Origin of the sequence: Tepidibacter mesophilus (assembly GCF_002724055.1) — a bacterium.
Classification (GTDB): domain Bacteria; phylum Bacillota; class Clostridia; order Peptostreptococcales; family Peptostreptococcaceae; genus Tepidibacter_A; species Tepidibacter_A mesophilus.
Genome location: NZ_BDQY01000014.1, coordinates 1 through 57,671, shown reverse-complemented (window position 1 = coordinate 57,671; position 57,671 = coordinate 1). Strand labels below are relative to the sequence as shown.

The window sequence follows — 57,671 nt, the reverse complement described above, 5'->3', positions numbered from 1 at the left end:
TATTACTATCCCTCTTATTTGTATTCCTAAGCTTTTTAAGAAATTAGCCGTTAATACAGTTTGGTTAATAGAGCCTACTCCTATTGTTGTTACTATCAATACAGGTATATTTAAATCTTTTACAAGATTATAAATATAGTATTCATTTCTTATTAAAGGAACTACACTTCCTCCTGCACCTTCTACTATACAAAAATCATATTCTTCATACAATTTTCTATAATGACTTATTATTTTGTTCTTATCTATACGTATATTCTCCATTTCAGATGCAAGATGTGGAGATACAGCTTCTGCAAAACAATAAGAGTTCATTGTTTCATAATCTTCATTAACCTCTGATATTTTTTTTATAAATTCTATATCATCTGATATTAATTTTTTATCTTTTATTATTCCTCCACTTTGCACAGGTTTAAAGCTAATAGCATTAAAGTTGTTCTTTCTTAAGATATAGTTTATACCTGCTGTTATAAATGTTTTTCCAACATCAGTATCAGTACCGACTATGAAAATACCTTTATTCAAAGAAATTCCCCCTTATTCTCTTATATCTCTAATCCAGCTTTATTTATCATTTCTTTATCATTTTCAACATTGCTTCCTATTGTAGTTAAAAAATTTCCTACCAATGCGGCATTTACTCCTGCATTAAACCCTAAACTTTGTTTATCCTTTAATGCCATTCTACCTCCAGCGTATCTAATGTATGAATTAGGTATAATATATCTAAACAATGCCATACTTTTAATAATTTCTAATGGCGATATTACCTTTAAATCTTCACATGGAGTTCCTTTCATAGGCATTAGTATATTTAATGGTATTGAAGTTATACCTAAAGATTTAATTTCAAATGCCATTTTTAATCTATCTGCTTTGGATTCTCCCATACCAAAAATCCCACCACAACAAACTTCAATATCTGCTTTTACAGCATTTTTTATAGTTTCTATTCGTTCTTCATAATCATGCGTTGTGCATATATTTTTATAGTTATCACTACTAGTCTCTACATTATGATGATACATACTTACTCCTGCTTCTTTAAGCTTTAACAATTGTTCAAAGCTCACTATCCCATGTGATGCACATAACTTAAGGCTCGTGTCTACTTTTAGTCTACTATATATATCTACTAGTTTATCCATTTCCTCCTCACAGCTTATACCTCTACCACTAGTAACTAATGAAAACCTGTGGGCTCCTGAATCTTGAACTTCTAAAGCTCTTTCTAAAATCTCATCATAACTTAATAGATTATATTCTATAACACCTGTATCGTAGTGAACTGATTGAGCACAATATTTACAATCCTCAGAGCATCTACCTGATTTTGCATTCATTATTGTACATAAGTCAACTTTATTGCCTACATATTTTTTTCTTATTTCATTGGCTCCTAGAAAAAGTAGATCTAGAACCTCTATATTTTCTTCATCTACATTAATTATTTTTAATGCCTCATCATATGTTATCTCTTGACCATCTAAAACTTTTTGTGTAACTTGCTTAATAAATTTTTTCATACTATATAAATCACCCCAAGATACAATTTAGATAAATCACAATAACTATTCTGCTTGATTTTCAATTAAACCTGTTCTTCTTATTACTGGTATTATTCTAACAGCTGAGTAAGCTATTATTATACTAAGAATTAAATCCGAAATTATATATGGTGCAAATCCTACTGCTATTGCCGACTTTATGCTCATTTCTTTTCCAAGATAAACATTAATAATCATATAAAGATACGAAACTCCTATTACGTAAACTCCAAATAATGCCAATAAGAGGGATTTGAATATATTAATAAAACTTATATCTTTTAATTTTTCAGTTGATTTTCCCATTATATAAGCACATAATATAAATCCTAGTAAATATCCAAATGTAGGTTGAAATATATATGTTGGTCCTCCTCCATTAGCAAAAATAGGGATACCAATAAGTCCAATGGCAACGTATAGTAGTTGTGAATATAACCCATACTTAGATCCTAAGAACACTCCTGAATATGCACAAAATAAATATTGCAAAGTGAATGGAACCATTGGTATGGGAACTTTTATAAATGCCCCTATCGCTGTTAAAGCAGCAAACATCGCTATCAAAATCATATCTCTAGTTTTAATTTTCATATCATTATTCTCTCCTTTTACCAGATATTTGTTTATGATTTTATTTTACATAGTTGGATTTATATTGTCAACTTAAATATTTTTAAAGTTGACAATATGATTATATTAATAAACATAAAAAATAATACCATTTCCTTATAAAATAATTACTCTATAATAAGTAATCTAATATAAAAAAATGATATTATTTTTTCCTGTAAAATCACAGGCTAAATTAACTTACATGAACAGCAGTTTTATCAGGTATATAATCATATATCCACTTTGCATTCTCAACACTAAGTCTTACACATCCATGAGATAAAGATTTTCCAAGTCTTGAATCTACTACTTTCGTTCCTTTTGAATCAAATAATATTGAATGAAAATAATAATTTCCGTAAAAATTCACCTTATATTTGGCTTTTACTTTACCATTATAGGAAGTAAGCCATGGTGCCCTACTATTAACACTAAAATTTCCCTTAACCGTAGGAGTAGAGTCTTTTCCATCTGTACAAAGCATCTTCTTTTCAAGCTTCCACTCTTTAGCTTTACCTTTGAATACATATACCATATTTTTCTCCGTATTCACCCATATAAGCCTATCTGTTTGGCTAGTTAAATTTTTAGTCTCATTTACATAAGCTTGTACACTTTCTATCTCTATTTCCTCTGCTGTTTTTACTTTAGGAGGCTCTACTTTTATTTTGTCTACCACACTAACCTTTTCAGATTCACAAGTTACAATATTTCCATCTGAATCCTTAATACTAACACCTACATAATAAATACCCTCACATGTAACAGGATATTCAAATACATTGCTTTCACTATAATCTTTTGTATAAATAACACAAGAATCCTTTAATATGCTCCATTTATACTTCATATTACTGCCTTCACTCAAAGCCTTAAACCTAAGTATATTCCCTGTAAACTCCGTCTGTTTTTCAGTAACAATTTGGACATTAGTAATAGGCTGAGCATAAGATGTCGGTGACAAAAAAAATATAAATACCAATAAATACAATACACATGATTTGAATTTAATCATTTCATTTCTCCCCTTTGTGAAAAAATCTATATTGTAAATATATGACATTTATATTATTTTTATACTATTTATATCATTTTATAACTATCTTTTAGGTCTTTTGTTTTTACTAAATGAGCTGCCTTTTCTCTTGAAGTCAGTTCCTTTCTTATGAAATTCTTTTTTCTTAGGCTTAGATGCTTTTTTAACTTCTACTAAAGCATTGTCACTACCTTCTTTTTCATATCTTTGTTTTTTAATCTTCATTTCTATTCCCTGCTCTATTTCAGCAAGAGTTTTTTGATCCTTAGGAGCAACGAAAGTAATAGCAACTCCATCTTTACCAGCACGCCCTGTTCTTCCTATACGATGTATATAGCTTTCTGCATCTTCTGGTACATCATAATTAAATACATAACTCATACCGTCTATATCAAGTCCTCTAGCAGCTATATCAGTTGCTACTAAAAACTGTAGTTTAAGATCTCTAAACTTTTTCATTACCCTCTCGCGCTTAGGCTGACTTAAATCTCCATGAAGCTCATCTGAATCATATCCTCTTTCATTTAAAGCTTCATTAAGAGTTTGCGCACGAAGCTTTGTACGACAGAAGATTATAGCCATAAAAGGTTTGTGCTCATCTATAGCATGGCAAAGTGCATCTTGCTTTAATCTGTCGGTAGTTTCAATAACTATTTGTTCTATTTCTTCTAAAGTTACCTTTTTACTCTCAACCTTGATAAATTCAGGATTTCTCATATATCTTCCTGATAAAGATTTGACCTTCTTAGTTAAAGTCGCTGAGAAAAACATAGTCTGTCTTAATTTGTTGCTGTTATTCATTATTTCTTCAATTTCATGTATAAATCCCATATCAAGAATTTGGTCTGCCTCATCAAGTACAAGAGCTTTAAGATTTTTAAAATTAATAGTCTTTCTTCCAATATGATCTACTAATCTTCCAGGTGTACCTATAACTAAATGAATTCCACCCTTTAACTTGTTTATCTGTTTTTCTACATCTTGACCACCATAAGCTGCCAGTATATTTATACCTTTAGCTTCTTGTAGTTTTTTAGCTTCAGCTGTAATTTGAATAGCAAGCTCTCTTGTAGGTGTAACAATTAAAGCTTGTACTGTTCCTTTGTTCGGATCAATCTTTTCTAGTATAGGAAGTAAAAAGGCAAGTGTCTTACCTGTTCCCGTTTGTGCTTGAGCCATAACATCCTTACCTTTTAATATAACAGGTATACTTTGAGTTTGAATAGAAGTAGGCTCCGTTATTCTGTTCTCTTGTAATACATTTTCTAACGCTTTACTTATTCCAAGATTTGAAAATTTCATAATACATATCATTCCTCTTTTAATTTATATTTAACGCATTTATTAATATCCCAATTTTTATATAGGATTTATGAAGTACACTATAAAATCTTCATCTTATCACCGATATCAAATGAATCTACTTTAGTGCAGTCATAAACCCTATATATGTTTTCAATGCCAAACTTTATTTTAACACATATTCGCCCACTTTATAAACATTTATCTGCATCAAACCAAAATATAACCCCATTTTCGACATTTAAAACCCCGTATTCATTTTTATCAAGTTCTTGAATAGCCCTGACTATAGATAGTCCAAGACCATACCCTCCATATTCCCTAGTCCTTGCCTTATCTGCTTTGTAGAAGCTAGTCCATATCTTATCTATATCATCGTTTGATATATGTTTTCCTGAATTAAATACGCTTACTCTTACTTTTTTATTATTTCCATCTACAATTATTTTTATAATATTATTATCATCTACATGGTCTATTGCATTATTAATAAAATTCACTAGAATCTGTTCTATTCTCATATTATCTGCAAAAACATTTCCTGTATAATTTTTATCAATTCTTAAATCTATATTCTTTTTATCAAATATATTTTTGTACTTAGTAATAGTTTGATCTATTAAATCACATATATTGAATTTCATCTTTTCTAATTTAAAATATCCTGATTCTATCTGAGAAAGATTCAAAAGGTCTTTAACAAGCATATCCATCTTCTTAGCCTCATCAATTATTACATCACAATAAAATTCCTTGTCTTCTTCACTCTCTATAACATTTTCCTTTAGTCCCTCTGAATATCCTTGTATTAAAGATATCGGAGTTTTGAGTTCGTGAGAAACACTCGATATAAATTCTTTTCTCATATTATCTATCTTTCTCTTTCTTTGTATATCCTCTTCAAGCTTTTGATTTTCTTGACAAAGACTAGATATAGCCTTATCGAGTTCACTCGATAAATAGTTTATATTATTGGCAAGTTCACCAAGTTCATCACCTGTATCTACTATACATTTTTTAGAAAAATTGAGATTTGCAATGTTTTTAGTTATATCGTTTATATAAAGTACAGGCTCAGTGAATTTTTTAGAAAAAATCAAAGCCCATAATATTCCTATTATTATAGCTAATAATCCTGTAAATATCATAAATTTATTAGCGATGTTGGCACTTTCAGATATAGATGGCATAGGAATTTTAAGTATCAATATATCTTTATTTTTTAAAACAGTTTTAAGAGCTAAAAAATCAATATTTAGTTTTTGATCCGATTCTAGAGCAAATACATACTTATTTTTTATATTCATGATATTATTTAAATACATAGGACTAAATGCCTTTTTTGCATACATGCCAACAGATGTATACTTAACATGCCTATTAGGATCTACTATTATAATACTTGCACCTATTGTGTTGCGAATAACTTCAAGATCTATGTATATTTCATCTACATGACCTGTATATATAGAATCTATCTCTGTACTTGCATTCATTAATATATTTTTCTTTTGCTTTATATAGTATTTTTCCAGTAAAGTAGAATTAAGTCCCCACAACATAACTACAAATATAACCACTATACTAGTTATCCCTATAAATAATTTTGTCCTTATAGATTTTTTCATTTTTTTTCAACCTCAAATCTATAGCCTATACCTCTTACTGTATGAATTAAATCACTTTGATTTTCAAGCTTTATTCTGAGTCTATTTATATGAGTATCAACAGTTCTGAGTTCACCAAAATAATCATATCCCCATACATTATTAAGTATTTGCTCTCTACTAAGTGCAACTCCTTTATTCTTTATCATATATAACAGTAATTCATATTCTTTAGGGCTTAACTCTGCTACCTGATTTTCTACATATACAATTTTAGCATTATCATCAATTTTTAAATTCCCAAACACTTGAATATCTTTTTTTTCTTCTATACTTCTTCTAAGAAGAGCATTTACCCTTGCTACTAATATTTTAGGACTAAATGGTTTTTTTACATATTCATCAGCTCCCATTTCAAATCCGAATAATTCATCGAACTCTTCACTTCTAGCCGTCAACATTATTATAGGTACTCCTGATTTTTTCCTTATATCACGACAAACCATCCACCCATCATATTTTGGCATCATAACATCTAGTATTACTAAGTCTATATTATTTTCTTGCTCAAATAAATCAAGAGCCTCCTTGCCATCATTAGCTTCTATTATAGAGTACCCTTCTTTTTTTAAAAAGTCTGATACTAGCTTTCTCATCCGATTTTCATCATCAGCTATTAATATCTTTTTTGTACTCATAATATCCTCCTACAAAATATATTTATATAAATTATAACCTATATATCTAAGTATTAATATATTTGTATCTATTGTATTTTTAAACATATACTTTTTTGATTTTATACTAGTAATTATTCTTCTTTATATTCATACATTTAATATAGAGGCTTATATAAGGAGGGATAATATGAAAAACAACTCATATATCAAAATAGCTAGTATTTATGTTGGTACTATAATAGGTGCAGGATTTGCTTCAGGACAGGAAATTATGAACTTTTTTGGAAAGTTTGGTGTGAATGGTCTAATAGGTATACTAATAGCAACAGTTTTATTCTGTTTAATAGGAAGTATAATACTAGTAACAGCTCATAGAAATAAAATATCTACATACAACGAGATGTTAGAAGCAATATTTGGGAAAAACATAAGTAATGTAATAGATTTTTTAATAATACTGTTTCTAATAGCTGGCTATTGTATAATGTTAGCAGGAAGCGGTGCTATATTTCACGAGCAATATAATATAAATTCTAACGTAGGTATAATATTTATGGCTATAGCTACATTTATAACATTCATTTTCAGTGTAAAAGGGTTATCTACAGTAAACACTGTGATAGTTCCTTTCTTATTAATCTCAATAGTTTATATAGGGACAAAAGTTATTTTACATGAAGGCATAGATATGAATAGCCTAAATTACATAAACACAAATAATAACCATACATTCATAATATCATCTGTTACTTATGTTGGTTACAATATGATACCAGCTTTAGTTATACTAACATCTGTTGGTTCTTTAGTTGACAGTAAAAAAACTGCTATAAAAGGTGGTATGCTTGGAGGTTTATTTCTTGGGATATTAGCTTTATTCATATTAATACCATCGCTTATACTCTATAACGATGTTTCTTCATTGGAACTTCCAATGCTAAATATATCTAGTTACTCAGATTACAGAGGAAAATATTTATATTCTATAATACTATGGTTTGCAATGTTTACAACTGCTATAGGAAATGGTTTTGGATTCATAACTAGAATAAGTCCTATTTTTAAAATAGAACAAAAGAAACTATGCTTTTTATTTTGTTTAATATCTATATTTTTAGCTAAATTTGGATTTTCGAATTTGATAATGATTTTGTATCCTTTATTCGGATACATAAGCTTTTTAATAATAATATGTGCTTTTTTAAAGCTTATATTTAAAAGGAACGCTATTTAAGCGTTCCTTTTTTAAGATACTTCCTTATCTATATTCTTTTTTTTCTTAACATTAAGCACAACTATAGATATTATAACCATAATCATACCTATTATTTGAAAACCTTCAAGACCTTCATTAAATACAAAATATGCTACAATTGCAGCTACTACAAGTTCTAGTGACACTATTATACTACAAACACTTGCCTCTAAGTATTCAACTGCCTTGACATAGGATCCATTAGCTATTATAGTATTAAAAATACCTATTACTATAATGTTTTTTATTATAAAGTACATATCATTTGTATTTTTAAATATATTTGCAGTATTTTTAAAATCTACAAAAAATATTAAAAATAAGGTTCCAAATAAAAATGAATATGCTAAAAGGCAATCTTTATCATATTTTTCATCTACTATTTTTGCAAGTATTCCTTGAAGTGCAAATGCAAATCCAGATATAAGTCCAAATATTATTCCCTTTAAACTCAATGAAAAATTACTAAACTCATATCCCTTAGATATCATAAAACAACCAAATAGATTTAGTATTATAGCTATTGCTTTGTTTTTATTTATCTCCTCTTTAAATAAAACGTGAGATAAAATTACTACCCAAATAGGACATGTAAACATCAGAACAGTGGCTATTGACACAGAAACATAATTTATTGATATATTATATGATATGAATGTTAATGCAAATGCACTTATTCCATAAATCATAAAAAATATTATTCCTTTAGAATCAACTTTTAAACTCTTCGGTTTTTTCTTTAAACAGTATAAAAAGTAGAATACAGCTGCAATCAGTGTTCTAAAAAAAGAAACTGAAAATGCATCAAAGTTTAAATTTCCTAAGTTTCTAGTAGGTACACCCATATAGCCCCAAAATACAGCTGCTATAATAACTAGTATAACTCCTTTTTCCTTGTTTTTATCTATATTATCCATATTCCCACCTCATATTATGTTTTTACGCACTATGATTATAACACCATTAAGGTATTTTGTGGAAAATATTTTCTTTATTATTTTTTTAAAGTTATATTCATTACATTTTCTATATTTTGAAGATTTTTATCGATACTTTCTACCTTATCCATGTTAGTTACTATTATAGGAGTTATAGTATCTTTACCTCTGCTTTTTATATATTCTAAATCAACCTCTATGATAACGTCTCCTTTTTTAACAGATGTTCCTGCTTCTAATATTCTTTTGAACCCCTCTCCCTTAAGTTCCACCGTATCAATACCTATATGAACTAGTATTTCCAATCCTTCTTTGCTTGTTATTCCAAACGCGTGATTAGTTGGAAATATTTGAGTTATTTCTCCATCACAAGGTGCTACTGCTTTAGCGCTAGACGGTATTACAGCCACTCCATCTCCTATCATTTTGCTAGAAAACATCTTGTCACTTACCTTAGTTATATCTACAACTTCTCCTTCAAATGAAGATTTTATACTAATTTGATTTTTATTTTTCTTTAAAAAATTAAACATCTAATTCCCTCCTATAAATATTGTTTATCTATCTCTTCTAAATTTAACTTTGAACCCGCTTCTTTATCGATTATAAATATAACGTCTGGATGAAGTTGGAGTACTGATGCTGGTAGATTAGGAGTTATATTACCATATATCGCTTCATATATACACTCTGCTTTTTCTTTTCCGCTTGCAAGAAGTACTATTTTTTTAGCCCTCATAATAGTCTTAATCCCCATACTTATAGCTTTTGTTGGAACCTCTTTTATCGAATCAAAAAATCTCGAATTATCTTTTATAGTCTGATTATCCAATTTAACCATATGAGTTAGTGCTTCAAATTTAATATCTGGTTCATTAAATCCTATATGTCCATTTCTTCCTATCCCTAGGACTTGAATATCGACTCCACCCTTGTTTCTTATTTTCTTTTCATATTGTAAACATTCTTCATCTATATCATCAACCATACCGTTTGGTATGTTGATATTTTCTAAATTTATATTTACTTTATCAAATAAATTTTTTTTCATATAGTGATAATAGCTTTGATTATTTTTTTTGTCTAAATTGAAGTATTCATCTAAATTAAAGGTAGTTATTTTTTCAAAATCTATATGCCCATCTTCATAAGCTTTTACAAGCTGTTTATACATTCCTATCGGAGTTGATCCAGTTGCTAGTCCTAATACACTGTTCGGCTTTAATATTATTTGACTTGCTACTATATTAGCAGCTTTTTTGCTCATATCATCATAATTATCAACACATATAATTCTCATCTATATCACCTCGTATAAAGTTTCTCCATTTATTATTGTTCTCAAAATTTTTATATTTTCATCAAATATTACTAAATCTGATATTTTTCCTTTTTTTATACTTCCTATTTCATCATAAAGACCTATTGCTTTAGCAGGGTTGACTGTCACCATATTAATAATGTCATTTATTTTGTATTTTGTATTGTCTCTTATATTCTTAACTGCATCATTTAATTTCAATATGCTGCCAGCTAATGTATTATCCTCAAGTCTTGCACTCATTTCATCTACTATTACCCTTTGTCCTCCAAGCTCATATTCTCCACACTTCATGCATCCAGCTCTCATAGAGTCAGTTATAAGTATTACTTTTTCTTTTTTATTTATATCTATAAATGATTGAAATATACCCTTGTGAACATGTACAGTATCAGCTATTAGCTCACAATATATATCATTTGCGAATAAAGCACCTATAACACCTGGATTTCTGTGATGAAGTCCAGTCATAGCATTGAAAGCATGTGTTACATATGTTACCCCATTTTTAATAGCTTCTACAGCTTGTTCAAAAGTAGCATCAGTATGTCCCATAGACAAAACTATATTTTCATGTTGTTTTAGTTTATTTATAAACTCAGAGTTTTCATCTCGCTCTGGTGCGAATGTTATTATTTTTATTATATCTAGATAGTCCTTTATAAAGTCATAATCAGGCTTTATTATATATTTTGCATTTTGCGCACCTTTATATTTAGGATTTATAAACGGACCTTCAAGATGAACTCCAACAGGCTTTGCTCCATTAGTAACTTTTGTATTTCTTATATTATCTAATGCATTTTTTATATCCGATTTTGACATACTCATAGTGGTAGGTAAATACGATGTTACTCCATTTTTGATTATAGTTTTAGATATAGAATTTAAGGCTTCATTTGTAGCATCCATAGTATCATATCCACCTGATCCATGTATATGCAAATCTATAAAACCTGCACTAACATAATTGCCTTTAGCATCTATAATACTGCTAACTTTTATATTCTCAAAATCCTTGCTTTTAACTATATCTATTATTTTATCGTCATAAATAATCACACTATCTTCTATAACTACATCTTCTAATATTATCTTTGAGTTTATAATAGCTTTCACTACAATCACCTCCTATTTTACTTTTAATAAGAATGAAGAAGCTTATATAAGCTTCTTCATTCTTGAAGATAAAAGTTCAACCTTAGTTCCAACTACAACTTGCATACTCTTATTATTAACCTTTATAACTCCTGATGCTCCTAATGACTTTAATTTATTTTCATCTACTTTAGAAGTATCATTAAGAACAAGTCTAAGTCTTGTTATACAAGAATCTAGTTCAACTATATTCTCTTTTCCACCTAATCCTTTTAAATATTCAACTGCTAACTCATCCATATCAGAATTTTTATTAGAATCCTTAGAATCACTATCTTCTAATATTTCTTCTCTACCTGGAGTTTTAATGTCAAATTTCTTTATAGCAAATACGAATATAACATAGTATAGTATGAAAAATGCTATTCCTATAGGTATCAATAGCCATCCATTAGTAGATAAGTTCATGTTTACAAAATAGTCTATTGCTCCTGCTGAGAATCCGAAGCCATGGCGAATTCCAAGCATATAAGTTACAGCCATAGATAATCCTGTCAACACAGCATGTATTACATATAAAACCGGTGCTATAAACATAAACATAAATTCAAGTGGTTCCGTTATTCCAGTTAAGAAAGAAGTAAATCCTACTGATAATAGTACTCCCCCTACAGTCTTTTTATTTTCCTTCTTAGCACAAGTATACATAGCAAGTGCCGCCGCTGGAAGACCAAACATCATAACTGGGAAGAATCCAGTCATGAATACTCCAGAGCTTGGATCTCCTGCAAAAAATCTATTTAAATCTCCTGTTGCTCCATTATAACTTCCAAATATAAACCAAACTATACTATTTATAATATGGTGAAGACCTGTTGGTATTAATAATCTGTTTAAGAAACCAAATACAAACATCCCTACTGCTCCTGCTCCAATTATCCAATTACCTATAGAATCTATTGTACCTTGAATATATGGCCATACATAACCGAATAAAAATCCTAATATTATACAAGTAAATGCTGTTATTATTGGTACGAAACGTTTTCCACCAAAGAAACCTAAGAAATCAGGTAGTTTGATATCATGATATTTATTATATAAGTTACCAGCTACAATACCCGCTATCATACCTGCTAAAACCCCCATATTAATATCTGCATTAATAGCTTTAGCACAACCATCTAAAACAAAGTACCCTACTGCACCTGCAAGACCAGCTGCACCTTGAGAATCCTTAGCAAATCCAATAGCTACACCTATTGCAAATAATATAGCCAAATTATCAAATACAGCACTTCCTGCTGCTGTTACAAACGGCATGTCCCATAATACCCCAAGTCTTAATAATATAGCTACAACTGGCATTACAGCTATAGGAAGCATTAATGACTTACCTAACTTTTGAACCTTACCAAATACATTATTCATTATAATTCCTCCCTTTTTAACCTTTTAGTCTTTCAATATGAATTGCCATATAACCAAGTTCTTCTTCTAATACTTTAGTTTCATACTCTTCTTCTATCTTCTTCTTTATTTTTTCTATTATTTCAAATGAATCCTTGAACTGTTCCTTTATGTTACTCAAAAGTGGATTTTTAATAGTTTTTTTGTTTTTTATTCTATCCAAAGCACCTTGCAAGTGATTTATAAGTCTTTTATACTCATAATCTGTTTTTTTAACTTTTATATTAAGACCATCCTCTATAATATTTACTATCTCATTTAATATCCTCGTACTTTTAACAGTCTCTCTTACATTTATATTTTTTCTAGCCGAATGAAGGTGCATAGCTATAAATCCAACCTCTCCATCTCCTAAATCAATATCTAAATTTTCTTTTATAAGGCTTATCCCATCACCTGCAATCTTAAATTCTTCAGGATAAAGTATGTTTATTTCATCTATAAATGGATTTGTTATTTCAAGACCTGAATTTACTCTTTCAATAGCAAATCCTATATGGTCTGTTAAAAGAATGTGTATATGAGAATTTAAATCACCTAATTTTTTCTCTGCTATATCTATTATTTTTTCACTTATTTCTATTACCTTTGAATCTGTGTTATTTACAATCTTAAAATAATCATTAGTCATTTTATCATCATAAGTTACGAATGATTTTTCTATACTATCTCTTGAAATATAGGCCTTTTTATTTTCCTTTTTACCAAACCCTATTCCTTTTCCAAGAAGTATTACTTCCTCCTTGTTATCAATGTCAAAAGCTAGAATTATATTGTTATTTAAAAGCTTTAATACTCTAAAATTTTTCTTATCCAAATCCAACCCTCCTATCTAAAATTTGGAAACAAAAAAGGCGTAAACTTATATATACAAGAGTTCTTGTACACATAAGTTTACGCCTGTTCAACAGTAACGCACTAAATTTATCATTTAATTTTTAATTTTATTAATCTAATGATAGCATACAAGGAAAACAGTTGTCAATATATAATGAATTTTTTGTCTATATCCAATTTCATGTAAAATTATGTTTTTGATTTTATTTAGTATTTTCTTAATAAATTAGTATAATGCATATTTTTCTAAAAAAACCGAAACTAATTTATATATTATTTTTAATACTCTTATTGAGATAAAATTTTAAAATTACTATATGGTTTTTAATAATTCCAATAATAGCTTATACCTCTAGGAACTTAGAAAATTATATAGATATTATTGCTCGTAATATCTATAATAAAAGAATCTAAAAAAGCAGAAGAAAAATTCTTCTACTTTTTTTATTTATTTAATCTTTTTTCAAGTTCCTGTTTTTCTTTTTCGTATCCAGGCTTGCCTAAAAGTGCGAACATATTTTTCTTATAAGCTTCAACTCCTGGTTGATCAAAAGGATTAACTCCTAATATATATCCACTTATAGCGCACGCTTTTTCAAAAAAGTACACTAAGTATCCATAATTATATTCATCAAGCTTAGGTATATTTATTACTAAGTTAGGAACATTTCCATCAACATGAGCAAGTACAGTTCCTTCAAAAGCCTTTTTATTTACAAAGTCTATAGTTTTTCCTGATAAATAGTTAAGTCCATCTAAATCCTTATCATCTTCTTTTATAATAGATTCTCTTCTTGGAGTTTCTACATTAAATACTGTTTCAAATAAATCTCTTCTTCCATCTTGTACGTATTGTCCCATAGAATGTAAATCTGTTGAAAAATCAACTGAAGCTGGGAATATCCCCTTTTGATCTTTTCCTTCACTTTCTCCATAAAGCTGCTTCCACCATTCACCTATAAAGTGAAGTGCAGGTTCATAGTTTACCATAAGTTCTATATTCTTTCCTTTTCTATGAAGAACATTTCTAACAGCAGCATATTGATAACAATGATTATCCGATAAATTTTCATTGTCATAATCAATACGAGCATCATTTGCACCCTTCATAATCTCGTCTATATTAATTCCAGCTGTAGCTATTGGTAAAAGACCTACTGCTGTCAATACAGAGAATCGTCCACCAATATCATCAGAAATCACAAAAGTTTCGTATCCTTCATTTTGTGCAAGTTGTCTTAATGCTCCTTTTTTAGCATCAGTTGTTGCAAATATTCTTTTTTTAGCCTCTTCTTTTCCATATTTATTTTCTAAGTATTCCTTGAATATTCTAAAACTTATAGCTGGTTCTGTAGTAGTACCTGATTTTGATATAACATTTACAGATATATCTTTATCCTTTATAACATCCATTAAATCCATTATATATGTAGAACTTATATTGTTTCCTACAAAGTATATTTCAGGATACTCTCTATCTTCCTTATTTAAGTTATTTCTAAAAGAATGGCCTAACATCTCTATAGCAGCTCTAGATCCTAAATAAGAACCACCTATTCCTATTACTATTAATACTTCTGAATTTTCTTTTATTCTATTTGCAGCTTTTTTTATTCTATCAAATTCTTCTTTATCGTAATTATCAGGAAGATCTACCCACCCTAAAAAATCATTTCCAGGTCCTTTTTTACTGTGTAACAGATTATGAGCCATTTTTATACTAGGCTGCATAAAATCGATTTCTTCTTGTCTTATAAAATCAAGTGCATTATTATAGCCAAAGCTTATTTTTTTCATTTTGGTGCTCCCTTCGTAAATATTAATTCAAATTACATTATAATTATATATTAATTTCACAAAAATTTCTAATATAATTTATATTTTATTTTATTTTTTTGTTTTAATATCATATATGTCCAATCTTCTGTGTTTTAAAAGAGGTAATTGCTCTCTTACCTTGTCTAAAAACTCTAAATCTATGTCAGAATACAATATGTCCTCATTTTCATTTAATTGCCCTATAATTTCTCCAAACGGATTACAAATACTGCTATGACCATAAGCTAGATAAGTCTCGTCATAATTTCTAGCAGGACTTACAGCAGCAAAATATACTTGATTGTCTACAGCTCTATTTCTTATTATAATATCCCAATGAGCAGGTCCTGTAACATTGTTAAAGGCTGCTGGAACTATTACAAGCTTCACATCATTTTGTACCATAATTCTAAATATTTCTGGAAACCTCATATCGTAGCATATAGCAATACCAACTTTACAATATTCTGTATCAAATATAGTTATATCTTCTCCAGAAGAGAATGTATCAGATTCCTTCATATAGACTCCACCTTTTATATCTATATCGAATAAATGTATTTTTCTATGCTTTGTTATAATATTTCCGTCTTTACCTATAACATATGACGTATTATAGTATCTATCCTCTTCTTTTTCAGGAATAGACCCTGCAACTACATATACATTATGTTTTTTGGCTATATGGGATATAGATTTTAAAGTATTACTACTCTCCTCTTCTTCAGCATATTCTTTAAATGCATTATTTCTATAAGGACACATAAACATCTCGCCTAAAGAAATAATATTTGCACCATTGATAGCTGCCTCTTCTATGAATTCTAAGGCTTTATTCAAATTGTAATTCTTATCATCCTTTACCATAGTCTGACATAAAGCTATTTTAAACTTTTTAGACATAAATATTCCTCCCTTATTTTTAACTATAAAATACTTATTATGTATATAAAACGAAACTTAATTCAGATGAATTTTTAGTTGCGTTTATCCTGTGGGTAAACTAATCCATAAGCTGTTAAGTTTTTATCTCTATACTTAAGATGATGAGTTTTAGAACTTTTAGATTTCAGATAATTAATTATATACTAAAAAATGACGCAAATTGATTTCAATTTACGTCATTTTCCATTAATTATTGTGCATTAATATTGTTTTACAGTTTGTGCATCTACTACAGCCCTTGCTATATTAGACGAGTGATCCCCTATTCTCTCCATATTGCTTATTATTTCTAAGAACATTATACCACTTTCTGGGTTGCATAAGCTTTTATTTAATCTATTTATATGAGTTGTTCTGCATGTTCTTTCCATTATATCTATTTGTTCTTCCATTTTTATTATTTTAAAGGCTAAGTCTATATCATTGTTCTTCATGCATTTTAATGAATTTTTATAAACTTCCATAACCTTGTCAAACATAGCTTTTAGCTCACCTATAGCATCCTTAGAAAAAGGTATATCCTTTTCTATAGCTTCAACAACCAGCTCTGCAATATTGTCTGCATGGTCGCCTACTCTTTCAATATCATGTACAGTATTAAATAAACCATCTACGATTTCTCTATTTTCTCCAGATATTGCTTTATTGGATAGTTTAACTAAGTAGTCTATAATTTCTCTTTGTAGAGTATTTATCTTTTTCTCTTTTTCAAATGTTTTTTTAGCTTCTTCTTTTGACCAATTAAAGAATCCATTCATAGCATTTTCTAAAGATTTTTTAGTTATATTACCCATGTGTAGACATTCTCTTATAGTATTTGCGAGTGCTATAGATGGTGTTTCAAGTATTCTACTATCTAAATATTTAGTCACCTTATTATTATTTTCATCTTCCGTCTCAGGTAATAACCTCATAGCTAATTTAACTATAAATGGAGCAAATGGGAATAAAATTATAACATTTACGATATTAAATAATGTATGTACATTTGCTATTTGTCTTGTCACATCCGTTGCATTCATTTTAGTTACAAGTGCAATTGTTGGTTTACTTAATATAATTGCGAATATTAGTGTACCTAATATATTAAAAGTCAAATGCATAATAGCTGCTCTTTTAGCATTCTTTGTTGCTCCTATACTCGATAATATAGCAGTTACGCAAGTTCCTATATTTTGACCATATAATATAGGAAGTGCAGATGATAGTGGCAATAATCCTTCTGATGAAAGTGCTAATAATATACCCATCGCGGCACTACTACTTTGAAGTATAACAGTCATACCAAATCCCATAAAAATTCCTAAAAATGTGTTGCTTCCAAATCCAACTAGCATTTCTCTAAAAGCTGGGAACTCTCTTAAAGGTTTAACAGCTTCCTTCATAAAGTCCATACCTATAAATAATATACCAAACCCTATTAATATTTCAGCTAATTGTTTATTCTTTTCTTTAGATGCAAATAAATATATAACCATACCTATACCAACCGCAGCAGGTGCTAACTGTGTTAACTCAAATGATACAAGCTGCGCTGTTACAGTAGTACCAATATTTGCTCCCATTATAACTCCTATAGCTTGACTTAATTGCATTATACCTGCATTAACAAATCCAACTACCATAACAGTTGTTGCACTACTACTTTGGATAATAGCTGTAACAAAAACCCCAACTAATACTCCCATAAATCTGTTACTAGTTAACATTTCTATTATTTTCTTTAACTTTTCTCCAGCTGCTTTTTGAAGACCTTCTCCCATTAAATTCATTCCATACAAAAATAAACCTAATCCACCTAGTATACCTAATGCTATATTTATAGCCATTATTAGTCCTCCTTGAATCTGTAATCTTTGTTTTTTTACTGTCTAATTGTATCAAATTTCAACAAGAGGAATGTTAAGTTTATGTTAAAAATATTAATTTTTTATTAAAATTGTTAATTTCATATTAAATTTTTCTATATTTATTTATTATACTCTCAGCTACTTTTATTCCATCAACCGCAGCAGATACTATTCCTCCAGCATATCCAGCGCCTTCTCCCGCAGGATAAAGTCCAGATATATTTACAGATTCAAATCCGTATTCATCTCTTACTATTCTTATAGGAGATGATGATCTCGTTTCAACCCCTGTAAGTACTGCATCATTAAGTGCAAACCCATCTAGTTTCTTATCAAGATTTACCAAACCTTCTTTCATTGCTTCAACTACGAAATTTGGAAGGCACATTCTTAGGTCTGTAAGAGTATATCCCGGCTTATATGAAGGTTTTACACTTTTAATTTGAGTGGATTTTGTATCATTTAAAAAATCGCCCACTAGTTGAACTGGTGCTTTGTAGTTTTTTCCTCCTAATTCAAATGCTAACCTTTCATATTTTTGCTGGAAGTAAACACCTTCTAGCGGATGATCACTCTCAAAATCTTCGGGGCCTACATTTACTAAAAGAGCGCTATTTGCATTTTCCTTATTTCTTGAATGTTCACTCATTCCATTTGTAACAAGTTCTCCTTTAGATGACGATGATGCTATAACGCTTCCTCCAGGACACATACAAAATGTGTATGTAGTTCTTCCTTTTTCTGTATGGTAAATAAGTCTATAATCAGCTGCTCCCAGTCTTGGATGATCATAAAACTCTTTATACTGAGATTTATTTATCATTACTTGGGGATGTTCAATTCTTGCACCTATAGCAAATGGTTTCTGGATTATTTTTACATTTCTATTATTTAACATCTCATAAGTATCTCTAGCACTATGACCTATTGCTAGTATAATTATACTAGTATCTATTATATATTCATTATTTACCTCAACGCTAACTATTGAGTCATTTTCAACTTTAATATCTGTAACCTTAGAATCAAATCTAACTTCTCCACCAAGTTCTATTATTCTTTGCCTCATATTTTTTACAACTTCCTTTAATATATCAGTTCCAACATGGGGTTTATGAGAGTATAGTATTTCATCTGGTGCTCCCGATATAACTAATTCTTCAAGAACCTTTCTACATCTCAAATCTTTTATTCTTGTAGTCAATTTACCGTCTGAAAAAGTACCTGCTCCTCCTTCTCCAAATTGAACATTAGAATCTTCATTTATTTTTCCTGTTCTCCAAAATAAGTTTACATCTTTTGTTCTTTTATCAACATCCATTCCCCTTTCTAAAACTATAGGATTATAACCTCTTTGGGCAAGTACTAATGAAGCGAATAGTCCAGCAGGTCCCATTCCTATAATCACAGGTCTTTCTCCTAACTCTTTGTTTCCCATTTTCACATCATTATACTGTAACTGTGGGCTCAATCTAACATCGTTGCTTTTTATCTTTTTTAATATATTATTTTCCTGTTTAACGTTAACATCTACTGTATATATAAAGTTTATTTTTCCTCTTTTTCTAGCATCTATTGACTCTTTAAATATTGTATATTCTATTAATTCTTCTTCTCTTATTCTTAATTTTTTTAATATTTTTTGTTCAATATTTTTTATATCCTCATCTATATCCATCTTTATATTTGATATCCTTATCATATTTATTATCCTTTCTTATATGTTTTTATTATTTAAAAATTCCCAAATTGAAAGTCCTATTTATAAATATCAACCATATATCTATAAATAGGACTTTTAAGTTTTATATGTAAATATATAATGCTTTAGTTTATTTCATGATAATATACTATCTTTCTTCATTTTAACATAATTATCTAATAAAACATCTAATTCTTGACTTAAATCTATTATTTCTTTATTAACAAGTTTAAAATTGTTGTTCTCTATCAATTTATTGAGTTTTCCCCTCATTACCTCTATATTAATCTGTAAATCGTTAATATTTTGCATATAACCCGCCCCCCTTTATAAATTTACACTATGATGAAGTAAAAATCAACAAATTTCATTTTATTTATTTAGACTGAAAATTACATTTATAGACGTTTCTTTCATATTTATTAAAGGAATTTCTTGCATTATGAAATTTTTTATCTTTTTTTCGAAACTATAGTGTGATATTTCTATATTTTCAGATAAATTCTCAACGACAGCATATCCTACACTTTCATCAATTCCTCTATCCTTATACAAAGGGTTTATATTTAATTGTATAAATTTCAAATCACATATAAATTTTTCTTCGTTTCCTAGTTCTATTATATCATCATACTTAAATATTTTGTATTGATATATGTTTTCGTAAGCCTGTATTTCTTCTATTCCTATAATGTCCATTTTATTCACTCCTCTTTAATTAACAATGCTATATGTAGTTTATATCATATATATTATTATTTGCAAATACTTAAAAAGTCATGTTATTACTTTTAATAATAACATGACTTTTATTTTTACCTTATCTTGAATTCTTGTATATTGCTCGTCAATTCATCAATGCTTGAATTAAGACTTTTAGCTAAATTGTTCAATTTTTCTATATCTCTTACTTGTTGTTCAGCATATGCAGATACTTGCTGAGTAGATGCTGCTGTCTCTTCTGTTACATATGCTATTTTTTCCATAGAATCTACGAATTCTACTTTACTTACATTTATATTTTTCAACATATCTTTTATATCAATAGTTTTTTCTATCATTCCATAAGTAATATCATCTATATCCTTAAATAATTTTTCTGTTTTTTCTACAACTTCATTCTGCTCATTAATTATATATGATGCTTCACTCATAATCTTACTTGTCTCATTAGTCTCTACTTGGATATTGTTTACTATTTCTGCAATCTCTTTTACTTGCTGAGTAGTAGCTTCTGCTAGCTTTTTAACCTCTTGAGCTACCACTGCAAATCCTCTACCATGTTCTCCCGCTCTAGCTGCCTCTATTGTTGCATTTAAAGCTAATAGATTTGTCTGTTCTGCTATTTGAGTTATGGTTTCACTTATATTATTTATTTGCATAGATTTTGATATCTGCTCTTTAAACTGATTTTCAATACTTTTAACTATATTTAATGTATCTACATTCTTATTTTTTAACAATAATATAGTTTGAATACCCATTTCATTGAAATTTTTTACTTTATCCGAATCAACAGCCATATCTTCAGCTACATTAGATACCTGGTCTATAAAGTCTCCAAGCTTCTTCATTTTTGATAGTGATTCATCAGTTTCACTAGCTTGTGAAGTTGCTCCTGTTGCTATTTCTTCTATAGCTTGAGCTACTTCATTTATAGACGTTGCCGTGGTTGAAGATATGTCTACTAAATCTGAAGATATACTGTGTGTACTTTTCGATATATCTTCAACGTTTATTACTAGATTTTTTATTTTTTCTATCATATTATTAAGACCTTGTGATATTAATTTTATTTCTGTTTTAGTTTTCAGTTTATTTTTTATAGTAAAATTCCCTTTTCCAACCTCATCCATGCTTTTTACTATTTTATTTATGGGTTTAGTTATACCAAATGATATGTATATACTTATTATAATAGATACTATAGTTGTTATTATCCCCACTATTAGTGATATTTCATAAATAGAACGAGTCTCATTTTCTATTATTCCTTTATCAAATACACTTATTATCTGCCATCCTATAGTATCATTGTTGTCAAATGTTATGTATTTTTTACCTTTAAATATTTCTTTGTCGTCTTTTGCTTCATATTCTATACTTCCATTTTTATTCTCATATATTTGTTTTCCCCATACCGTCTGCTTTAAATCAGTTCCAATCTTAGATTCATCTTTATAAAATGCTATTTTGCCTTCATGGTCTCCTATTATAATATCTGTACCCTCTCCTAAATCTATACTTTTTGTTAACTCCCCTATACTATCAAGTAGTATATCTACAGCTAGAACTCCTTTTATATTATTATTCTCATCATATAATTTCACAGATAATGTTATTACGTTTTTGTTTGTAACTGCATCTACATAAGTCTTTGACCAAACAAGCTTATCACTAGACATAGCTTCTATATACCATCCTCTTTCAGTTGGATCATATCCCTCAGGAAATTCAACTTCAGGATAAGTCCTCATGGTTTTATCTGATTGTCCTATATAAACAAGTAAAATATCTTTATTGTTTTGACTAAACTCTTTAAATAACTCTAATATATCCTCATCATTAGTTTTTCTAACTGATTGATCTAATCCTTGAAATATCTTGTACTTGTTGTCTATCTCTAAGTTTAGGTTATCATTCAATTGTCTTATAGATGTTTCACTCTTACTAAGCTCGCTTTGACTAATTATTTGAGCTGCTTTATCATATGAAAAATATCCAACTAGCATCATAGGAATCAATATTAATAGTGCAGAAACAGAAATCAACCTTACGCTTATCTTATTAAAATTCATTTTAATTTCCTCCCCCTTTAGTTAGTATAATTATATCACTTTTAATCAATTTTGAATATTCTGTTATTTTTATTTAAAATAAAAAGAGGACTAACCCCTTTTAGTAGTTAACCCTCTTATAAATTTCATATTATCAAATAATTTTTCTACGAAACTTTCAGTTTCTTCGTTATCTAATAAGAATATTTCAACATTAGATTCTAAATCTTTTCCTTTTATTTTACAGTACTCTCTAGCTTTATCAAGTAAATCTTCTTTATCTGCTTTAGCTAAAGTGTAATCTTTAAAATCCACTATAATATATTCTTTTATTTTTTCTTTTTCTTTTTCATAAAATCCTATTTCTATGTGATATATCATCCCAAATAAGTTTTCAAGTGTTTCTTCTCCTTTATAAATAGGTACAGCGGGGTTTGATTTTATATAACTAGTTGAAACAGCTATTTCTTTTCCTAAAGTTAGACTCATTATTATCCCTCTTTCTACATATTTATCCGAAAGCTAAAAGTTCAAATACTCTACACTCTTACAGCTAGAACTAAGAACTCTACAGTTTCTGAATTAGTGAAACAATTACCATATATGAATATTATATCACAGTGCATAAAATATAATCTATGTTATATTTTATGCACTGATTTTATTTCTTTATATCTTTTTCCTAAAGTACTTGGACTTACTTTATATTTTTTAGCTATGGCACTTTGAGTTACATTTACTCCATCTTCTTTTTTAGCATGGTATTCAACCGCTGAAGCCCACCCATTTTCAGTTCCCTTTACTTCGTTATTATTCTTGTATTCTTCCCATATAGTTAAAGCCGCCTCTTTATAAGCATCTTCTATATTTTCTGTTATAAGATTTTCAACTTCACACACTTCTTGAGAATCATCTATTTTTTTAGTATCTACTTGTTTTTCTATATTATTATTTTCTGTGTTAGAAGTTGTTTTCTTTTCTTTTAGATATTCTCCTATTTTAGGCTCTATTAGTTGTTGTATATATTTGTAGAATATATTTGTATTGTATATTAGGAATGTTTCCATTTGCTTATAAACATCTTTATTCTTTTCATATATATTATTAATATCAGCTATTATAACATCTTTTATTCTTTCAGATATAGATAATACAGTATCTATAAATTTGTTTACTTCTACAACATTAGCCGTTCTACCTATTATTAATTCTCCAGCTTTTAAATCTTTTAATACATTTATATCTTCTATATAAGTTTCTTTATCAAGTATTAAGTCTTTAAGTACAGCTTTATCTTCTTCTATATTTAATATTTTATATATAGTTATGTAAGATTTTAATTTGCTCTTTAATATATTCTTTTCTATTATATTTAATTTATCTTTGTTTTCTTCAAAGAATGATATTGCTATAGTCTTATTTTCACTAGTTATATAGTCTTGAAGGTAATATGTATTAAAGAATGAATTGAATTTAGAATTTATTTCTTTATCGTCTACGATATAAAATTTGTGTTGAGCATTAATATATTCATCATAGAATTTATCTTTTCTAGAATAAGCATATAGTTTTTGAGTCGTAGTTATATCGTGCTTTTGTGAAAAATCAACTTTTTGTTGTAACATAGAATTTTTTTTATCTTTATTTAAACAGCATTTTTTATATTTTTTTCCACTATTACATGGACATAAATCATTTCTTCCTACCAAGTTGTGTTTCCTCCCTCACATTTTATTCATTTGTTTTTATCCGAAAGCAAAAACTCCATCTGAATTAAGTTTCACTTTATTGAGATACAATATTGTATTATATCATTGTTTGTCAAAACATTCTACAAAATCACTCTATATTTTTGTTATATTGTTAATATCCCTTAATATATATTTCTATAAGTGTATGTAGATATCCTTTTATTGTTTAGGTTCTGATATTAATATTATCTAACAGTTATAAATCATATAATAATCTTGTATGTATAAGAATAAAGAGTAGATACGGATTTTATCTACTCTTTATTCTTTTTAATGTTATAACTTATTCTAAATTAGGTAATGGTACAATATTTATTTGATGTGTTGCTTTTTCTAAATTAACTTTTATGCCAATGTCAGAAGAACCTATAGATGTATTTTTTAATGATTCTACATTATATATAACAATATAATTTTTTATATCTTCTATATTTGAAGTTTCAATTTTAATTTTTTTTCCGTCTGTAGTGATGTTGATATTAGAAAGCGACTTATTGAAATTAATGTCATTTTTATCTATACTTCCATATATCTTTATTTTATCTTTAAGTATATTTATTTTACTTTCATCTTCAACTTCTAATATTATATCTTGATTTCTAATATTCTCAACTTTTACACCTAAGTCTATATCAAATCCTTTTACTAAATTAACATTACTATTCTCCTTAAATTCTCCATTAATAAACATTCCTGTTGTTATTTCAATTTCATCTTCAACAACAGTTATATTAATTGAATCAAATTCCTGCTCTCTATTTGCTTTTTCATTAAAGTCAGTAAAAGTTATTTTTGATTTATTCCCTTCACTTAAAAGATAATTTCCTGTTTTTTTAGCATTTAAATTAACCTCAACCTTTATTGGATCACCGTTATATCTATATACAGTTTTACCGTTACTTGTATCTTTAATGAATTCTATATCGTCAATATATTTTATAATTTTTTGTCCTGATGTTAAATTATTTTCTATATATTGAGGATATTCATCTGTTATTTTTATATTAGTTAAGGATATCTTATCTTTATATACTCCATTTTCTTTAAAAGTGCTTATAGCTGGTATTTCTTTTGGAGGTTGAATTGTATATTCTAATTTAAAATTATTTTTTTCTTTTATTTGATTTCCACCTACAACTGATTTAGATATTGTAAGCTCTGTTTTTTCTTCTACTGTAAATGCTCCATATATCCCTTCTCTAATAACATTTCCATCTTTTCCTGTTCTAAAGGCGATATAGTAATCTCCTGATTCAGTTGGGAATTTTACCCCTTCATTTCCAGTAAATATAGTTGTAGCATATTCTCCTGGTGAATTATCTTTAGATGGATATAACCAATCTGATGGAACTATTGCTGAATTTTTATTTATTGTTTTATTATCACTATAGACCATTTGAAAGTGGGCCCTTCCGCCCCAGTTAAAGTATTCCAGATAAATCGGATAATATTCACCTGCTTTTAAGTCATAGCCTTCATTAGAGCTTCCAAATCTTGACCCTTGTACTTTAAACATATCAACAAATTTCTTTGTATTTCCACCAACTGTTATATAGCCTTTACATCCATCATCTGAGTTCATTCCAAATTTATAATTTCCATCCTTAGGAACTTTAATATACCCCCAGAATTTTGATGCTTCTTTATAATCTAAGTTTATATTTCCACTAGACCAAGCTATATCCATCTCATTCATAAATACTGAATTTGTAATCCATCTTTTTTCTTTAGTCCCATCTTCTTTTTTATATTCTTCCCATTTACCATATTCTGATGAAGTTGTCGAATATGTTGTAGGTTTATATACTGTCGCATCAAATGGAGATTCAAAAACTAATTCTGGGTTATTCCAATCTGATTTATTCTGCATAGTCTTCATATGACTTACGTCATAACTTCTTTTATTTAAATATCCTTGTTTTTCTTTAACAACATCTTGATTTATAGTTTCTCCATTTAATTTTATACTCTCCCAATCATTTGTAGGCGTTTTTGAATTTTTTATAAATTGATATTCAAAAAAGTCTACATTTTCCCCCTTCACACTTATATCAGCATAAGCATCTCCTTGAAGTCCTATAGATAGATCTATTTTATCAACCTTCCTATCCGCATTTGTAGAAGGTATATTAAGTGTATTCCTATCCCCTAAAGTATCTCTTACTTTTATATTAATTTCAGGTAAATTTTTCTTTAAATTATTTACTGTTGCTGTTGCAGTCCCTGTATTTCCTGCTATATCTACAATATTGAACGTGTATGTTCCATTTTCAGATACTTTATACGTTGTGGTATCTCCTTCTACCCATGTTCCATCTGGTTTTTGTACACTTTTCACACCAGATCCTATATCATTTGCTATTAAAGTCAATGTTACATCTTGATTTGTAGTTGGTGTAATATTAATATTCCCTGTAGGCTGTACTTTATCTATATTTGTTATACTTAAACTATTTATGGAATATTGATCTAATTCATCTACTCCTCTAGCTTGAATTATTGCATTACTCGTTACAGTAATTGGCTCGTTATATGTTTGCCATGGGTTATCATCAATTTTATACTCTCTTATCTCAGAATCATTAGAGTACTGAATGCTTACTTCAACATTTTGATTTGTCCATGTAGTTGGAGTTTGGGTAAATATAGGTTTTTCCGGCTTATCCTTTATCTCAATGCTCAAGGCTTCTAAATATTTTTTATCACTTTTATCTAGAATATCTATATTTGCAAAAGAATTTTTGTTATCTCCAAAAGTATATATGCCTTGTCTATCTAATTTGTATCGAACCGTAAATGAAACAGGATCTGCTACATATAATGTCTTTTCTTGATTTAGCTTATACGTTATATCCATATCTCCTATTATCTTGTTATTATCTACATGAAAACTTTCCGGCAAATTATCTGTATGTAAAATGTCCCTTACTTGTTCATTATTTTGTGCAGTAATAGTTTCTTCAAAATGTATCTTCCCTGAAATAGAGTTTAAAATTCCTTCTGCAAATTGATCATATAACTTTTGTAGAGTACTACTATTTTGTGTAGAATAATACTGTCCTTTTGCTCCTGCAGTATTTGCTATTTCTTCATTACTACTACCCGCTCCTGAACCAAATCCTACTACAAAAAAGGATGTTATATCATCTGATTTTTTAATTTTTTCATCTACTACATTTTTTGCATAATTTAAGGATGCCTCATCCCCTTGCTGATTTCCTAAATAACTTAAGTAATCTTTTAAATAATATGCTGTTCTAAATTCATCTAATTTATTATGATATATAATATCATTTATATTTGAACCCATATAATCATCTAAACGTCTATAATATTTTCCCTTGTAGCTCGAATCAGAATTATATACGTCCGTAACATCACTATAATTGCGACTTCCATTTATATCTTTACTATAAGCTGTAGCTACTCCGTCAGTCATTAAAATAATATATTTTTCTTTTGCAGATGTATCTGCATCAAGCATTGATTTCGCAATCCTAATTCCATCTCCTATATTAGTGGCTCCATTTACACCTAATCCATCTATACTATTTTTTAGATTTTGCGCTCTAGATGGAACAGATTTGATATCACTTACTTTACTAGCATAACTACTATATTCTACTAATCCAATATTGAAATTCTGTGAGTTCTCGAATTTATCTACAAAATTTTTAGCAACATTTTTCATTATGGTCAATCTTGAAGTTTCATTATAATAATAAGGTTCTCTATTTTGTGTTGGAATCCATCTCATACTTCCTGAAGTATCAATAATTAATATTATATCCTTCTTACTACTATCCTGTTCTCTAAGAATTGGCTTAGGTGTTATAGTATATCTAATATCAAAATAATCTTCTTTTTTCATTTTCACCTCATCAATAGATCTACTAATATCCATTAAATTAGATGGTGATGTATCTTCTTTTATTTTTACTAATCCTATATGTATATCTGTTGAAGGTTTCATTTTATATGATTTTCCATTTGTAGGATTTACTTTTGAATCATACTTATTTGTTGTTAATTCATATCCTCTATTATTCAGTTCCTCTAAATCTACCTTTATTATATTATCCTTACCAGAATTTTTAGCCGAAACACTATAATATCCATTTGAAGATGAAGTTGTTCTATAATTCCATTCTTTTTTATCTGCGTTCCCATTGTAAGAATAAATAATTATATCCTCTACTCCTTTTTCTCCTGAATCCCATATTCCGTTTTCATTCACATCTTCCCACACATAACCACTTATTTTTTCATCTTTATTAGGATTTCCATAAACAGGTGTAAAGGTTGTAATAATCATACACATTATGACGCAAATACTAATTATTTTTTTAAATTTTTTTTCCATACTCCCCCTCCTATTTTTATTTATTTCTAAAATAAACTTCATCTATAATTTCAACTTCAGATTTATTCTTTTTTGCTTTAATTTTTATTTCAATACCTTTACTATCTTTATAATTCGACGTATTCGGAATAAGTCTCATTTCAAAATTTTCGATATTCCCAGATATTGCTTTATTCACCGGCTCTCCATATCCATAAAATATTGTCTCATCATTAAACTTAAGTAATAAATTATCTGGTATATTTTTAAATATAATTTTATCTACTTTATAATACCTAGTTATTGAGTCTTTTTCTCCTTCTATTGAATATATACCCTCTGTTTCTCTTATTTTATCTATAATTTTAGTCATTGCATTTTGAGCTTGATCCTGTACTGTTATTTGGTCATCTGCTTTAAAAAACAATCTGTAATTTGATATAAAAAATGATCCTACAACTCCAATTACAATCGATGCTATTGCTAAAACTATAAGTAACTCTATTAATGTAAATCCTTTTTTATTAAAAAGATATTTCATTTTTCAACCCTTCTTTGAAACTAATTTTTTATTTTTTCCCAATCTGTAATATTTATTAAATCAGAAAATTTGTAATAAGCTTTTATATCACTATCTACACCCATATTGTCTAAATATACGTTTATTTCTTTACTCCATCCTGAATCTTGAGTAAATAAATCTCCTATTTGGGTTCCTTCTGTTATTATTTTTATATCTTCAGCTATTTTATTAATAACATAATTATTATTAAATTTTGTTTTGTAGTCATTAGTAAATATTTTTTCTTCATCATCTTGTATATATATATTTCCTTTTGCTACTATCATTCCTGTAAAGTTTATTTTTCCTGATATATAAACATCACCTTTAGTAACTATTATTCCTTTTAATACTCCATCTGAAGGTTGTATGGTGTAGTCAGAATCAGATCGTGATTCACTTGAATCAGGACCTACTATATAAATAGATTGGTTTTGATTTGAATTTGCAATATATATTTCTTTATTTTCTTTATTTTTTACTATGTCTTTTTTAAAATTAAATCTTTCTTCTATATTCAATTTACTATCTATTTGATTGTCATCTAAACTAATTTGTGAATCTCCTATTGTATTTACATAATGCTTATATTCTTTAAATTTTTCTTTAAATAAAGTCTCATAATCAAGAGAACCAGAGGTAGATTCATTTAATTTTGATGTACTATCAATATAAGCACCGATCGAATATTTTACATTTTTAATATCAATGTCTATATTTCTATTTCCTAAGTTTAGAAAATTATCTCCTTTAGTTGTATTTATTTCTTTTATATATCTAGCCAAATCCCTTGCTTGAAAATCTGTCCCATCCTTTTTATGTACTAAAGTTAAAGGAGAACGATATTTAAAACTTACTTTACTCTGGTCTTTATCATTACTATAATAATATTCACTATTTGTATCTTCTATTTTTTCTGTATATGCTCTATAGTTTCCTTTTACAGATACACTTTCTCCTGTTTGATAATCACCATCAGCTAAATTTATATATACAGTTCCTCCAATAAATATCCCTTTATTATCATCTACTATGTCTTTGTTATCTCGCGTATATTTTCCAGTTATTTTTATACTAGAACCATTTTGTTCTCCTATATCATCACTATTAATAACAATACTACTGCTTTCTTCATGTGTATCGGAATGTGAACCATCAGAAAATCCATAGTAACTTCCATAAATATTTATGTGTGATTTCTTTCCATTTAACTCTATGTCATCAATAGTATTAACATCTGCTGTATTTTTTTCTTCACCTATATTTATATCACAATTTTCTTGTGAATCCGGTATAACTAAACTATTACAATATACATCTCCATTTTTTATAGTTATATTAGAATTGTTGGATTTTGTTTGAATATAACTACCTGTTATCACATTTCCATTTACAGTTAATTTACCTGATTTGTTATTTTCTCCTACTATAATGCCTCTTTCTTTGATATGTTTATCTGTATTTCCATATGCATATATATCCCCGTTTACATTTACATTATTTCCAGTTATAATTATATCTTTATCTGATATTAAAGCATTTGTCCAAAGTATATTTTCTTTTAATGTTAGTACTTCATTTCCTATGTAGTACGGAGTATTATACTCTGGTATTGATATAGAAAATGTACTCTTAATCTGTTTATTAATACTTTCATGAGTGAATTGAGAAACTAATGTAAATTTAAATTTATTATTATCTTCTTTCATATACTTTTTTAAATCTTCATTATAACTGTCTAATTGTGTTTGTATTATATCTTTTTTCATTGGTGGAACATTAGGATATTCATCTATTTTTTCTACAACAATATTTGGTTTTGATGAATCTATATTACTATCTAAAATAGAATAATTATCAGGTTTTACTAATTGTTCTTTAAGATCGTTTACACTAGTATCTTTAGCATCTTTTTTATTAAAATAGTCAGTATACCCCTGAGCAAACCATTGTTGCATTTTTATCTTTATATTTTCTTTATTTACACTTCCATCTCCATCTATAAACACACTGTCTATAGAGTCTTCTATTGGTTCTTTATGTTCTTTTGCTCTTTCATCACTTATAAACTTTGGTAAACTATCTTTAACTTTTTTATTTCCAGCTTTAATTGCTTCATCAACTTCATGCACCATAATACCATAAGCTTCTTCAAGCCCTGCTTCTGATAAATAGAATGATGTTTTTTGTCTTTTATCATGCATCTTTACTTTTAAATTCATTACAGCCGATGACATTATAGCTGTCCCTAAAATACTAAGTACCGATAAACTCATTAATACCATTATTAAGGTAGATCCTCTTTGGGATTTTAAAATTTTTCTTATCATACATATCTACCCCTAATCTATCTTTTTTAGTGCTACTAATTTTGTTATTTCTCTATTATTTTTTTGTACTGTTATTGTAATTTTATATACCCAATTATTTTCTTCTTTTGCTACTGTATTATCATAAATATTCTTATGTATATATACTTTTCCTATTGATTTTTCTATGATCATTTCATTATTGCTATCTTTAGAATTTATAATATATATATTAGTTTTTGGTTCATTCAAACTAGATACTTGTAAATTTATTTTTTTATTTCCATTACAGTTTAGTTTTATATTGATATCTTCGTTACTTAAATCTATATTATTTACCGTTTTCTTTTTGTTGTTAAAAGCTATAGTTATTTCTGTATCTGAATATTTTTGTACATCTATTTTTATGGTTTCGTTTTCTTCAATATATTCTTCTGTATTATCTTCAAAAACAATTTTATCTTGTGTATCATTATCTTTTTCTATTTTCATTTCTCCATGATATGTTATTGATCGTTCTTCACTTTTATCTTCTTCTTTTATTTTATGTTTTAGCGTCTCTACTTTTTTATATACTACAAAATCTCCTTCATCTTTCTTATAAGTTACAACACTGTCATTATGTTGAGCAGTAGTATCTATTGTAAAGCCATTATCACTTGTATTTATAGTTAACTTATTATTTTCATGAACTATACTATCACTAAATTTTGTCTTTTCGATATATTTTTCAGCTAACTGATTTGCTTTCAGCCTATCTTCTGAGTCTTTATTTATTTTTATTGTATTCACAAAAAAAGTAGAAAGAGGCACAATAATAATTCCAAGTATTGCTAAACTGACAATAAGTTCAACCAACGTCAATCCTTTATTAGATTTTATCATTTTATCACCTTAACACTTCCAAGCTTATTAACTACTTTTACTCTAGGATTTTTATCATCTTCATAATCAACTTTTACATTTAATTTTAGATTTGTTTTATTTATTAAGGATAAATTTATACCACTATTATCTTCAGGACCATTCCTTTTATTACTTATAATATTCAGATTTACAGTAGTTCCATGTGGGTCAAATTCAATCATATCATTTTCATAATCTTGCGGGTAAGCTTCTCCTTGAGTTTTATATTTATAGTAATATTTTTTATCAACTTGAACTATTTGAAATTCTACATTTTCAAAATTTTGGTTATCCGCGTATACATAACTTCTACCTAGCTTATCCATCGCCCTTCCCATTATAACAGTAGGCAAATCTGAGGATATAGGCTTTACAGTCATAATAAAATCATTATTTACAACTATATTGTTATTCTTATTATATTCAGAGTACCCACTAAAAGGAACAAACGGGTCATCTTTACCATATCCATTATCAAAATCCCACTTTAAATACTCTTCGTCCTGTTCATGAATTTTTGGAACAGAATAAAAATCTAATGCAATACTTCCTGTTATACTATTGTCATCAGTTACAATTCCTTCTTCATCCGTATTATTTTCTTTAGATTTAGATATTGAAATACTACTTACAAGTATTTTTTTATCATAAGTTTCTATTTGTTCTAAAAAATTAATTATATCTTTATATTTTCCTTTATAACTAATTGTTGCAGTCATTTTTTCAGTTTCTCTCTTATTTTCATCTGGTTTTTCTGTATTTTCTTGATTTTCATTACTTACTTCATTATTTTTTTCTTTCTTATTACCTTTATATTCTTCTAATAGATTTTTTATTAAATAAGTTTTATCTTTTTCTTCTTCTTTTTTTACATCAATTTCATTCACATCTATCTCAGAAAAACTAATCGAATTACCTTCTAAGTTAGCATCTGCAAGCATCTCATCTAAGATTACTATTATTTTTTCTTGATTTATACTTGGGAATAAAGGTTTTGTCATTGATTTTATTTTAGCATTTATAATTTTAAAGTTTTTATGCACAGGACTATTCTCAGATATTTCTAATTTAACTCTTTCAACCTCAGCTTTTTTATCTATTACCTCTTGCTCAATATTATCAAGCTTTATAAGCTGTTGACTTAATATAAATTTGTAATATCCTCCTATAATAAGCATTAACCCTAATATTATTAGCATGATTTTTTCTCTTGTAGTTAATTTCACTACATTTCACCGCCCTTCAGTATACACTTTAAGGCAAATGTGAAGTTTTGAGATTCATCTGATTCTTTGTTTATATTAGATATATGTACAAAGTTGAATATTTCTAATTGCTTCAAATTATATTCAAGTTCCCCTATAGATGTTCTATTCATTGATACTCCCTGTATAGTTACATTTAATCCGTCTATATTCATAGACTTTAAAAATAAATTTGTAGGTAGTTTCGAAGATATTCTATCCATTAAAATAGTATTGATTTTATCTGATTTATTCATGTCTATGCTAAGATTACTTACTTCGCTATAGTATTTTTTCATAATATCTATTTTTCTTTTTTTCTCATTTACTTTTTTTAAATCTGTAACTACTTTTTCCGAATCTAGATACTCTTGATAATATGCTTTTTCTGCTTCTAATTTTTTAATTTTATTATTTGTGTATACTGTAAATCCACACATACATATAATTAGTATAATTACACTTGAAAATATCAATATATTATTGTTCTTTGATTTCTTGTTTTGGTCTATATATGGTGAAAAAAAGTTAAAATCTCTCATGTCACTCTACCTACTTTCGTATAATTGATCCTATACAATTTAAATATTGACTAAGCTTTATATCTTGTTCTTCTTTTCCAAGCTTTATATTGGACATTTTTTCTATTTTTGCAACTTCAATATTTAATTCTTTTTTAAAGTAATCTTCTAATCCTTTAGTCTGTGATCCTCCACCATATAAATATATTTCTTCTATTCTATTGTCTCTTTTTGTATTTTCATAATATCTGAATAATCTTCTAATTTCTTGTATCCAATTATTAACAGAGTCTTTTACTACATCATTTAACATTTCTAATGAAATAAGACTATTGTTATTATTTAAATTAGAATTTTCTATTTTTCTTTTTTCAGCTTCTTCTAATGATAGATTAAGCATATTTGCAATATTTATATCTATTTCATTACTTCCAACAGGTATAATCCGACTAAATTCTACTATTCCATTAGAAATCATATTCAAATTTATATGATTATGCCCTATATCTATAACCGCAACAGTTTTATCTAAACTGGAATTTTCATCATTAATTATAACCTCTGATTCACATAATTTAGATATAGCATTTGAATTCATATCTAAAGCTACAGGAGTTAAATTTAATTCTTTTATAAATTTCAAACAATCTTCTGCTATTGTTTTAGGAAGTGCCGCTACAATTATTCTTCCTTTTTTTATACCTTCTTCAATAAAAGTTTCTAAAATTTTGTACTCTATTACATACTCATCAAACATAATTGGTAAATACTGCTCTATTTCAAATCTTACCATTGTATCCATTTCTTCTTCTTTTTTAGCAACAGGTAATGTTATTTCTCTGTTTATAATCAATGTACTCTGCACTGTAAAAATTGTCTTTTTAGTTTTTATATTTTGACTTTGTATATATTCAGTTATAACAGATTTTAATTTTTCTATATTTAATATATTTCCATCTTTATATGAATTAGGAGGAGTTTCTATCATAACTGCTTTTTCAACTAATACAGTATTTTTACTTTGCTTTCCTACTACTATTTTTATATTTTTACTTCCTATGTCTATAGACAAAACTTTGTTATTAAACAAGTCTATCCCCCCTATTAATCTAGCTTATTATCTTGAGTATATACCAATTTATCATTTCATTTCCATAGTAAATTGTTACAAAAGCCGCCATGGCTATAAAAGGCCCAAACGGAATAAAATCTTTTCTGCTTTTTATTTTTAAAGATATTAATATCAACGATACAATTGCACCTATGATGAAAGATAATAAAGTTATCAAAAGAATATATTTATATCCCAAACTAAATCCTAACATCCCCATGAGCTTGATATCTCCACCACCCATAGCATTAGTTACTAGTGCAATAATCAAAAACAATCCTCCACCTATAAGTAATCCTGCAATCCCATCCCACATATTGCCTTTAAAATTATATCCTATATGTATAATAAAACTTAGTATTATTCCAAATATTATGACTTCGTCAGGTATAATTTGATAATCATAATCTATGAAACTTATAACTACAAGAATACTAGATAAAAGAGCATATTTTATGAATAAGATGGTTATACTAAACTTTAGATATAATATTAAATAAATTAGAGCATTTAATATCTCAACAATAGGATATCTCATGGATATTTTTTCTCTACAATATCTACACTTACCCCTTGTCCAAATAAAGCTTATTACTGGGATTAAATCGATGGGTTTTAGATTAGTTCTACATTTTGGACAATGAGACGGTGGAAATGAAATTGATTCGCTTCTTGGTATTCTATATATACATACATTTAAAAATGAGCCTATGAGAAGGCCTAGGGTTAACATTATAAAATTCATTATTATAAACTCCTTATATATACAAATAACACAATATTCCTACTGTGCTATTTGTATATAGTTTGTATATCTTTTAACTAGATGCTATATTCTTCTTATTTTGTTACTTCTAAATCACCCGTTTCAGCTGCTGCTTTAAGTTCAACTTTCCCATCTGTTCCCATATAAAATTCCTCAGTAGTATCTTCTTGAGCCACAGGAACGCTTCCTTTTAAATAATCATCAACTAAGTTAGTCATTTGCGTTGCAGTTGTAGGATAATGACCTTTTTCAGCTTCGTACACTTCAACTGCATTCTGTATTATTTTTATATTAGCCACATCTGCTTGTTGTTTAGCTTTTGTGTTAAACCCTGTAAATTTTGGTACCATTATAGCGGCTAAAATACCTAATATGGCAATTACAACTATTAATTCAACTAATGTAAAACCTTTTTTATTCTTTAATCTTTTTTTAATCGCTTTTATCATAATTTCACCTCCTTTCAAAACCTCGTATAACATTACACATTTCCTCATGCCACCAACAAGTCTTACGACTCTATTGCCTTAAATACTTGATACTTTTGTTACCTTGCCAATAATATACTTAAATTTAAAATATTGTAATCATCCTAAATATAAAGCAAAAGCCAAATACTTAAACAATATAATTGCTCAATACTTGGCGGTCGGTTGCACCACTCACTCCACATCCTCCAGGTGCCCAAATACAGAAGACGCTTCACAGTTTCCAATATATACAGTCTTAAAGTTAACTTTAAAACAAGTTTTTTCGTTAAAATTTCTTAATCAAATTACTTTTACTAATAAAGTTAAAAATCCACATTAAAATCCTATCAAAGAAACTAAGAATTATTCATTTTTTGAACGACTTTTAAATAGTTATTTACCCTTATATGTTTAATTAAAATGACTATTTAACCCAAGAGAAAAAAATGAATAATTTTAGTTTCACGCTTAAAATGCTATGTAAATTTTACATATCTATCGTATTCATCATATCAAACATTGGTAACATCATAGCCACAACTATAAATCCAACTATACCACCCATAACAATAATCATAATCGGCTCAATCAATGTTGTTATCTGCCCCAATGCCGTTTCTAATTCTTCATCATAAAAATCAGCTGTTTTCTCTAGTATCTCATCAAGAGAACCTGATTCTTCTCCTATCTTTATCATAGAAGTAACCATTGGTGGAAATACCCCTATCTTTTCAAGAGGACTCGCAAGGTCTATACCTTTTCTAACCTCTTCTTTAGCTTCAATTATTCCTTTTTCTACGATTATATTACCTACAATCTTTGCTACAATTTCAAGTGCTTGTATTAGAGGTACTCCACTTGATAGTAATGTAGATAATGTTCTTGTAAATCTTGATGTTATTATTTTTTGTGTTACTCCCTTAACTATAGGTATTCTAAAATTTATAATTCCTATTAGTATCTTTCCTCTTTCACTTTTTGCATATTTTATTATAGCATAAATTGCGACAAAAAGTGTTAATAAATGTATATACCAGTAATTTTTAATAGTATTACTTATAGCAAGAAGTATTCTAGTTGGAAGAGGTAGTTCAACCCCACTACTTTCAAACATACCTACAAAGGTAGGCATAACAAATGTTAATAAAAATGTTACTACAACAACTGCTACGATACTTAATATTATAGGATATGCCATAGCACCCTTTATTTTATTATTAATTTTATTTTCCTTTTCATAGTGAAAAGACATTCTCTCCATTATTACATCTAAGTTACCACTTACTTCTCCTGCTTCTACCATATTAATAAGTAATTCTGGAAATACATGTTTTTGTTTTTTAAGACCTTCTGAGAATGTAAGTCCTTTTTGAACATCATCATGAACATCTCCAATAACTTTTGAAAATTTCTTATTCTCAGTTTGAAGCCTTAAAATCTCCAAACAGTTTATTATTGTAATACCTGCATTTAATAATGTATAAAACTGTCTACAAAAAATTGCTATATCTTTAGTTTTTATTTTTCTCAAAGAATCTCCTATTTTTATCTCTTTACTTCCTTTATCTTCTTCTACTTTCATAGGATAATAATTGTTCTGTCTTAACATTGTCAGAACTTCTTCCTTTGAATTAGCTGTATACTTTCCTTCAACCTTCTTACCCGATTTATCTATAGCACTATACTTATAATTGGGCAATATATTCACCCCCTATATATATCTAATAACCATATCCTTATCTATTGCATAAGTTAGTAATGATTCCTTCGATATAATACCTTTTAAATATAAGTTCGTTAAATCATTATCCATAGTCTGCATTCCAAATTTAGTCCCTGTTTGTATAGATGTTTGTATTTGATGTGTTTTGCCTTCTCTTATAAGGTTCCTTATTGCTGTAGTTGCTACCATTACCTCAAGGGCTGCAACTCTCCCACTTCCATCTTCTTTTTGGATCAATTGTTGAGATACTACCCCTTCAAGAACCGCAGATAACTGTACTAATATTTGATCCTGTTGATGTGATGGAAAAACATCTATTATTCTATCTATAGTTTTAGCAGCACCTATAGTATGAAGTGTTGAAAATACTAAGTGTCCTGTTTCTGCTGCTGTTAGAGCTATTGATATTGTTTCCAAATCTCTCATTTCTCCAACTAATATAACATCAGGATCCTGTCTTAAAGATGCTCTTAAAGCATCTGAAAAAGACTTTGAATCAGTCCCTATCTCTCTTTGATTAACTATACTTTTATCGTGTCTGTGAAGATATTCTATGGGATCCTCTAATGTCAATATGTGAGCGCTTCTGTTTTTATTTATGTAATCAATAATTGATGCGAGTGTTGTTGACTTCCCACTTCCTGTAGGGCCTGTTACAAGAACAAGACCTCTTTGTTTTTTAGCTAATTCCTTTATAACTGGTGGAAGTCCTAGTTTTTCAATGCTTGGTATTTCTAAAGCTACAGATCTTATAGCCATACAATACGTTCCTCTTTGTTTAAATATATTTACTCTGAATCTTCCTAATTTATGATAAGAAACTGATGTATCCAATTCCCCTTTTTCCTCTAATTTCTCAAACTTTTCATCATCTAGTATTTGCTTTACTAAATTCAAATTATCATCTGGTAATAATATATCTTCTCCGTATTTACTAAGTTCTCCATTTATCCTCATAACAGGTTGAAATCCAACTGTTATATGAAGGTCTGATGCGCCTAATTCTATTGTTTTTTGAAGTAAATCATACATATTCATTTCTATCACCTAATTATTATTATTGTATGCAACTGTCATAAATTCCTCAAAACTAGTTATTCCGTTTAATACAAGTTCTTTACAATTATCTCTAAGGTTAACCATACCCTCATCCATTGCTACTTTTCTTAATTTATCTATACCTTCTTTATTGTCTATTGATTCTCTTATATTTTTACTCATATTCATTATTTCATGAATTGAAGTTCTTCCTTTATACCCAGTATTATAGCATTGAGCACATCCTTCGCCTTTATAAATCTTAGTGTCTTCTTCTATATTAAGTATTTCTTTTTCTTTATCACTAGGGGTATATGCTTTTTTGCAGTTGGTACATATTTTTCTAACAAGCCTTTGAGCTATAGATCCAACTACAGATGCTGATATAAGGTACGGCTGTATTCCCATATCTATAAGTCTAGTTATTGTAGATGGAGCATCATTAGTATGCATAGTACTTATAACAAGATGTCCTGTTATAGCTGCCCTTGCTGCAATTTGGGCTGTTTCTGTATCTCTTATTTCTCCTATCATTACAATATCTGGGTCCTGTCTAAGTATTGATCTAAGTCCATTTGCAAAAGTTAAACCAGCTTTATTATTTACTTGAACTTGATTTATACCATGAAGTTTGTATTCTACAGGATCTTCTACTGTAATTATATTTTTATTTATTTGATTTAATTCTTTTAATATTGTATATAATGTAGTAGTTTTACCACTACCTGTAGGACCAGTAATTAATATAATTCCATTAGGATTTTCAATTAATTTATAGAATCTATCTAAATTACCATCAGTAAATCCTAACTGACTCTTTGAAAGTAGGAATGAGCTTCTGTCCAAAAGTCTTATAACTATTTTCTCTCCAAATACAGTAGGAAGTACCGATATACGAAGATCAACTTCTTTCCCATCTATATTTATCTCTATTCTACCATCTTGTGGAACTCTTTTTTCTGCAATATCCATTTTCCCCATTATTTTAATTCTTGTAACTATTGCTGAATGTGTAGTTTTTGAAGAGTTCATAATTTCTTGAAGCTGTCCATCTACCCTAAATCTTATTCGTACATTTTCCTCGAAAGGTTCAATATGTATATCACTTGCTTTTGCTTTTATCGATTGCTTTATTATAGAATTTACAAGCCTAACAACAGGAGCATTATTTATATCATTTAATATTGCTTCATCTAAATCATTTATATTTTCTACCTCATATTGTTTTTTAAAATCTTCTATTGCCTTTTCAGCTACTTCTTTTCCATAACACCTATCTATTGCATTTAATACATCCTGTTGCGAACATATACAAGGATCCACGTCCATATTTGTAGCTATTTTGACATCATCTATTGCAAATATATTAAGAGGATCCACCATAGCTACCATAAGTTTACCTCTTTGTTTTCTTATTGGAATTAACTCATATCTTCTTGCTAAGCTTTCCGATATCAGTAATGGAACCTCTTCATCTATTACGAAGTTTTCAAGATTAATATGTGGTATTCCCAATTGAAACTCTAGTATTTCTATTATATCTTGTTCTGTTATAATGTTATTGTCTATAAGTATTTGTCCTAATTTTTTCTTAGAATTTTTTTGTTCTTTTAAAGCATTATTTAATTGTTCTTGAGTTATTTTTCCTGTTGATGTTAGAATTTCTCCTAATTTAATTTTCTTATATTCCATATTAAAAGCCCCTTGCTATTTAGTCGATATTCGTAAATTTTAGATTTTTTTCTCTTAACATTCCCCCAATGGGCAACATTTTATATGACTTAATATTTATATCTAGTCCATAGCTTTTCATATACTCTATGACTTCATTCTCGCTGTTTATATGCTTATTTAAAATATCAGGATTTCCTATTATTTTTATTTCATACGGCTGGACTATAGGAGTAAAATTTACGTTTATATGACTTCCCGCCAAAGCAATAGCACTATATTGGCTAACTCTTTGACCATTTATAGATATGGCTTCTCCCCCATGTCTTTTTATTTGATTTGTTAATCTTACAAAAAAATTATTTCTTTCCATTAACTCGCCTAGATTTACATCTTCTTTTGTATCTATTTTTATTATCATGCCTGGACCTTGTACATCCTTGTATCCTAAATTCATTTTCAAATTGTTTATATTTTCTTTCATACTTTTAACTAATGGATCATCTATTTTATTTTCTTCTAATATTTCAAGTTGATTATTCAAGTAATCTTTCTTAGTTGTTAACTTTCTATTTTCTTGTTTAACTCTATTCACTTGATCTATTATCTGTTTATCAAAAAAAGAAAGATCTTCAACTGTATTGTAGTTACTTTTAAATTGAATACCTACTCCTACTCCTAAAACTAAAGAAAGTATCAATATATGTACATAGGATTTTTTCATAGTCTTAACTCCTCAAATTTAATTTACTATTTATTATTATAATACATCAAATTCTTTTTAATTTATACAAAAACTTAACAAAAATTCACATATTATAATTTCCTTATATAAAAATAATTTCCTTATATATATAAAAAACTTGTGAGTATATTTTTATACTCACAAGCTTTTTTATTAATTTAATTTAAATTGTTTCGTTACTTCCTCAAGTTCTATCGCCATACTTGACAATTCTTCAGCAGATTTTGTTATTTCATTTATTGTAGCTGATTGCTCTTGGCTAGAAGCTGCTACCTCTTCTGTATTAGCAACAGAATCCATTGCTATACCTTCTATTTCTTTAGCAAATTTCATAACCTCTTGAGATTTTTTAGTTGAATTTGCTATATTTTCACTAGTTATAAGTAGCTTTTCCTTTGTTAAATCAAATCCATTTAATATATGCTCTAGATAGTCTGAAACCTCAGTTACTATAGCTTCTCCTTTTTGTGTTTCTTCAGACCCTTGATTTATTGCCACACTAGCTTTTTGAGCATTCTGTTGAGTAGCTACTATTAAATCTCTTATCTTATCCGATGACCTCATAGATTCCTCAGCAAGTTTTCTTATTTCATCTGCAACAACAGCAAATCCTCTTCCGCTCTCCCCAGCTCTAGCAGCTTCAATAGCTGCATTTAAAGCTAATAAATTAGTTTGATCTGCTATGTTATTTATAACTTGTAGTATATCCCCTATTTGTTTTGATGCATCATCCAAATCAGCCATAACATCAGATGTATATCCAACACTTTCTTTTATAACATCCATCTGAGTTATCATATCTTTCATCTTTTCCCTACCTTGAAGAGCTAATTTACTTGTTTCATTAGCATTGTCAACCACATCTATAATCTCATTTTTTATATAATCCATTGAACTTCCAACCTCTTGTATATTATTCAATACATTATTAGTGGCAAAAGATTGCTTTTCTGAACCTTCGGCTATATCTTGGGTTGATAAAGCTATCTGTTCTGAAACCATAGCTGCCTGCTGAGTTGAAGCTAATAATTCTTGAGAGAAAGATGATACACTAAGCGTTACATCTTGAATTTTATTAGTTATTCCACTTAAATTATCTATCATATTATTAAACCCTTCAGTTAACACACCAATTTCATCATTAGATTTTATATCTATTTTTTCAGTTAAATCTCCATCTGATACTTTCTTAGATACTTGAACTACCTTTTGAATAGGATTTATCATTTTTCCAATAGTAAATATTATTATAAATGAACTTAATATAAATGTTACTATAGCTGTAATTATTGATCTAATCATAGTATCTCTAATAGCCTTATTTACATTTTTCATAGATATACCTATATCAACTGCACCTATATGCTCTCCATTATTATATACAGGCATTAATACGTCATATGTAGGTATTTTGTCTTTATACATAAATTCCGATGTATATTCTTTTCCTTCTTGAGCAGCCTGTATGCTACCTTTATCAGATAACTGCTTTCCTATTCTATCTTTTTCACTATGAGCTACAGCCTTTAAGTTCTTATCTATAAAAAGTGCATAAACTATATTATCTTGTTCTGTAAATTTATCTATTACAGTTTGTACCTTCATAGAACTTTGTATTTTTTCTATATCATTAGCCATAATACCAACTTGAACTATTCCTCCATTTGGCAAGCTTGTAGCTCCATATTTATAATAATTATCCGAAACCTCACTTTTTCTTATATCTTCTATAACTTTATCTTGTACCCCATCAAGTAAAGGTTTAACCGCATGAGTATCAGGATACTTATATCCTATGTTTTCAATTAAATTAGAGTATATTATAACTCCATCGGTATTGGTTACATCAATTTCAGAAACTCCTGTATTCTCAGCTACTTTCATCAAATATTCATTTGAAATACCATTTTTATCTCCAATGATATAAGCTACTGATATTATTGTATTTCCCAACATTGAATCTATCTGGTCTATTGCATTACTATTGCGTTCTAATTGAGATGCTATTTCCTTAACTAATCCTAACCCATCTTCTTTTAACTGATTTTTCATAGATTTATCTATTGTTTCAATAGATAAATAAGTACTTATAGTTAATATGGACATTATAACGAGTAACATAATTGCTGTTATTTTTGTTTTAATTGAATTCAACTTGAAATTAAATTTGATTTTCATGCAACCTCCTCCAATTTTATCGATTTTATTTATAATTATAACATATTTCTTCATTATATTGCTTTTTCTTTTTATGCTTGTAGTATATTTTGTCAAAATATTTAAAATTAATTCTAAAGTACCAAAAATAAAGAACTCTTTCAAGACTTACGTCCCAAAAGAGCACTCTATTTTAAACTTTAAATTGTTCAACCATAAGTTCAAGTTCTCTAGTCATACAAGAAAGTTCTTGTACAGATGATGATATTTCTTGTATACTTGCTGATTGTTGCTCACTGGATGCGGCAACTTCTTCTGTGCTAGCAACCGAATCCATAGCTACAGCCTCTATCTCATGTGTTGCATTCTCTATATTTTTAACCCTTTCATTTGATAGGCTAATACTTTCATTTGTCTTATATAGTTTTTGCTTTGTTATTTCAAATCCATTCAATATATCTTTTAGATACTCTCCTACTTGAGTTACTATAAATTCTCCCTTATTTGTTTCTTCTAAGCCTTGATGTATAACTTCCATGGCTCTTTTAGTATTTTCTTGATTTGATAATATTAAAGTTTGTATCTTACTTGCTGATTTAGTTGACTCATCTGCAAGTTTTCTTATCTCATCTGAAACTACCGCAAATCCTCTACCACTTTCTCCAGCTCTTGCTGCCTCTATAGCTGCATTTAAAGCCAATAAATTGGTTTGCTCTGCTATGTTATTTATAACATGCAATATATCCTCAATTTCCTTTGAGGCCTCCTCAAGATCATTCATTACATTATATGTATATCCTACATTATCCTTTATCGTGTTCATTTGATTTACCATATCAACCATTTTTTCTCTTCCTTGAATAGCTAACTCACTTGTATTATTAGCATTATCCACAACAATATTAACCTCATTTTTTATATTATTCATATCAATTACAACATCTTTTATATTATTCAATACATTTTCAGTAGATTGAGACTGCTTTTCTGAACCAGCCGATATATCTTGAGTAGATATAGCTATTTGTTCTGATACAACCGCTGCCTGCTCAGTTGATAGAAGAAGCTCCTGAGAAAAATCTGTTATATCAGACGTAGTTTCTTTTATTTTCGTCGTCATAGTTCTTAAATTATTAGTCATCTTATTGAAACTAGATGCTAACATTCCTATTTCATTACCATTATTTATATTTATAACCTTAGTTAAATCTCCATCAGATACCTCATTAGATACTTTTATAACTTCATTTAATGGTTTTAACATTCTATTTAATAATAAAATTATTATTGCTGAACTAAATACAAAGGCAATAAAAGCTACTATAACAGTGTTCATAACCATCTGTTGCTTGACATTATCTAAGTTTTTCATAGATATACCTATATCAACAGCCCCTATATGCTTACCTTTATTATAAAGAGGAACCAACACATCATATACCCAAAGATTTGGTTTGTACTCATATTCCCATGCATATTCATTTCCGTTTTTTGCAGCCTCTTTACTACCTTTATCATCGCATTTTTTACCTATACTTGTTTTATCACTATGAGCTATAGCAGTTAAATTTTTATCTATTATAGTTATATATTCTATACCTTCTTGCTTTGCTATTTTCTCTATTATCTTCTGATTAGATACAGAGTCTTTTATATATGCTATATCATTAGCTAATATGCCTATTTGAATCACATTCCCATTTTCAAGCTTTATAGCTGAATACTTATAATAATCATTTGAAACAGAACTCTTTCTTATTTTTTCTACAATCTGATTTTCACTTCCATTAATGATCCTAGAAACAGCGTGTTCTTTTGGGTATATAAAACCTAAATTTTCATCTAAATTAGAATATATTATTTCACCATCTTGATTTGCTAAGTTTATTTCAGAAACATCACTACTTTTAGTTAACTCCGCTAAATATTCATTAGATATTACTTCACTTTTAGCAATTATATTACAAATAGACATCATATTATTTTCCAATAATTTATCTATACTATCTATAGTTTCATTATTATTTTCTATTTGTAGTATTATCTCTTTGGCAAGCTGAGTACCATCTTGTTTTAATTGCTCTTTAATTGCTATCTGTGTAGCTCTTATAGACACAGAACTTAATATCATTATTACTATAAGTAGTATCACTAATAAAGCACTTGTAAATTTAAATTTTATAGAATTATGTTTAATTTTCAATAAAATCCCCCCTCAATCCTCATCTTAATATGTATATATTAACATTTTTAGATTAATATGTCATTATATAGTAGTTGTCTTATTGTATTTCTATAAAAAAAATACGCCCTTTAGCAAAAGGCGTATACTACTTCTATATCTTATATATATTTATGTCCTTACCAAAGTTATCTATTATTTCATTAAATTCCGATACACTCTTAGTAAGATTTTTTATTTCTTCTGTATATGTTGTTACACTAGAACTAACTTCTTGAGATGAAGCTGAGTTTTCTTCTGCTATTGCTGCTAATGATTCCATATTTTCAAAAATTGATGATATAGATTCCGTTTCTTTTTGAAGATATTCAGATGTTTTTATCATTTTTTTAGCTACATCCTTTATTGTATTATTAGCAATACTACTCTCTGATACAGCTATATTTAATTTATGATTTTCTTCTTCAAGCACCTCAAACTCAGTTCCAACATCTAATACAAGCTTCTCTACTTCTCCAATAAACATGGACAAATTAGAATTTATATTATTAACTGCATCTTGTGATTGCTCTGCAAGTTTTCTTACTTCTTCAGCTACAACTGCAAATCCCTTTCCCATTTCTCCAGCCCTTGCGGCTTCTATTGAAGCATTAAGTGCCAATAAATTAGTCTGATATGCGATTGATGCAACTATAGATACAATGTCCGTTATATTCTCTGCTTTCTTTTGAAGGTTAACACTATTTTCCTTAACCGTTTCGAAACTTTTTAATATATCATTCAATTTGTCAGTAGTTGATTTAACATGACTATAACCTTGCTCTATTTTCTCAACAGAATTCTCTAATTCTTCTTTATTTTCATTCTCCATCTCAGATATATTTTTTATACCCATTATATTATCATTTAATAAGCTAACTGCATTTTCAGTCTCTTCCGCTTGAGTTATAGCTGCCGTTGCAACCTGTTCAACTATTCCCGATATTTCTTCAGAAGTATAGTCCATCTTATTAGCTATAGAAGTAAGTGTTTTACTAAAAGTATTCATTTCATCAGTAACACCCTTAAATCCTACGAAATCTTTTCTTATTATATCTTTATAATCATTTAATATATAGTAGATATCTTCATACATATCATTTGATACGATTTTTCCACCCTCTGTATAGTTATGAGCCTTAATATTTTCAAATTCATCTAATATAAATTGCATAGGTTTATTCATTATTTTAGATGATACTACAAAACTTAAAAATGCTATAAAAGGATATATATACATTCCTATATTTTTCAAGAATATATTAACTGGTAAACTGAATAATATAAATATTATAAGAGACATTATAGAAGTTTTTATGTGTATATCTTTTATAAGTCCAAAAGACATCAATTTATTTATTTTATATGTCTTCTTAAAATATATATCTTTTTCGAATAATATCTTAATTTTAAGCTCCGATGAACTTCTTTCAATTTCTTCTACTTGTATTTTTTCATTATAATGCTTTGCTGCTCCTTCAAGCATTCCTAAGAAATAGTCAAACATACCCCTCTTTGATCTGTACACAAACATAGCTTCATTCTTTGATATAGGAGTCAAATCAAGTCCTGGTGGTTTAGATCCAGGAATTCTCTTTACAACTATTTTGTGTACATCATTCATAGACTTCAGAAACTGGTATAATGTTTCATGTCTAAAAAAAGCAGGATAGTCATTAGTAAAAGTAGCTACATTGTCTATACCTATACTCTTCCATATACTTTTTTCATCTAAATTAACAGCTTTTGCTATATTCTTAACTATATTGAATATAATAGAATCTTCAACATCCTCAATAGGTGAAAAAGTCCTCGAACTACTAACGTTACAATCTTGCATAGCTTTATCTACTATATCGTCATTATACATTTTTCTGCATGTCTTAAGCCAAGTTGATACAACTGTACCCTTCATACAAAGTCCCTCCATTTACTCTGAATCGTTTATATAATCTTCAAGCTCTTTTACTCTTTTCTCAAGTAAAACTACTCTTACTAACAATTCATCTTTATTTTCTTCTCTATTTTTTAAAAATTTTATTGAATAATACCCAACAACAACAGGAATAATCATTATTATCAATAATATAACTATATTTATACCGCTAAACAATAATGCCATACCATTTTTTCTCCTATTCAAACTTTATTTTGAATATAATTTTATCATTTTTTTATTAAGTTGTATATGTTATCGTAATTTTATTGAAACTCATTATATTTTTATGCAATTATATGTAATTTTTTAATTTTTTGAAATATAATATATAATATAAGAATTCAAATACATAATTTTATTATTTTAAAAGGGGGTTTTATTATGAAACAAGCCTATCTTAAAACTGAAATGTCCCAACATGAAATGATTTTAAATCAAATGGGGGGGCAAGTGAAGATAATAAAGGGTATAATGTGTTATGTCAAATTCAATGTAAAAGAAATTGCGGTAGAATACGTATACCATATAAACAATTTAAATAAGTATTTCCTCCAAAGAATTGATCCTTACCCTATGGATATGGGGACATACGCAAATAAAGATGAAATATTAAATGTCATAAAGCACGATATAAAACAGTTTGAAAATGCATCAAACTCAACAGTTTTTGAAGAATTTATAAATATAAATAAAAGATTTGCCAATGCTAAAAGACATTTTGAAGATTTGTATCTTTACTACAATATCCCCCACGATATGTTCCAAAAATTAAATGACAGTTTAGATGAAATAGAGGATAATATTAAAAGTTATAAGGCTAGAAGTAAAAGAATTTATTTTGAAAAAGATCCAGATACTATATAAAATAATAAAAGACCTCCAATTAATTGGAGGTCTTTTATTATTTAAATTCAAGTATTCTATCTTTTATCTCGCACTTCAATTTCTCTACTTTGTCAAAATTCATATTAGGTATATAATATTTTTCCATTACGTCATGCTCTTGTTTAGCTCTTCTTATATTATCTATTCCGCCTTTTATTAATTTTTCTATTAATGTATTGTCGTATTCTATTTCTTCTTTGTACTTATCTAATATATCATTATTTATGCAATTATTTAAATCTACTAGCTTATAATTTTTTTCTTTAAACATACTACTTACAGTAAGACCTATATTTATATCTTTAATCCATATGGTTTCGATTTTGTCTTTAATTAAAGGAGTATGATAAACTTCTACATCAAGTCCTTTGAGTATTGCATTTTTGTATACTTTTCCCAGTAGTGTAGATTTCCCAGTTCCCATATCACCTTTTATATAATATACATCAGTTGCATCATTAAATATTGTATCCGTATACTCTACAACTCCATTAGGACTTATAGCAGTTCCAAATAAATGTCTCTCATATCCTGCTTTTCCTTTGAACTCTACATTTCCTAATATCTCATCAATTAAATCTAGAGTTATAGAGTTTACCTTTCCAAAATCCATGGCTTCTTTATACTTAACTACTACATCTTTAACTATACTCTCAGCTGCTTTTAAGAATTTGTATGCTCTTGTGAATAATCGTCCAACTTCTTTGTTAGATTTTAGTATATCTTCTCTATTTTGCTTCATTTTTGCAAAATCCCAGTACTCTCCTAAGTTTATTATTTCATCTACTGCACCAGGATTTTTAGGGTCTACTATGTGAGGAGCAGTTGCATCTTCTATATAATGGCAAAGTTTTAATATCGTATTTTTGCTTTAAACATAATAATATGTACCCTCTAATATACATCAACGTAAGTAAGAAGACAATCTAGACTAAATATAATTAATTTTAATAGCTACATTATTGCCACATATACATGTTATTATTTTAAAATATTACATATATACTATAGTAAGCTTTCTTTTAGGATACTAACCTAAATTTCATCCTAAGCATATTCATTAACATTGTTACAAACTAGAGTTCATCTCAATATCTAAAGATTTTTTGTTTTCATATGTTTGCATAATAAATAAACACATTGAACCTGAAATATTAATAGCTAATTCAGCATGCCTTGCAGAAGGTCTGTAATTCTTTTTTCCCTTACCATGAGCATCTCCATAAGAATTTCTTAAACTACCTAAACCTGAAACTACACCTGAACAACTTCCTAAAATTTGTTTAAATATTTGTTCTTGATGTTGATGTGGGCTTAAACTTAAGTTGTCAGCTACTAATTTATATAGTTCTGGAAGATCAGCTTTATTTCCATAGTTAATATTTAATTCATCTAATATGTGTTTAAATACCGTTTCCATAAGCGTTTTTGCTATTGTTATTGCCCCTTCAAGATTAACAAATTTTCTTTCAAGCGATTTATTCCATGTATCTATAACATATTGTGAATTTAGTTTTTTAAGTTCATCAGAAACACTATTAATCATTGGTATATCAAAGTTTGCTTCATAATATTACATCAAATTGCTAAATTCATCCCATATATATTTCCTTCTTTCAGCATAAGTATAAAATTTACATTTGATAAACTGCCAACATTGTCTTAAATCTCTACACTTTCTTACCCAAGAAGGTACAAGTTTACTGGCTTCAGGCTTATTCAAAAAATATGCTCTTAATCTTAAAATTTTGTAATGTTCATCATTTGCTGGCCCATCATTTGTAGCTGCATTATTTAAAATCATTTGCAAGTACTCAGCTTTTTCAAAATCAGTCTTATAGTCTTCAATCTTTGGTTCTAAGTTTAAATCATTATCATTTAAATTAAATATATTATCCATAATCTTCACCTCTATTTCTATATTTCAAATTGACCTAATCCTTTATATTCCAAATCATCAAAGTTTTAAGAAACTCTTCTTATTCTTTTTCAGTAAACTCCTTTAAAATAACTGAATTATAAAATCCAAGTATTGCTTCATTTCCACACATAGTCCAATAACGTTTATATTTAATATGAAACGTTATCCAAAGTATAATATCTAAACCTATGATAATTGAAGAGTACTTAGCAATCATTAAATTTGGTGCTAACTTATTACCTATTAATATCATATAGAAAGTATGACATATAAAAATAAATGAAACTGACCTATAGAAATTATATTTTGCAAGAAACTGTCTTGTATTTGTTTTAATATTTAGTCTTTCTGATACAATTTTTCCTGATTTATAAAAAGGATACCACTCTCTATTTTCAAAAAAGTAAGATATTCCATACTCTTCCTTCAATCTTATTTTTGTATCTTTATACATATTTTCAAATTTATAATCATAACTAGGTGCATCAAAGGTTATAATCTTTAATAAATTATCAACAAAAAATCTTACTATAGACCACTTTCTCATATAAATGCGTTTTTCGTTTGAATTTTTTGGTGTTTCATTGTAACTTGTTTTCAGAGTTCTATATTTTTTAATATTTTCAAGTATAGCATCTAAACCATCTATTATAGTGTTGTCTACAATAGATTTACCTAGTTGATAATACATATTTGAAGCTACTTTAATTACATGTCCAAGTATATAACATATTATGAATAATACTAAAAATATTAGTAATGGATCAAATTTCATGGAATTAAGTTCTTTTATGTAAAATAATAACTTTTTAAAAGTGGGATTCACTTGTTCGATAGGCAAAATTGAGAAAGGATATACTATAAAAATTGCAATAGTAATTAACCCCGGAACAAAAATACCCATAATATCAAATAAAAATTCATCCAATCTATGTAACATTAGTTGCTCTCCTTTTCATTTTATATGATGTTTTGGACTCAAAACATTATTGAGTTTTAGTAAGACTTAGATTTATAAGCATACATACCTTAACTTTTTTAGAGCCTTCAACCTGATTAACCCAAATCACACTCAAATTCTTTATTATAATATTTAAAATCTAGTTATTATATTTCATAATCTTCAAATCCCCACCCGTCTTCCATTTCCATTTCTCTCAAGAATCCATTCAGGTCTTTATTTAATTCCATTAATTCATTTAGAATATCTTTCAATTTTTCAAAATTTTCTTTAGAAGAATCATCAATAAATATATTGTAATTCTTCTTGTAATGTTGAACTCCATTTTCCTTTTCCCTGAGCAACTCTTGCATTTCTTCTTGCATTTTGTGCTGTACTTATAATAGTATGAGGTAATCCTTTACCTGTTTCTATTGTTACTGTTGGTGCTAAACTTGGGTCATAACCATATTTAGTCAAATTCTCTTTTGCCCACTGCTGTTGTAATCCATGATGCGACTGTAATCTTCCACCATTTGGTCCAAGTCCCTTTGGTATAGGTACAGAACCTTTATGAGTTTTATTAAATAATACATAATTTTTTTCTACAAGATTACTCGTCCACTTTATTCTGACACTACCACGCTCATCTTTAAGAATTTCTTTAGCCGTCTCAACAACTGCATGACCATTTTTATATGCTTTTTTTACATTTTTAAATTGTTGGTACTCTATGACTGGTGCTACATAATCTAGTTGTTTCGCCGCCTCGTGGAAATCTTTCATTCCATAATCATCACGTGCAGTAAGATTAAGTGCCTTTCCTGTTTGATAATCATAATAAGAATAAGGTTGATTATTATCTTTCAGATTATCTTTTTTACATTTCGAGTGTCCTGTAGGGTCAATATAATTTACTGGATTATTTGCTACATATGAGTATAGATTTAGTCCATCTCCTCTATATGTATCTTCTTGTGTAAACCTTCCTACAGTAGGGTCATAATATCCTTAATTAAGTAATAACTTTTTTGCTGAAATTTAGAGATATGATTGATTTTTCATACCTCCTATATCCACATTGTACCATTTTACCTATGCACTGGAAAGGACAGGATGAATGTATTCAGTTTTATTCTTCATCATTCCGTAGATGATGTTTACAAGCCTTCTCATTACACAAAGCATAGCTTGACTTGCTGTCTTACCTTCTGTCATTTTCTTTTCGTAGTATTCGTAGAAGATGCCATTTACTGGCTTGTCCTTATTTCTTCCTTTATTTATCTGTCTTGCTGCTAGTCTTTTAAATAGTTCGTAGAGTTTCCTGTTTCCTTGCTTATTTCTAAATGACCTGTCTCTATCTCCTGATGAGAATTTTACTGGTGCAATTCCTGCGTACTTTGCTAGCTTAGCTGAACTTGCAAACCTTCCTATATCTCCTATTTCTGCAACTAATGATGCAGCAGTTACTATATCTACACCTATCATTGTTTCAAGCTTGTATCCTAGCCTATCCATTATGTTCTTTATCTCTTTTTCAATCTTTTTTAATTCCTCATTATTATGCCTTAGCTCCTTTACGAAGGTTTGTATCATGAAGTCTCTACTTTCTTGAAACTTACTTGTAGTATCTCCATCCTTCTCTACGAGGTCAAGAATTGCTCTAGATTTCTTTTCTGAGAAGAACCCACTACTGTGTTCATGTAGAAACGCACCTAATTCTTCTACTGAGACTCCATTTAGTTTAGATGGAGAAGGGTATTTCTCCCAAAATGCTAATGCAGATTTACAATCAAAGACGTAGAAGAATTTTCTGTAGCTTGGGTAATGATGTACCAAGTGCGTGTGTAGCTGATTCTTCAATGCAGTTGAAGCCTTTACTACTGCATCTCTTCTTCCTACAAGCATACCTAATGTCCAATATATATCCTGTGGGTCTGCATTTGGAAGCTCATCAAGTCTATTCAGTAATACCCTAGCTATGCAAAGTGCGTCATAACTATCAGTCTTATGTGTTATGGCTTGATTTTTTCTCTCTGAACTACTAAGAGATGCATCTACCTTCTTAACTTTCTTTTTCTTTCCTAAAAGATATACAGCAAGTGGTCTTCCTGCTGCTCCAGTGTCTTCTAGCCCAAAGATTGGTGTTATTCCCTTTTTTGTATGTTTCTTTGCTTCCTTTAGAAGTTCATCGTATGATGATGGCTTATTCTCAAAGGTTATTTCTCCAAGTTTTTCTCCAAAGCAATTAATAATTACTGCTGTATGGGTTCTTTTATGTGTATCTACTCCAACGTAAACATGTTTCATCTTAGGATGCATTATGATTCCTCCTTGATTTTTAATTTTCAAAGGTCATCCTTACATGTAAGAAGAATGCCAGCATCCTTAATAACAGCATAAAGCACTAATTATCCTATGCTCCGCATCGATAGTTGAGCTTATCCATTCTTCTGCAAGGTAAAAGTTCTTACATCTAGTACCAATACATTTAGTAGTACATGTAAAACCTTTTATACCTTTCATTTAGTTCCCCTTTTGAATTAATAATAGCACTTGCTCTTAAGTGTTAGTATTGCGACCCACAGAGATATTAACAGCCAATTTATTTTCTCCTAAGAGGAACATCTGAAAGATATCCACTTTCAAAAATATAATATATGTTTATTAACTTGGTTATTTCGTTTTATTAGATTTTCTCAATTATTGAAAATAGTTACTAATTGAACTCAACTGAGTCTATTTGGACACATTTAGGGCTTATCTTGGACATGTTCAATCATGTGAATGTATTGATTTTACTAATCTTGGGCGTATGGGCGTATCTGCACTCACTTTCATTTTCTTTTTTAGTAGATTTAGTTACATCTTTTTTAGGATTGAAATTATCCTTAGATGTGCCCATTTGCCCAATTCCTGTGTTTTCATGGGATTTTATTATTTGTATTTGCCCAAAATATGACCTAGCTATGCCCTAGTAGTCACAAAATAAGTGGTTTCTATTTGTCTTTTTTACCTTTTTCACTGTGTACTCACCTACTACTCTAATACCTGTATGGTATCTTAGAGAATTTGATTTACCAAATTTACACTTGTATCCTTTTGATTTTGCTATTGCTTTGAACTTTCTCCAGAATCTCTGGTTACTAATTCCTGCGTATCCACTATGACCATTTTTTTCTGCCCACTTCTTGAATGTATTATAGATGGTTTTATTATCTTCGCGATGTTCAGAGTCTTCTTCTTTTTCTATGCAATCATCAAAGAAGGATATCATTGGATTTTGTTCTACTTCGTATTCCTTTATTGTAGTATCCATATTTTTACACGAACTAAATTTGAAATCATTATCTCTTAGTCTTTTCAATCCTTCTATTGCCCACATAAAAATGCCTGACAGTTCCTCTTGTAGCTTCTTTTTCAAGTCTCTATCACGATTTTCTTCACTAAAATGTGCAGTGAAGTTAAGAATTACTAATCTTCTATAGTACCCTGTACTTTTATCTTTTGTTGATGGCAAATTATTCATTGACATTATTAGCTTTGCTGTTGGCTTGAAGCTAAATACTGGTTTACCCTTTTGCTCCGCATTTATCATATCTTCTCCAACTATAGCTTTGAAATATTGAGTATTGAAAGCTTTTCCATTAGTTTCATTTTCGTTACTGATGTTTGCTGTTTTATTGTATAAACATACTCTTGAGAATCCTTTGTTTAATTCATTCAATGGAATATGAGAAATATTATCATCACCTATTAATGTACTTAATATTTCTGTGAATACTCCTTTACCATTTCCCCCTGAACCATATAGAATTAATGACTTTTGTGCCTTTGTTTCTGTTGTTACAGCATATCCATACCATTCTTGTGCTACTGCTATTCTCTCTTCATCACCTTCAAATACTTCACCCATAAACTTGAGAAATCTTGGACACTTTGCATCTGGTATGTAACTTACAGGTATTTGTATAGTACTTAAATAACTTGGGTCATGAGGAAGAAACTTCAATGTATTTAGGTCAAATACTCCATTTTCCATATTAATAATATTCTTATATAGATTCATTTCCCCAGAGTAAAATACCTCACGCTTTAGTGCTGTCATATACTCATTTTCTCTTTTACTACTCCATACTCCGTATCTAGCTTCTTGTAGAATATCTCTCCATTTCACTATCTTCTTTTTTCACCCAGATACCATTTTCGTAGATGTAGAAAAATCCATCTTTAGCGTATAAAATGTTTACTCTGTTCTTGATGTAGTCAGCAAAAAAATTAGCATTGAAGCCTAAGATTTTACCCGTACTTTCTTTAATGCTGAATCCACGTTTTGTTAGTTCTTCTGTTTCGTCATAATTACTAGATTCACTCAACTATCTTACCTGCCTTTCAAAAAAAATTAAGGTAGGATTCCTGTAGGTTGCCTTTTTTATTCTTAGGTTGTGACAGAGCCTTTGAATTGAGGAATCCTACTGGTTATTATTAGTGAAAGAGTAGCTTAGCACTGCCCTTTTACTAATTATTATACTTTGGTTATTCCTTTAGTTCAAAAGCTCTCAGCCTTGATTCTAGGCGATTTTGAGCCATTTTTTATTTTTCAAGAACTTATGGACATCTATGGCTAAAACAGTTTCCAGATTTTTAAGCATAGGACATCCAAGCCCAATTTTTATCCATTTGCCCATTCCAATTATTTACATCTAATTTCATCGTAGTTTTTCTTGTTTTTTATTCGTTTTTCTTTCCTCAAGAAAATATTTTTACCAAATCACCTTATTATCAATTTCCATTTTTGTATTTTACTTATAGTTACTAGGAAGATGGCTCCAAAGTTCTGAAAAGTCTAATCCACTTTCACCTGCTATTTGACTTACTGCTCCTGTTGCAAAAATTCCCTGTAGTATTAGTAGAATGATACGTGCTATTAGTACTGCAATTTCCATTATTCATTCCCCTTTCTTTTTTAGTCTTCTAGGTATTCACTAACCCATTTTTCAAACCCTTTCCCTAATTGTCCTACTTTACTGTAGACAACAATTCCGTAGGAATTACTACACACAATGACTATTTTGTAGTATGATGCTTCTTCTAGTTCTATGATGTTTACAAACTCTGGAAAGGCAGAAAAAAGACCTCCATGTTCCTTAGGGTAGCCTATCTCCTCAAGGTCATGGGGGTCGTCTGTATCTTCCAATATTATAATTGAGCCATGTTCTTCTAAATTGAATGTATCCAACTCATTTGTTCCTGTAAAACTTTGAGTTAGTTCTTTGAAATATTCTTCTAGCTCCTCTCCAAGAAATTTATCTATCTGTTTCTCTCTCCTTATTCTGTGAATATCTTTCATTGTATTAATTATTATCATTTTCTTTCTCCTTCCTTTACAGCAGACTTACTGCCTTGATTTTTTCTTCCTTACTAGAATTTATGTAAAACTTAGCTGTAGTTTCTATGTTACTGTGTCCAGCTAATTTACTTACTGTAGTTAATGGAACACCTTTCCTTATTAGTCTTGTACCTATAATAGTGCAGTTTTATTTGAAATTTTTTACAGTTATATAACCAAAGGGATTCCTATGCAATTTTCAGAGTATCAAAAATTTTATTGATAGGTTCACCTTTTATTGCTGCATTGTAAATACTAA

General features: G+C 28.5%; 52 protein-coding genes, 1 pseudogene and 1 riboswitch (1 of these 54 running past the window's edge). Of the genes and pseudogenes, 2 read left to right on the top strand and 51 right to left on the bottom strand.

Annotation, left to right across the window (positions count from 1 at the left end):
* The 7 genes from bioD to Tmeso_RS09875 all read right to left on the bottom strand — a co-directional run.
* Window positions 1-528 carry the 5' portion of a dethiobiotin synthase gene (bioD, locus tag Tmeso_RS09905; RefSeq protein WP_187296304.1) on the bottom strand. It extends 213 nt beyond the left edge of the window, so 528 of the gene's 741 nt are visible here — the first part of the coding sequence; its start codon is at window positions 526-528; its stop codon lies beyond the left edge, outside the window.
* A gap of 20 nt (window positions 529-548) precedes the next feature.
* Window positions 549-1,529, bottom strand: coding sequence for a biotin synthase BioB (gene bioB, locus Tmeso_RS09900; RefSeq protein ID WP_099190723.1), 981 nt, complete (start codon window positions 1,527-1,529; stop codon window positions 549-551).
* A gap of 45 nt (window positions 1,530-1,574) precedes the next feature.
* Window positions 1,575-2,144 (bottom strand): biotin transporter BioY, encoded by a 570-nt coding sequence (locus Tmeso_RS09895; protein ID WP_099190721.1) that lies wholly within the window; start codon window positions 2,142-2,144, stop codon window positions 1,575-1,577.
* A gap of 214 nt (window positions 2,145-2,358) precedes the next feature.
* The gene (locus Tmeso_RS09890) at window positions 2,359-3,180 is read right to left on the bottom strand and encodes a L,D-transpeptidase (RefSeq protein WP_187296303.1); all 822 of its coding nucleotides are present in this window, start codon (window positions 3,178-3,180) and stop codon (window positions 2,359-2,361) included.
* Between the two features lie 84 nt (window positions 3,181-3,264).
* Entirely contained in the window at window positions 3,265-4,503 is a 1,239-nt protein-coding gene (locus Tmeso_RS09885) for a DEAD/DEAH box helicase (protein ID WP_207653849.1), read from the bottom strand.
* A gap of 191 nt (window positions 4,504-4,694) precedes the next feature.
* A complete protein-coding gene (locus Tmeso_RS09880) occupies window positions 4,695-6,131 on the bottom strand; it encodes a sensor histidine kinase (protein ID WP_099190715.1) in 1,437 nt (478 codons plus the stop codon).
* Window positions 6,128-6,808 carry a response regulator transcription factor gene (locus Tmeso_RS09875; protein ID WP_099190713.1) on the bottom strand — a complete coding sequence of 227 codons (681 nt, stop codon included), beginning with the start codon at window positions 6,806-6,808 and terminating at the stop codon, window positions 6,128-6,130. Before Tmeso_RS09875 ends, Tmeso_RS09880 begins: the two co-directional genes overlap by 4 nt.
* A 169-nt stretch (window positions 6,809-6,977) precedes the next feature.
* On the opposite strand from Tmeso_RS09875, the gene Tmeso_RS09870 reads away from it, so the two are divergent.
* A complete protein-coding gene (locus Tmeso_RS09870) occupies window positions 6,978-8,024 on the top strand; it encodes a YkvI family membrane protein (RefSeq protein ID WP_099190711.1) in 1,047 nt (348 codons plus the stop codon).
* Between the two features lie 11 nt (window positions 8,025-8,035).
* Here the strand turns inward: Tmeso_RS09870 and Tmeso_RS09865 are convergent, their stop codons facing one another.
* From Tmeso_RS09865 to Tmeso_RS09710, 32 genes are all read right to left on the bottom strand, one after another.
* Window positions 8,036-8,962 (bottom strand): DMT family transporter, encoded by a 927-nt coding sequence (locus Tmeso_RS09865; RefSeq protein ID WP_099190709.1) that lies wholly within the window; start codon window positions 8,960-8,962, stop codon window positions 8,036-8,038.
* A gap of 77 nt (window positions 8,963-9,039) precedes the next feature.
* The gene (locus tag Tmeso_RS09860) at window positions 9,040-9,516 is read right to left on the bottom strand and encodes a PTS sugar transporter subunit IIA (protein WP_099190707.1); all 477 of its coding nucleotides are present in this window, start codon (window positions 9,514-9,516) and stop codon (window positions 9,040-9,042) included.
* A gap of 11 nt (window positions 9,517-9,527) precedes the next feature.
* On the bottom strand, window positions 9,528-10,283 hold the full coding sequence (gene nagB, locus Tmeso_RS09855) for a glucosamine-6-phosphate deaminase (protein ID WP_099190705.1): 756 nt from the start codon (window positions 10,281-10,283) through the stop codon (window positions 9,528-9,530).
* A complete protein-coding gene (gene nagA, locus Tmeso_RS09850; protein WP_099190703.1) occupies window positions 10,284-11,423 on the bottom strand; it encodes an N-acetylglucosamine-6-phosphate deacetylase in 1,140 nt (379 codons plus the stop codon). It abuts the gene before it with no gap.
* Window positions 11,424-11,465: 42 nt separating this feature from the next.
* Window positions 11,466-12,833 (bottom strand): N-acetylglucosamine-specific PTS transporter subunit IIBC, encoded by a 1,368-nt coding sequence (gene nagE, locus Tmeso_RS09845; RefSeq protein WP_099190701.1) that lies wholly within the window; start codon window positions 12,831-12,833, stop codon window positions 11,466-11,468.
* A 16-nt stretch (window positions 12,834-12,849) separates the two neighbouring features.
* Window positions 12,850-13,689 (bottom strand): PRD domain-containing protein, encoded by an 840-nt coding sequence (locus tag Tmeso_RS09840; RefSeq protein ID WP_145993152.1) that lies wholly within the window; start codon window positions 13,687-13,689, stop codon window positions 12,850-12,852.
* A gap of 464 nt (window positions 13,690-14,153) precedes the next feature.
* Complete coding sequence (locus Tmeso_RS09835) at window positions 14,154-15,506, bottom strand: glucose-6-phosphate isomerase (protein ID WP_099190697.1); 1,353 nt, start codon at window positions 15,504-15,506, stop codon at window positions 14,154-14,156.
* A 90-nt stretch (window positions 15,507-15,596) separates the two neighbouring features.
* Window positions 15,597-16,430, bottom strand: coding sequence for a carbon-nitrogen hydrolase family protein (locus Tmeso_RS09830; protein ID WP_099190695.1), 834 nt, complete (start codon window positions 16,428-16,430; stop codon window positions 15,597-15,599).
* A 242-nt stretch (window positions 16,431-16,672) separates the two neighbouring features.
* On the bottom strand, window positions 16,673-18,301 hold the full coding sequence (locus tag Tmeso_RS09825; RefSeq protein ID WP_242967908.1) for a Na/Pi cotransporter family protein: 1,629 nt from the start codon (window positions 18,299-18,301) through the stop codon (window positions 16,673-16,675).
* Window positions 18,302-18,425: 124 nt separating this feature from the next.
* Window positions 18,426-20,024 carry an NAD(P)/FAD-dependent oxidoreductase gene (locus Tmeso_RS09820; RefSeq protein ID WP_099190693.1) on the bottom strand — a complete coding sequence of 533 codons (1,599 nt, stop codon included), beginning with the start codon at window positions 20,022-20,024 and terminating at the stop codon, window positions 18,426-18,428.
* Window positions 20,025-20,159: 135 nt separating this feature from the next.
* Window positions 20,160-20,336, bottom strand: a complete 177-nt coding sequence (locus Tmeso_RS09815; protein ID WP_099190691.1) for an aspartyl-phosphate phosphatase Spo0E family protein — start codon at window positions 20,334-20,336, stop codon at window positions 20,160-20,162.
* A 60-nt stretch (window positions 20,337-20,396) separates the two neighbouring features.
* Entirely contained in the window at window positions 20,397-20,723 is a 327-nt protein-coding gene (locus Tmeso_RS09810) for a hypothetical protein (RefSeq protein ID WP_099190689.1), read from the bottom strand.
* A gap of 116 nt (window positions 20,724-20,839) precedes the next feature.
* Complete coding sequence (locus Tmeso_RS09805; RefSeq protein WP_099190687.1) at window positions 20,840-22,822, bottom strand: methyl-accepting chemotaxis protein; 1,983 nt, start codon at window positions 22,820-22,822, stop codon at window positions 20,840-20,842.
* Window positions 22,823-22,912: 90 nt separating this feature from the next.
* Complete coding sequence (locus Tmeso_RS09800; protein ID WP_099190685.1) at window positions 22,913-23,290, bottom strand: hypothetical protein; 378 nt, start codon at window positions 23,288-23,290, stop codon at window positions 22,913-22,915.
* Between the two features lie 152 nt (window positions 23,291-23,442).
* Window positions 23,443-24,510 (bottom strand): YecA family protein, encoded by a 1,068-nt coding sequence (locus tag Tmeso_RS16855; protein ID WP_099190683.1) that lies wholly within the window; start codon window positions 24,508-24,510, stop codon window positions 23,443-23,445.
* A gap of 325 nt (window positions 24,511-24,835) precedes the next feature.
* Window positions 24,836-28,915 carry a VWA domain-containing protein gene (locus Tmeso_RS09790; RefSeq protein ID WP_187296302.1) on the bottom strand — a complete coding sequence of 1,360 codons (4,080 nt, stop codon included), beginning with the start codon at window positions 28,913-28,915 and terminating at the stop codon, window positions 24,836-24,838.
* 16 nt (window positions 28,916-28,931) lie between these two features.
* Window positions 28,932-29,435, bottom strand: a complete 504-nt coding sequence (locus Tmeso_RS09785) for a PilW family protein (protein ID WP_099190679.1) — start codon at window positions 29,433-29,435, stop codon at window positions 28,932-28,934.
* 20 nt (window positions 29,436-29,455) lie between these two features.
* Entirely contained in the window at window positions 29,456-31,786 is a 2,331-nt protein-coding gene (locus tag Tmeso_RS09780; protein ID WP_099190677.1) for a pilus assembly PilX family protein, read from the bottom strand.
* 12 nt (window positions 31,787-31,798) lie between these two features.
* A complete protein-coding gene (locus Tmeso_RS09775; RefSeq protein WP_099190675.1) occupies window positions 31,799-32,650 on the bottom strand; it encodes a PilW family protein in 852 nt (283 codons plus the stop codon).
* Complete coding sequence (locus Tmeso_RS09770; RefSeq protein ID WP_145993151.1) at window positions 32,647-33,897, bottom strand: hypothetical protein; 1,251 nt, start codon at window positions 33,895-33,897, stop codon at window positions 32,647-32,649. The genes Tmeso_RS09775 and Tmeso_RS09770 overlap by 4 nt, the downstream gene beginning before the upstream one ends.
* Complete coding sequence (locus Tmeso_RS09765; protein ID WP_099190671.1) at window positions 33,897-34,457, bottom strand: PilN domain-containing protein; 561 nt, start codon at window positions 34,455-34,457, stop codon at window positions 33,897-33,899. The genes Tmeso_RS09770 and Tmeso_RS09765 overlap by 1 nt, the downstream gene beginning before the upstream one ends.
* A gap of 10 nt (window positions 34,458-34,467) precedes the next feature.
* Window positions 34,468-35,526 (bottom strand): type IV pilus assembly protein PilM, encoded by a 1,059-nt coding sequence (gene pilM, locus Tmeso_RS09760; RefSeq protein ID WP_187296301.1) that lies wholly within the window; start codon window positions 35,524-35,526, stop codon window positions 34,468-34,470.
* Between the two features lie 19 nt (window positions 35,527-35,545).
* The gene (locus tag Tmeso_RS09755; RefSeq protein ID WP_099190666.1) at window positions 35,546-36,292 is read right to left on the bottom strand and encodes a prepilin peptidase; all 747 of its coding nucleotides are present in this window, start codon (window positions 36,290-36,292) and stop codon (window positions 35,546-35,548) included.
* A gap of 95 nt (window positions 36,293-36,387) precedes the next feature.
* Entirely contained in the window at window positions 36,388-36,762 is a 375-nt protein-coding gene (locus tag Tmeso_RS09750; protein WP_099190664.1) for a type II secretion system protein, read from the bottom strand.
* Window positions 36,763-36,951: 189 nt separating this feature from the next.
* Window positions 36,952-37,035, bottom strand: a riboswitch (cyclic di-GMP riboswitch).
* 235 nt (window positions 37,036-37,270) lie between these two features.
* Complete coding sequence (locus Tmeso_RS09745) at window positions 37,271-38,491, bottom strand: type II secretion system F family protein (protein ID WP_334293201.1); 1,221 nt, start codon at window positions 38,489-38,491, stop codon at window positions 37,271-37,273.
* A gap of 3 nt (window positions 38,492-38,494) precedes the next feature.
* Complete coding sequence (locus tag Tmeso_RS09740) at window positions 38,495-39,544, bottom strand: type IV pilus twitching motility protein PilT (protein ID WP_099190660.1); 1,050 nt, start codon at window positions 39,542-39,544, stop codon at window positions 38,495-38,497.
* A 9-nt stretch (window positions 39,545-39,553) separates the two neighbouring features.
* Window positions 39,554-41,236 (bottom strand): GspE/PulE family protein, encoded by a 1,683-nt coding sequence (locus Tmeso_RS09735; protein WP_099190658.1) that lies wholly within the window; start codon window positions 41,234-41,236, stop codon window positions 39,554-39,556.
* A 19-nt stretch (window positions 41,237-41,255) separates the two neighbouring features.
* Entirely contained in the window at window positions 41,256-41,939 is a 684-nt protein-coding gene (locus Tmeso_RS09730; RefSeq protein WP_099190656.1) for a DUF881 domain-containing protein, read from the bottom strand.
* 174 nt (window positions 41,940-42,113) lie between these two features.
* Window positions 42,114-44,138 carry a methyl-accepting chemotaxis protein gene (locus Tmeso_RS09725; protein ID WP_187296300.1) on the bottom strand — a complete coding sequence of 675 codons (2,025 nt, stop codon included), beginning with the start codon at window positions 44,136-44,138 and terminating at the stop codon, window positions 42,114-42,116.
* A 172-nt stretch (window positions 44,139-44,310) separates the two neighbouring features.
* The gene (locus Tmeso_RS09720) at window positions 44,311-46,320 is read right to left on the bottom strand and encodes a methyl-accepting chemotaxis protein (protein WP_099190652.1); all 2,010 of its coding nucleotides are present in this window, start codon (window positions 46,318-46,320) and stop codon (window positions 44,311-44,313) included.
* Window positions 46,321-46,453: 133 nt separating this feature from the next.
* Window positions 46,454-48,253: a heme NO-binding domain-containing protein gene (locus tag Tmeso_RS09715; protein WP_099190650.1), complete on the bottom strand. Its 1,800-nt coding sequence runs from the start codon at window positions 48,251-48,253 to the stop codon at window positions 46,454-46,456.
* A 15-nt stretch (window positions 48,254-48,268) separates the two neighbouring features.
* Window positions 48,269-48,460 carry a hypothetical protein gene (locus Tmeso_RS09710; RefSeq protein WP_099190648.1) on the bottom strand — a complete coding sequence of 64 codons (192 nt, stop codon included), beginning with the start codon at window positions 48,458-48,460 and terminating at the stop codon, window positions 48,269-48,271.
* 198 nt (window positions 48,461-48,658) lie between these two features.
* On the opposite strand from Tmeso_RS09710, the gene Tmeso_RS16440 reads away from it, so the two are divergent.
* Window positions 48,659-49,141, top strand: coding sequence for a hypothetical protein (locus Tmeso_RS16440; RefSeq protein ID WP_099190646.1), 483 nt, complete (start codon window positions 48,659-48,661; stop codon window positions 49,139-49,141).
* Window positions 49,142-49,178: 37 nt separating this feature from the next.
* Here the strand turns inward: Tmeso_RS16440 and Tmeso_RS09700 are convergent, their stop codons facing one another.
* From Tmeso_RS09700 to Tmeso_RS17180, 12 genes and pseudogenes are all read right to left on the bottom strand, one after another.
* Window positions 49,179-49,904 carry an ATP-binding protein gene (locus tag Tmeso_RS09700; protein ID WP_242967907.1) on the bottom strand — a complete coding sequence of 242 codons (726 nt, stop codon included), beginning with the start codon at window positions 49,902-49,904 and terminating at the stop codon, window positions 49,179-49,181.
* A gap of 327 nt (window positions 49,905-50,231) precedes the next feature.
* Window positions 50,232-50,708, bottom strand: coding sequence for an abortive infection family protein (locus tag Tmeso_RS16725; protein ID WP_207653848.1), 477 nt, complete (start codon window positions 50,706-50,708; stop codon window positions 50,232-50,234).
* 27 nt (window positions 50,709-50,735) lie between these two features.
* Complete coding sequence (locus Tmeso_RS16720) at window positions 50,736-51,062, bottom strand: hypothetical protein (RefSeq protein WP_207653847.1); 327 nt, start codon at window positions 51,060-51,062, stop codon at window positions 50,736-50,738.
* 79 nt (window positions 51,063-51,141) lie between these two features.
* Complete coding sequence (locus tag Tmeso_RS09690) at window positions 51,142-52,023, bottom strand: hypothetical protein (protein WP_099190642.1); 882 nt, start codon at window positions 52,021-52,023, stop codon at window positions 51,142-51,144.
* 303 nt (window positions 52,024-52,326) lie between these two features.
* On the bottom strand, window positions 52,327-52,809 hold the full coding sequence (locus tag Tmeso_RS09685; protein WP_207653846.1) for a hypothetical protein: 483 nt from the start codon (window positions 52,807-52,809) through the stop codon (window positions 52,327-52,329).
* 117 nt (window positions 52,810-52,926) lie between these two features.
* Window positions 52,927-53,019, bottom strand: a pseudogene (locus Tmeso_RS17185) (RHS repeat-associated core domain-containing protein); the annotation flags it as partial.
* 99 nt (window positions 53,020-53,118) lie between these two features.
* On the bottom strand, window positions 53,119-54,345 hold the full coding sequence (locus tag Tmeso_RS09675) for an IS110 family RNA-guided transposase (RefSeq protein WP_099190640.1): 1,227 nt from the start codon (window positions 54,343-54,345) through the stop codon (window positions 53,119-53,121).
* A gap of 652 nt (window positions 54,346-54,997) precedes the next feature.
* Window positions 54,998-56,200: a DNA primase family protein gene (locus Tmeso_RS09670; protein ID WP_099190638.1), complete on the bottom strand. Its 1,203-nt coding sequence runs from the start codon at window positions 56,198-56,200 to the stop codon at window positions 54,998-55,000.
* On the bottom strand, window positions 56,169-56,399 hold the full coding sequence (locus Tmeso_RS09665; protein ID WP_099190636.1) for a hypothetical protein: 231 nt from the start codon (window positions 56,397-56,399) through the stop codon (window positions 56,169-56,171). The genes Tmeso_RS09670 and Tmeso_RS09665 overlap by 32 nt, the downstream gene beginning before the upstream one ends.
* Window positions 56,400-56,825: 426 nt before the next feature.
* Entirely contained in the window at window positions 56,826-56,969 is a 144-nt protein-coding gene (locus tag Tmeso_RS16435; RefSeq protein WP_187296299.1) for a hypothetical protein, read from the bottom strand.
* A 20-nt stretch (window positions 56,970-56,989) separates the two neighbouring features.
* Window positions 56,990-57,391 carry a hypothetical protein gene (locus Tmeso_RS09660; protein WP_099190634.1) on the bottom strand — a complete coding sequence of 134 codons (402 nt, stop codon included), beginning with the start codon at window positions 57,389-57,391 and terminating at the stop codon, window positions 56,990-56,992.
* A gap of 16 nt (window positions 57,392-57,407) precedes the next feature.
* A complete protein-coding gene (locus tag Tmeso_RS17180) occupies window positions 57,408-57,548 on the bottom strand; it encodes a tyrosine-type recombinase/integrase (RefSeq protein WP_278281438.1) in 141 nt (46 codons plus the stop codon).
* Window positions 57,549-57,671: the final 123 nt, after the last annotated feature.

Coding starts and splice junctions, on each gene's coding strand:
- bioB (WP_099190723.1), bottom strand. CDS start 1,529: ATGAAAAAATTTATTAAGCAAGTTACACAAAAAGTTTTAGATGGTCAA.
- Tmeso_RS09895 (WP_099190721.1), bottom strand. CDS start 2,144: ATGAAAATTAAAACTAGAGATATGATTTTGATAGCGATGTTTGCTGCT.
- Tmeso_RS09890 (WP_187296303.1), bottom strand. CDS start 3,180: ATGATTAAATTCAAATCATGTGTATTGTATTTATTGGTATTTATATTT.
- Tmeso_RS09885 (WP_207653849.1), bottom strand. CDS start 4,503: ATGAAATTTTCAAATCTTGGAATAAGTAAAGCGTTAGAAAATGTATTA.
- Tmeso_RS09880 (WP_099190715.1), bottom strand. CDS start 6,131: ATGAAAAAATCTATAAGGACAAAATTATTTATAGGGATAACTAGTATA.
- Tmeso_RS09875 (WP_099190713.1), bottom strand. CDS start 6,808: ATGAGTACAAAAAAGATATTAATAGCTGATGATGAAAATCGGATGAGA.
- Tmeso_RS09870 (WP_099190711.1), top strand. CDS start 6,978: ATGAAAAACAACTCATATATCAAAATAGCTAGTATTTATGTTGGTACT.
- Tmeso_RS09865 (WP_099190709.1), bottom strand. CDS start 8,962: ATGGATAATATAGATAAAAACAAGGAAAAAGGAGTTATACTAGTTATT.
- Tmeso_RS09860 (WP_099190707.1), bottom strand. CDS start 9,516: ATGTTTAATTTTTTAAAGAAAAATAAAAATCAAATTAGTATAAAATCT.
- nagB (WP_099190705.1), bottom strand. CDS start 10,283: ATGAGAATTATATGTGTTGATAATTATGATGATATGAGCAAAAAAGCT.
- nagE (WP_099190701.1), bottom strand. CDS start 12,833: ATGAATAATGTATTTGGTAAGGTTCAAAAGTTAGGTAAGTCATTAATG.
- Tmeso_RS09835 (WP_099190697.1), bottom strand. CDS start 15,506: ATGAAAAAAATAAGCTTTGGCTATAATAATGCACTTGATTTTATAAGA.
- Tmeso_RS09830 (WP_099190695.1), bottom strand. CDS start 16,430: ATGTCTAAAAAGTTTAAAATAGCTTTATGTCAGACTATGGTAAAGGAT.
- Tmeso_RS09825 (WP_242967908.1), bottom strand. CDS start 18,301: ATGGCTATAAATATAGCATTAGGTATACTAGGTGGATTAGGTTTATTT.
- Tmeso_RS09820 (WP_099190693.1), bottom strand. CDS start 20,024: ATGATAAGGATATCAAATATAAAGATGGATATAGATGAGGATATAAAA.
- Tmeso_RS09815 (WP_099190691.1), bottom strand. CDS start 20,336: ATGCAAAATATTAACGATTTACAGATTAATATAGAGGTAATGAGGGGA.
- Tmeso_RS09810 (WP_099190689.1), bottom strand. CDS start 20,723: ATGGACATTATAGGAATAGAAGAAATACAGGCTTACGAAAACATATAT.
- Tmeso_RS09805 (WP_099190687.1), bottom strand. CDS start 22,822: ATGAATTTTAATAAGATAAGCGTAAGGTTGATTTCTGTTTCTGCACTA.
- Tmeso_RS09800 (WP_099190685.1), bottom strand. CDS start 23,290: ATGAGTCTAACTTTAGGAAAAGAAATAGCTGTTTCAACTAGTTATATA.
- Tmeso_RS09790 (WP_187296302.1), bottom strand. CDS start 28,915: ATGGAAAAAAAATTTAAAAAAATAATTAGTATTTGCGTCATAATGTGT.
- Tmeso_RS09785 (WP_099190679.1), bottom strand. CDS start 29,435: ATGAAATATCTTTTTAATAAAAAAGGATTTACATTAATAGAGTTACTT.
- Tmeso_RS09780 (WP_099190677.1), bottom strand. CDS start 31,786: ATGATAAGAAAAATTTTAAAATCCCAAAGAGGATCTACCTTAATAATG.
- Tmeso_RS09775 (WP_099190675.1), bottom strand. CDS start 32,650: ATGATAAAATCTAATAAAGGATTGACGTTGGTTGAACTTATTGTCAGT.
- Tmeso_RS09765 (WP_099190671.1), bottom strand. CDS start 34,457: ATGAGAGATTTTAACTTTTTTTCACCATATATAGACCAAAACAAGAAA.
- Tmeso_RS09755 (WP_099190666.1), bottom strand. CDS start 36,292: ATGAATTTTATAATGTTAACCCTAGGCCTTCTCATAGGCTCATTTTTA.
- Tmeso_RS09750 (WP_099190664.1), bottom strand. CDS start 36,762: ATGATAAAAGCGATTAAAAAAAGATTAAAGAATAAAAAAGGTTTTACA.
- Tmeso_RS09740 (WP_099190660.1), bottom strand. CDS start 39,544: ATGAATATGTATGATTTACTTCAAAAAACAATAGAATTAGGCGCATCA.
- Tmeso_RS09735 (WP_099190658.1), bottom strand. CDS start 41,236: ATGGAATATAAGAAAATTAAATTAGGAGAAATTCTAACATCAACAGGA.
- Tmeso_RS09730 (WP_099190656.1), bottom strand. CDS start 41,939: ATGAAAAAATCCTATGTACATATATTGATACTTTCTTTAGTTTTAGGA.
- Tmeso_RS09725 (WP_187296300.1), bottom strand. CDS start 44,138: ATGAAAATCAAATTTAATTTCAAGTTGAATTCAATTAAAACAAAAATA.
- Tmeso_RS09715 (WP_099190650.1), bottom strand. CDS start 48,253: ATGAAGGGTACAGTTGTATCAACTTGGCTTAAGACATGCAGAAAAATG.
- Tmeso_RS09710 (WP_099190648.1), bottom strand. CDS start 48,460: ATGGCATTATTGTTTAGCGGTATAAATATAGTTATATTATTGATAATA.
- Tmeso_RS16440 (WP_099190646.1), top strand. CDS start 48,659: ATGAAACAAGCCTATCTTAAAACTGAAATGTCCCAACATGAAATGATT.
- Tmeso_RS09700 (WP_242967907.1), bottom strand. CDS start 49,904: ATGAAGCAAAATAGAGAAGATATACTAAAATCTAACAAAGAAGTTGGA.
- Tmeso_RS16725 (WP_207653848.1), bottom strand. CDS start 50,708: ATGATTAATAGTGTTTCTGATGAACTTAAAAAACTAAATTCACAATAT.
- Tmeso_RS16720 (WP_207653847.1), bottom strand. CDS start 51,062: ATGGATAATATATTTAATTTAAATGATAATGATTTAAACTTAGAACCA.
- Tmeso_RS09690 (WP_099190642.1), bottom strand. CDS start 52,023: ATGTTACATAGATTGGATGAATTTTTATTTGATATTATGGGTATTTTT.
- Tmeso_RS09685 (WP_207653846.1), bottom strand. CDS start 52,809: ATGAAAGATTTCCACGAGGCGGCGAAACAACTAGATTATGTAGCACCA.
- Tmeso_RS09675 (WP_099190640.1), bottom strand. CDS start 54,345: ATGCATCCTAAGATGAAACATGTTTACGTTGGAGTAGATACACATAAA.
- Tmeso_RS16435 (WP_187296299.1), bottom strand. CDS start 56,969: ATGGAAATTGCAGTACTAATAGCACGTATCATTCTACTAATACTACAG.
- Tmeso_RS09660 (WP_099190634.1), bottom strand. CDS start 57,391: ATGATAATAATTAATACAATGAAAGATATTCACAGAATAAGGAGAGAG.